This window comes from Kitasatospora sp. NPDC092948 (genome assembly GCF_044754805.1).
GTDB lineage: Bacteria > Actinomycetota > Actinomycetes > Streptomycetales > Streptomycetaceae > Kitasatospora.
On the sequence record NZ_JBIVPU010000001.1, the window covers coordinates 1 to 57671 of the forward strand.

General features: G+C 75.0%; 17 protein-coding genes and 2 pseudogenes (1 of these 19 running past the window's edge). 14 read left to right on the forward strand and 5 right to left on the reverse strand.

Going from position 1 to position 57671, the window contains the following annotated elements:
• Positions 1-274: pseudogene (locus ACIQF6_RS00005) on the reverse strand (site-specific integrase); the annotation flags it as partial.
• Between ACIQF6_RS00005 and ACIQF6_RS00010 the strand changes: the two are divergent.
• A pseudogene (locus tag ACIQF6_RS00010) lies at positions 203-727 on the forward strand (DALR anticodon-binding domain-containing protein); the annotation flags it as partial. The pseudogenes ACIQF6_RS00005 and ACIQF6_RS00010 sit on opposite strands and share 72 nt — an antisense overlap.
• A 566-nt stretch (positions 728-1293) precedes the next feature.
• Complete coding sequence (locus ACIQF6_RS00015) at positions 1294-2052, forward strand: hypothetical protein (protein ID WP_400888141.1); 759 nt, start codon at positions 1294-1296, stop codon at positions 2050-2052.
• Here ACIQF6_RS00015 and ACIQF6_RS00020 read toward each other — a convergent pair.
• Together ACIQF6_RS00020 and ACIQF6_RS00025 are read right to left on the reverse strand one after the other, a co-directional pair.
• Complete coding sequence (locus ACIQF6_RS00020) at positions 2046-2327, reverse strand: RICIN domain-containing protein (protein WP_400888143.1); 282 nt, start codon at positions 2325-2327, stop codon at positions 2046-2048. The two genes, ACIQF6_RS00015 and ACIQF6_RS00020, sit on opposite strands and share 7 nt — an antisense overlap.
• A 1160-nt stretch (positions 2328-3487) precedes the next feature.
• Positions 3488-4480 (reverse strand): Lrp/AsnC family transcriptional regulator, encoded by a 993-nt coding sequence (locus ACIQF6_RS00025; RefSeq protein WP_400888145.1) that lies wholly within the window; start codon positions 4478-4480, stop codon positions 3488-3490.
• Positions 4481-4685: 205 nt separating this feature from the next.
• Between ACIQF6_RS00025 and ACIQF6_RS00030 the strand changes: the two genes are divergently transcribed.
• From ACIQF6_RS00030 to ACIQF6_RS00065, 8 genes are all read left to right on the forward strand, one after another.
• Complete coding sequence (locus ACIQF6_RS00030; RefSeq protein WP_400890047.1) at positions 4686-6233, forward strand: MFS transporter; 1548 nt, start codon at positions 4686-4688, stop codon at positions 6231-6233.
• Positions 6234-7286: 1053 nt separating this feature from the next.
• Complete coding sequence (locus ACIQF6_RS00035) at positions 7287-8156, forward strand: protein NO VEIN domain-containing protein (RefSeq protein ID WP_400888146.1); 870 nt, start codon at positions 7287-7289, stop codon at positions 8154-8156.
• 1193 nt (positions 8157-9349) lie between these two features.
• Positions 9350-10402, forward strand: a complete 1053-nt coding sequence (locus ACIQF6_RS00040; protein WP_400888148.1) for an alcohol dehydrogenase catalytic domain-containing protein — start codon at positions 9350-9352, stop codon at positions 10400-10402.
• A 203-nt stretch (positions 10403-10605) separates the two neighbouring features.
• Complete coding sequence (locus ACIQF6_RS00045; protein ID WP_400888150.1) at positions 10606-11571, forward strand: alpha/beta hydrolase; 966 nt, start codon at positions 10606-10608, stop codon at positions 11569-11571.
• Positions 11572-11621: 50 nt separating this feature from the next.
• Positions 11622-12623, forward strand: coding sequence for a hypothetical protein (locus tag ACIQF6_RS00050; RefSeq protein ID WP_400888152.1), 1002 nt, complete (start codon positions 11622-11624; stop codon positions 12621-12623).
• Between the two features lie 287 nt (positions 12624-12910).
• Positions 12911-13579, forward strand: a complete 669-nt coding sequence (locus tag ACIQF6_RS00055) for a hypothetical protein (protein WP_400888154.1) — start codon at positions 12911-12913, stop codon at positions 13577-13579.
• Between the two features lie 361 nt (positions 13580-13940).
• Positions 13941-15113, forward strand: coding sequence for a PLP-dependent cysteine synthase family protein (locus tag ACIQF6_RS00060; protein WP_400888156.1), 1173 nt, complete (start codon positions 13941-13943; stop codon positions 15111-15113).
• A 268-nt stretch (positions 15114-15381) separates the two neighbouring features.
• Positions 15382-16212 carry an isocitrate lyase/phosphoenolpyruvate mutase family protein gene (locus ACIQF6_RS00065; RefSeq protein ID WP_400888158.1) on the forward strand — a complete coding sequence of 277 codons (831 nt, stop codon included), beginning with the start codon at positions 15382-15384 and terminating at the stop codon, positions 16210-16212.
• Between the two features lie 250 nt (positions 16213-16462).
• On the opposite strand, the gene ACIQF6_RS00070 is transcribed toward ACIQF6_RS00065, so the two are convergent.
• Entirely contained in the window at positions 16463-18049 is a 1587-nt protein-coding gene (locus tag ACIQF6_RS00070; RefSeq protein WP_400888160.1) for a long-chain fatty acid--CoA ligase, read from the reverse strand.
• A 7-nt stretch (positions 18050-18056) separates the two neighbouring features.
• On the reverse strand, positions 18057-19601 hold the full coding sequence (locus ACIQF6_RS00075; protein WP_400888162.1) for a class I adenylate-forming enzyme family protein: 1545 nt from the start codon (positions 19599-19601) through the stop codon (positions 18057-18059).
• 209 nt (positions 19602-19810) lie between these two features.
• Here ACIQF6_RS00075 and hemA point away from each other — a divergent pair, with 209 nt between their 5' ends.
• From hemA to ACIQF6_RS00095, 4 genes are all read left to right on the forward strand, one after another.
• Positions 19811-21055, forward strand: a complete 1245-nt coding sequence (hemA, locus tag ACIQF6_RS00080; RefSeq protein ID WP_400888164.1) for a 5-aminolevulinate synthase — start codon at positions 19811-19813, stop codon at positions 21053-21055.
• Positions 21056-21309: 254 nt separating this feature from the next.
• Positions 21310-35679 (forward strand): type I polyketide synthase, encoded by a 14370-nt coding sequence (locus tag ACIQF6_RS00085; protein WP_400888166.1) that lies wholly within the window; start codon positions 21310-21312, stop codon positions 35677-35679.
• 16 nt (positions 35680-35695) lie between these two features.
• Positions 35696-50704: a type I polyketide synthase gene (locus ACIQF6_RS00090; RefSeq protein ID WP_400888168.1), complete on the forward strand. Its 15009-nt coding sequence runs from the start codon at positions 35696-35698 to the stop codon at positions 50702-50704.
• Between the two features lie 40 nt (positions 50705-50744).
• On the forward strand, positions 50745-57671 hold the 5' portion of the coding sequence (locus ACIQF6_RS00095; protein ID WP_400890049.1) for an SDR family NAD(P)-dependent oxidoreductase. Its footprint extends 4878 nt past the window's final position; the window shows 6927 of its 11805 coding nt (coding positions 1-6927); it begins with the start codon at positions 50745-50747; its stop codon lies beyond the right edge, outside the window.

Sequence of the window (57671 nt, forward strand, 5' to 3'; positions counted from 1 at the left end):
TCTGGGCTTCGGTCCGCATGCGTCGGGGTGCTGAGGCGGGCCGGGGCAGCAGTGGGGGTTTGGCGATGTTGCGGGACAGGCGGTCGCCGTTGACGACGCTGGTCAGCGTGCTGGAGAGGGTCGCCATGATGCGGTACACGGTGACCTTGCCGCGGCCGGCGTGAAGTTCGCGGGTGATGTAGGCGCGCAGGTGCTGCCGGTTGAGGTCGTCGAGGGAGATGCCGCCGAGGGCGGGGACCAGGTCCTGTTCGACGTAGTCGCGGTAGCGGGCCATGGTGGTGGGCAGTACGCCGACCTCTCGACCTCCCGCACCCGCGACTACATCTTCGACGCCGACCGCATGGTCTCCCTCAACGGCGACACCGGCACCTACCTCCAGTACGCATACGCCCGCATCCAGTCCATCCTGCGCAAGGCCCCCGACGGCGTCACCCCGACCGCCCACCAGGACCTGGCCCTGGAGCCGGCCGAACGCGCCCTCAGCCTCCTCCTCGACGAGTTCGGCGCCACCATCGACCTCGTCGCCGCGACCTTCGAACCCCACCGCCTCTGCGCCTATCTGCACAGCCTCGCAGCGGCATACACCACGTTCTACGAGCACTGCCCCGTCCTCAAGGCACCCAGCCGGGAGGTCATGGAGACCCGGCTACTGCTGTGTCAGCTGACCGGCCAGACCCTTCGCCAAGGCATGGGCCTCCTCGGGATCGGTACGCCCGAGCGGCTGTAGATCTTGACGATCCTCGGGGCGGACAGGATCACCTGTCCGCCCCGAAGGCATATCCGTGATGTGTCTCGCCGTTGCAGTTCTGCGGGGAGTCCGGAATAGACCTGTAGGGCACGACTGAAGGCTGTCTCGTGACTCCGTGGGCCGAGTGGCGTTGGTCTGGGGAGCCCGTCAGCGCTCGGGCCGGGGTCAGCGGATACGGCGCCGCCGGCCGGTGGCCCCGGCCGTGCGGGCGATGAACGCCCCGCGCCCTTCGTCCTCTTGTCGGCGGGCGGCGTCGCTGCCCATTCGCGGCCGGCGTGGTTCAGCAGCCATGCAAGGGCGGTGGCGCGGGCCAGATCGAGGAGGCTGTCGGTGAAGTGGGTGTCGGTGTACGCGGAGCCTTCGGGGTGGGCTTTTCGGGCCGTGGTCCATTCGGCGAGCGCGCGAGCGGCGCTCCTGCTCATCGACACGGTGTCAGGAGCCAGGGTGCCTGGGCGCCCGCCGGTGGCGCGCCGCCAGGTCTCCTGCTGGGCGGCAACACTTCGTCCCGCAGGCGGTGGAGTTCCTCCAGCGGGGTGTGGCAGAGCGTGTCGAAGCGCTCTTCGGTGTCCGTCTCTCCGAAACGGGCCATCTGGCACGCGTGGGCCGTGGCGGCGTACTCCCGGACGGCGAGGCGGTCGAGGCTGGAGTGGTCGGAGTGCAGGTCGATCGCGGCCTCCAGGTTTGCGCATGAGATCGAGGTCGCCCCCGGGCAGGTGCGGCGAGTTGAGGTGGGTCAGCACGCCGAGGAGGCGGCCGTCGATCTCTTCCCGCGAGGCGTGGGCGAGGTCGGGCCGTCGCCGCAGGTTCGCGCGCATCTTCCGGATGGCCATCCCGCTCTCCTTGACGTCGAGGAAGGCTTGGGCTTCCGCCCAGTCGTAGTGGATGTCCTGTTCGGAGCCGGGGGCGCCGGGGACGGCGTCCATGATCTTGGCCGCTGCGTCGCGGTGGCGCTCCCGGGCGGGGAAGTACGTCCTGATGAGCGCCAACTTCAGTGGGGCCTCCGGGATTCGGGCGCTGTCGCAGAAGAAGGCAAGCAGAACCGTGTGGTCCAAGAAGCGGCCGGGTCGATGCCGGCGCGCCAGCGTGCGGGCGAGGTCTTTCACCTCCTGCGGATAGGAGGTGTGCGTGCCGGCCCGTCCCAGAAACACTCTGTCGGGAGCGGGCAGCAGGCCCTCGCGCCGCCAGCGCTCGAGCTGGGCGTGGTGGGAGAGGTGAGGCCCGGGACGCGGTCGGAGAAGTCGTTGATGGCCTTCAGCCGGTCGGTGCCGCTCTGGACGTACGCCCGCCACGCCTGGCGTCAGTAGGCGGTGTCCGACCCGGTGTCCGGGAACTTGGGGCGCAAGGTGACCGCCGCCCCCGTGCCGGTGCCCTCCGCGGTCAGGTAGAGGTCGGTGGCGACGTGCCGGAGCCGTGCGTGGGCCACCCGGAACCGCTCGGCCACCCACAGTTGCGGTGCGGCCTTCCCGTCCGCGACGAGTGCCACCGCGCCGCCGTCCAGCGCCTTGGCGACGTGTGCCACCAGGGACGGGTCACGGTGGGGACGGAGGGCGAACGGCTCTGCGGGCCAGTCGACCAACATGGCAATCATTCCTCCGGTAAGTAAATTTGACTGAACGTCAGTCGTGATCTCCGAGTCGCCCCCGGGGCGCAGGAGGGCCGGGAGCGGAGGTCCGTCCGCCGAGGCGCAAGGCGCTCGATTCCAACTCCGAGCAGGCCGGGTGGCCTCGGCCGGTTCGGGCAGGCCAGTGGCGGCGGACTTCACGTAGAGGTCGAGGCGGCGGGCGAGCTCGGATGTGACGTGGCGTCGGTTCCGTGATCACCGGCTCGGGCAGGGCCGCGTCCGGGCGCGCCGGAGCTGCCGGGGCTGTTCGGGGCGGGGATTCGGTGATGGGCCGCCGGGGTGCCGCGCCTGCGCCTTCGGGTGAACCGTCAGCCGCGACGCCCGGCAGCGGGCTCGTCGGACATCAGCGTCACTCGTCGTCACCTTCTCCACATGGCGTGGGGTCGACGAGAGGAGCGGAACCATGCGGATCCGCTTCACCGCGCGGCGACGGCTGGGTACGGCCGCCGCCGCATCGGTCCTGGTGCTGATGCCCCTGGCCGTGGACGCGACCCAGCAGGCCGTGGCACAGCCGTAACCCGGCGCCGGACGGCAGGCGCACCGCGCGCCGGCGCCCACAGCCGTCGTCGGTCCGGTCGGCGAGGCCGGCGAGCCGTCCGTCGCGACCTGCCCCTCCGGCACCAGGGCCCTCAACGGCGGTTACGTCTCCGTCGACTTCGTCCGGACCGACACCGGCGGGCCCGACGACTACGTGACGGCCGACGCGCCCGGCCCGGGCGGCAAGGGATGGCTCGCCCTCCAGCTCAAGGGCAGGGTCCGGGCCCACGCCCTGTGCGTCCCCGAGGAGCAGGTGGCCGCGGTGGCCGGCGGCTCGGTCAGCGAGGCCGGCGAGCCGTCCGTCGCGACCTGCCCCGTGGGCACCCGGGCCGTCGGCGGTGGCTACGTCTCCGCGAAGTTCGTCCGGACCGGCAGCGGCGCGATCGACGACTCGGTGATCGCCAACGCGCCCACGGAGGGCGGCCAGGGCTGGTCGGCCGCACCGCTCAAGGGCAGGGCCCGGGCGCGTGCCGTGTGCGCGCCCGCCGGCCAGATCTGTTCCCCGGACGGTGGCGAGCCTGCCGTAGTGCGCCGGCGCTCGGTCCGGCGGGCGCCAGGCCCGTTCTGCGGGTGTGCTCGCGTCAGCCCAGCGGGGGGTGGATCAGCCGTCCGTGGTGGATCAGGGACACGGACTGCTTGAGGCGGCGGACGCGGATGCTGATCTCGTAGCCCTTGATGCCCTCGATGCGGGCCAAGCGGCTGCTGAGGTAGCGGTAGAAGTCGGGGGTGTCCCGGCAGATGACGACGGCCATGAGGTTGTGCCGGCCGCTGGTCGCCGCGACGAAGGCGCATTCGTCGTGTCGGGCGAGTTCCTCACCGATCCGGTCGAGTCCGGGCAGGTCGACCTGGAGCCAGAGGACGGCGTTGAGCTCGTAGCCGAGGCGTTCGGGCAGGATGTCGATGCCGTAGGCGAGGGAGCCGGAGGCCTCCAGGGCCTCCAGGCGGCGGGCGACTCGGGGTGTGGACCAGCCGGTGACCTCCGCCAGGCGGGTGTGGGAGGCGCGGCCGTCCTCCGTCAGGGCCTCGAAGAGCGGGAGGTCCTCGTCGGCCGGGGCGAGCGGCGGCCCGGCGGCCGCAGGGCGCTCCGCCGTCAGCCGTCGCACCTGTTCGTCGGCCAGGGCGCGCTCCCCACCGGCCCAGCCGACCGCGTCCGGGGCGCCGAACGCGTGGAGGAGGAGGTCGACGCTCATGTCGAGGACCGAGGCGGCGCGCGGGAGCTGCCGCAGGAGGACGTCGTCGCGCCCGGTGCCGATGGCCGAGCGGATGGTGCAGATGATCTCCGACCCGCCGGAGGCGATGCTGGCGTAGCCGACCTCGGGCCTGCGGGCGAGGGAGTCGGCGACCGGCCCCACGGCTTCCGGGCGGCAGCGCAGCCGCGCGATCCACTCCGCCTGCCCGTGGGCCGACGGGCTCCTCAGCCCGACGACGCGCAGGATCCCGCCGCGCCGCAGCGCGTTGTAGCGGCGGGCCACGGTCTGTTCGGACACCCCCACGACCTCGCCGAGGCGGCGGAACGAGGCCCGGGGGGCGACGTAGAGCCCGTGGATGATTTTGCGGTCCAGGTCGTCAGGCACAGAGAAATCATGACACACAGACGGACCGGAATGGAGGTTCTGGTACGTCTGCCGGGGCCGCTTGGGGATTCCTCGCGCGTGGGGCCGAAGCTTTCCTGTGTCTCCAGCAACCGGTGCCCGTGCGGCATCCCGCAGTCGAAGGAACCACCCCGTGAACTCCGCAACGGTGCAGCGCCCCGTGGCCGGACGAGGCGTCACGCTCGTCATGGCCTGCCTGGGCGTCTTCGTCGCCTACCTTCCTGTGACCACCGTGTCGGTGAGCCTGCCGGCGCTCCAGCGGGCGTTGGGCGCCTCGACCTCCCAACTGTCCTGGGTCTCGGACGCGTTCGTGCTGCCGATGGCCGCGCTGATCCTGACCACCGGGGTGTGGGGCGACGTCCACGGCCGCAAGCGGGTGTTCCAGGCGGGCATGGCGTTCTGCGCGCTGGGCGCGGCCGTCTCGCTGACCGCGGGCTCGGTGCAGTGGCTGTGGGTCGGGCAGGCGGCCTCCGGGCTGGGTGCGGCGGCCCTGCTGCCCACCACGCTGGCCCTGATCAGCCACGCCGTCCCCGACCACCGGGAGCGTGGGAGGTTCATCGGCCTGTGGGCGATGTCCATGCTGGCCTCGCTGGCCCTGGGACCGCTGATCGCCGGGCTGCTGCAGCAGCACGTCGAGGTACGTTGGATCTTCCTCCTGCCCATCCCGGTGTCACTGATCGTGCTGGTCGTCGCGGCCTTCCTGCTGCCGGACTCCCGGGCGCCGCACGGCCGGCGGCTCGACTGGCCCGGGCAGATCAGCGCGGCCGTCACGGTCACCGCCGTCGTCTACGGCGTGATCGAGGGCGGCGCCGACGGCTTCGGTACGCCCTCCGTGGTGGCGGCCCTGGCGATCGGCGCCGTGAGCGCGGTCGCGTTCGTCGTCGTGGAGCGCCGCAGCAGCAGCCCGATGCTCAACCTGGCCCTGTTCCGCAGTCCCGCCTTCGCCGCCACGTCGCTGGTCGCCATGATCAGCTTCCTGGGGCTGATCGGCTTCTTCTTCATCCTGAGCCTGTACTTCGGCCTGGTGCAGCACCTGAGCACGTGGGAGGCCGGACTGCGGATGGTCCTGGTGTCCGGGACGTCCCTGGTCGTGGGCGTCCCGGTCGGACGGCTGATGCACCGGGTGTCCGCTCGGGTCATGATCACCACCGGCCTGGTGGTGATGGCGGGCTCGCTGCTGTCGCTGATCGGCGTCGACGCGGGCACCTCGTACGGGTCGCTCGCCTGGCGCCTGGTCCTGCTCGGCCTCGGCATCGGCGCCGTCCTCACCCCGATGACGGCCTCCGCGGTCTCCTCCGTACCGCACCACCTGGCCGGCATGGCCGCCGCCGGGAACAACGCCTTCCGCCAGCTCGGCGGCGCCCTCGGCCCGGCCGTGCTCGGCGCCCTGCTGACCACCCGCGCCCTCGACGCCCTGCCCGGCCGGCTCGCCGACGCCGGCGTGCCGGCGGAGACCGGCGGCCACATCCTCGCCGTCGCCCGGGAGCAGGGCCTCGGCGCCGTGGCCGGGCTCGACCTGGGCCCTGCCACCGGGCCGGCCCTGAGCGCACTCAGCGGCTCCTTCCTCGACGGCCTCCAGCTCTGCCTGGCCGTGTCGGCCTCGCTCGCCCTGCTGGCGGCCGTCTCCTGCGCCGTCCTCCTGCGGCCGGCCGTGCCCGCCGGCGGTCCTGGCGCCGGAGCCCCGGTTCCGCAGACCGCCGACGTTCCCGTCCCTGTGCGCAGCGCGTCCGCCTAGGGTTCCCGCACCCGGCCGACGGCTGAGCCCTCGCCCACGCGGGCGACCCTGCTGCCGGGCCTCTCGCGGGGCCCGGCCGTTCGGCCTGCGGCTGCCGGGCAGCGTCGGTCATGCCGGTCCGACGCGGGTTCCCTCCGCCGAGTGGTTTGCCGGCGTTCGGTGTTGGCTCTGTTCACGTCGCAGAGCAGCGTTCCGGCAGCAGTCTGGGAGGCGCCTCTCGCGCCGGATGTTCACGAGAACGGACAGCACCTTGGTGGTGGCCGGTGGAGCGCCGTCTGTCGGCCGGTTGGGCACCAGGGCAAAAGCGCTGGCTATGGGCGCAGGCGTCATCCTCCAAGGCATCGTTGCCGAGTGTCGGCGGGTGCCTCCCGTCCTCGTGAACATCGACTCCACCGCTCGGCCGGTGCCTCCCGGAGTCATCGACATCTGCCGTCGGACCTCGTGAACAAAGCCAGGATGCCCAGCGGCAAGCGAACCTGCAGACCGCTGTCCCAGGCGCATCAGCGGTGTGCCGTGTGTGGTGGCCGGAGCGCTGTCACTCGCCGCGTCTGAGGGCGTTGCCGGGCCTTGGGACCACTTTGGGACCAGGCGTCTTGGCCGCCGACGGCCGCTGGTGGACGCATGTGGACGGAGTCGGACATTCCTGGCCGAGGCGGCACCTGAGTATCCGTCGGCCCATGTGAACCACGCCAGCACCCATTTGTCCCCAACTCCACTTTGCGAGAGGAGAGTTGGCCGCCTGTTCGGGGCCCGACGAGTAGGTGCGCCGCGTTACCGACCGATCAACCGCGGCGAGGCGCACGAGGAGGCGCTCCGGACTGGATCGCCGCGCCCTCGGCCTGGGCTCTGACCGTCGAGGTCGCGGACACCGGACTGCTGCAGGCGCAGGTCGAGCAGGCACTCACCGCGCGGCTGGGAACGCGGGCCCCGGAAGGAGGGGAGCCGCTGCCGCCGAGCGACTTCGCGCGAGGCCGGGACAAGAGCGTGATCGCGGGTAGGGTGGAGGGCCTTGTCGCCTTGGTGACGGCGTCCGGCCGGACACTCCCTGCGGCATTGGCGGCCCCCGCCCCGACGGAGGAGATCACCGCCCGGCTGGAGGCGGCCGGTGCGCTCGACTTCCGAATGCCGGGTCCTGACGACGTGGTTGCCTGGCTGGCCGCGCTCGGACAGTGGCCGGCCGACCTGCCCCGCACAGCGGACCTCAAACGCCACGGGCTGACTCCGGAGGACCTGGACGAGGCACGCAACGAGACGAACCGGGCCCGCGCGGCGCGCGAGCGCACCCGACGGCTCATCTCGGTAGGAAACCGTCAACTCGACGTACACGATGGTGACTTCACCGAGCTCGATGTCCTGCTGCGCGAAGCACTGGACGCCAAGCCTGAACTGGTTGGCGGCCACCACCACTTCGCCCACCTCACCCCGGTCGCGCCGCGTAGCAGTGCAAGCCGCGCCGGGCACCGTCCGGGCGGCAGCCGGGGCCGTGCGGACAGCGGGCTGTCCCAGGCTCAGCGAACAGCGATCGGGTATGCGGGCGAGTGGTACGCCTACCACTGGCTGTGTCGCCAGTATCCCGGCACTGACGAGAGCAGCTGGGTCTCCACCAATCGTCGCGGTGCCTTTCCCGGCTCACCCGGGGAGGATGGTCTGGGCTTCGACTTCCGGGTCGGTTCCGGCAAGCAGCCACTGATGTTCGAGGTCAAGGCCACTCAGGGGCAGGGCGGTCAGATTGAACTGGGGGAGAGCGAGGTCCGGGCGGCCCAGCAGCACGCCGGCCACGACCGATGGCGGCTGCTGGTGATCACCTCGGTCCTCAACGTTGCCCAGCTGCAAGTGCACATGCTCCCCAACCCGTTCAGTGTGCGGGGGCGCGGGTACTACCGGGAGGAGGGCGGCGCTCTGCGCTTCACCTACCACCTGTGACCGTGGAGCGCCGGTTCTCGTGGGCCCCGCGCAACTCGCCGTCGAGCACGGCCCTCATCTCCCGGGCGGCTTCGGCCCGGATGGCGAATCCTCCTCGCCGGCAGGTGGGGCGCCGTCCCTCGTCAGGGGCGAGGTCGACGCAGTACGTCCACTTCCCGTGCTTCTCGTCCGCGGCCAGTAGCAGGCACCACGGCCGTCGTGCTTGGTGGTCGCAATGTGGTCGTGAACGCTCGTTCGCGCCCGGTCCGGCCGGGGGTCGGCCGGCTGCGGAGCGTTTCGGCGCAGCCGTGTGAGCCGCTCTCTGTTCGGTCGGACGGCTGGGGCACCGGATGATGGTCGGGCGTTGCTCGGGTGGCCCCGTCCGCCGCCCGGAGCGGCCCGCGGAAAGCGGATTCGACCGCGATCGAGCGGGAAGTTCCATCGACCGAACCACCGAGCCCGACCACAGCCCCGGACCGGCGGCGGGGTGGGCTCGGCCTTCCTCCCCATGGCCGAGCATGATCAGCCCGCCCCGACAGTCGACCGTCCGATGTTCGGGCCTCCCACCGCAGTCGGAGGCCGGCCGACCCCGCGCGGTCTGCCGCGGCTGGACCCGAGCTCGCCGCGGGTGCTCGTGCGGCGGGTGCAGGTGGGGGCCGAACTCGCTGCTGCTGTCCGGGTGTTCATCGGTGATCCGGCCTCCGGAGTGTCCCGGGCAGCCGATCGGATTCCGCTGCCCCTCACGCCTGAAGCGCCGCCTCCGTACGCCCCTACCGCCCGGAACGCCGCCGAAAGCGGCCCGGCAGCCGGAACGACGAGCAGGGCGGTGCAGAACACGAGCAGCCGGTCGGCATCGGTCGTGGCGGGCAGCGCGGCGACGCTCTCGCCCCGGCCCGCCGTGCGCGGCGCGCGGTGCGTTGTCTGCGGGTGGACTGCCGGGCCGTGGTCCGCGGGGCACGGACGGGTGCGGCCGTACCGGAAGGCGGCGGGCGCGCGATCGGCGGGTCAGGTTCTCGGAATCTGCCGTGTTCGGCGGTGGCCCGGGCTGTCGGGGACGGGCGAGGGTGAAGCGGCTGCCGAAGCGCGGCGAAGGGCGAGGGCCGAGGTCGGAGCCGTCTGCCGTCGGTTCCGCAGTGGTGCTCGCCTGCGAGGCGGTTCGCGCCGACAGGGCCGGCGACCGGCGGGACCGGTCGCCCCGAAGAAGGAGTCGAAGGATGAAAGCAGCGCGGTTCTACGGCAAGGAGGACCTGCGGGTCGAGGAGGTTGCGGAGCCCGTGCCCGGCCCGGGGCAGGTGAAGCTTCGCAACGCCTTCGCCGGCATCTGCGGTTCCGATCTCCATTTCTTCTTCTACCCGGAGTCGGTGCCGTTCGCGCTGGACGAGCCGCACCCGCTGACCGGTGCGATGGTGCCGCAGATCCTCGGTCACGAGTTCTCCGGCACCGTCGTCGAGGTGGGCGAGGGGGTGACGGATGTGAAGGTTGGTGACCGCTGCGCGGTCTTCCCGCTGGCGGTGTCCTGCGGCGAGTGCACGGCCTGTCGACGGGGGCTGCCCTTCTCGTGCCGGCTGATGGCCTCGCTCGGGACGAACGCGGACGGCGGTGGCCTGTCGGAGTTCACCGTGTGCGACGCCTCGAAGGTGCATGTGCTGCCGGAGGGCGTCGACCTGCGGATGGGTGCGCTCGTGGAGCCGATGGCGGTCGGCTGGCACGCCGTCGCGCGCACCGGTGTGGAGGCGGGCGGTAGCGCGCTGGTGGCGGGGGCCGGGCCGATCGGGATCGGGGCCTGGTTCGCGTTCAAGGCCCGGGGCGTGGAGAAGGTACTGGTGTCGGAGCCGAGCGCGGAGCGCCGCGCGATCATGGCCGCGCTGGGCGCCCGGGTCGTCGATCCGGTGCACGAGGACGTGGCGGCCGCCGTCGCCGCGCTCACCGACGGCGAGGGCGTGGACGTCGCGGTCGACGCGGCGGGTGCGGGCGCGGCGGTCACCGCCGCGCTGGCGGGCCTGGTTCCCGGCGGCCGGCTGGTGACCGCCGCGCTGCACGAACACGCGATGGACTTCCAGCCCACGCAGGTCATGATCGCCGAGACCGAGATCGTGGGCGCGGTCGGCTACCGCCCCGAGGAGTTCGACGCGGTCATCGCCGCCATGGCCGACGGTGTCTACGACACCACCGGCTGGGTCCAGGAGCTGCCACTGGAGGATGTCATCGGCGCCCTCCACGCACTGCGCGGCGGTGCCGCCGGGAAGATCCTGATGAAGGTCGGCTGAGCCCGCTCCCGGGTCTCCCGAACGGTCCGGCAGCCGCACCCACCCCGGTGCGACTGCCGGACCGTGCCGTTTCCACAGGCCGGACGCGCGGATGGCTGGGGATGCCGCTCCAGACCGCTGCGTTCGGCGGTTCCGCGCGCGGAGGCTCCGAAGGAGGCTCGAGGTGTGCCGCGAACCCCCGCGGCGCGCAGGAAGGAGCACCCGTGTCCGTCAACATTCCGCGCCCCGCGTTCGACCCGGAACTGGAGGCCGTGCTGGCCGTCCTCGGCGACCTGATCCCCCCGACGATGACCGCGGAGATGATCCCGCACATGCGCCAGGCATCGCCGTCGGAGGTCACCGACGAGATGCTCCGCACCGCCGGCCTGACCCGGCGCGACGTCACCGTCCCCGGCCACCTGGGCGGCGACATCACCGTGACGGTGATCGCCCGCGAGGACCACCACGGCCTCGGACCGGGGATCTACCACACCCACGGCGGCGGCATGGTCTCCGGCGACCAGTTCTCCGGCCTGGTCCAGGTCCTCCCGTGGGTCGTCGAGCACGACGCCGTCCTGGTCACCGTCGACTACCGGCTCGCACCCGAGCACCCCGACCCCTACCCGATCGAGGACTGCTACGCAGGCCTGCTCTGGACCGCCGAGCACGCGCGCGAGCTGGGCATGGACCCGGACCGGCTGCTCATCGCCGGCCAGAGCGCCGGCGGCGGCCTCACCGCCGGCCTCGCCCTGCTGGCCCGCGACCGCCAGGGCCCGCCCCTGCTCGGCCAGGTGCTCATCTACCCGATGCTCGACGACCGGGACCGGACGGTCTCCTCGGCCCAGTTCGACGGCGCCGGCGTGTGGGACCGCGGCAGCAACGTCATGGGCTGGAACGCGCTCCTGGGCGAGCGGCGCGGAACCGACGACGTGTCGATCTACGCCGCACCCGCCCGCGCCGGCGACCTCACCGGCCTGCCGCCCGCCTTCATCGACTGCGGCTCCGCCGAGGTCTTCCGCGACGAGGACGTCGCCTACGCGACCGCGCTCTGGCACGCCGGCGTCCAGGCCGAACTCCACATCTGGCCCGGCGGATTCCACGGATTCGACCTGACCGCGCCCCACACCGCCCTCGCCCACGCCATGACCGACGCCCGCAACGCCTGGGTGGCCCGCACCCTGGCAGTCTGAGGCGGGCCTCCCGGCGGCCATAGACTGAGGAGGAGGCACGAAGGAGCGCGGTGGTGCACCAACTGGCCGGACGGCTGAACTCGATCGACCCGCAGGCGGGCGAGGCCCTGCGGATCGTGTCGTACTTCGACGTCCTCATCGCCCGGGGCGTCGGACTCGACGGCCTCCTGCGCGGCGCCGCGCTCCTGTCCGGGACGGTCGCCGGCGCCGAGATCCGCGGGCGGGTGACCCGGCGCGACCCCGACGGACACGCGCCCGCCGACGCCGCCGACGCCCGCCGGCGCTCCTCCCCGCGCTCCCACGACACCTGGACGGTGTGGCTGGAACGGGACGGGGAGCCGGGCCCCGACGACGACATGATCGCGGAGCGCCTCGCCCTGGGCGTCTACCTCCTGGAGGAACGCCGCCGCCCCGACAGCGGCATCGACGCGATCATCGACCCGAACCGCTCCGCCGCCGAGCGCGCGGTCTTCCTCGCGCGGCACCGGACCGACCCGGAGACCCGGGTGCGGGTCCTGGCGACCCCGGCGGACGCCGCCGACACCGGCGCTCCGTCCGCGATCGTCCCCACCCGGTACGGACTCCTGAAGGCCACCCTCGACCGCTCCGGCAGACTCGCCCCGCCCGAACCGGCCGGCCTCGGAACCTGGGTGCGCGCCGATCGCGCCCCCGAATCCTGGGACGCGGCGATCATCGCCCTGCGGCTCACCGCCCCCGACACGCCGACCGTCGACGCCACGGACCTCGGCGCGATGCTCCTGCTCGCCCAGGCCCACGACCCGCAGGCACCGCATGAGGACGTCCGCGCCCTCGCCGCCCTCGACCAGCGTTCCTCCGACGTGCTGCGCACCCTCGTGGAGGCCGACAGCATCCGCTCCGCGGCAGGCACCCTCGGCATGCACCACTCCACCGTCCAGGCCCGTCACGAAGCACTGACCGCCACCCTCGGCTACGACCCGCGCACCACCACCGGCCGCATGCGCTACACCGCCGCCGCACTGCTGCTGCGCCTCATCGACCCGATCACCCCCGCCCGGACGCCGAGCGCCTAGGCACTGCCGGGGAGGCCGGCCGGTGCAGGTCGAGTGGGGCCGGGCGCAGGGCGATGCCGCAGCGGCTCTGGGCGACGGTCTCCTCCGGTTCGTCGAGGTGTTCGCGCCGTGCCGCGGGGGTCGGGCGGGAGATCGTCGGCGACGTACAGGGCGTGCCGGGAGGCTGGTGACTTGCGCGGGTCGGTCCCGTCAGCCGGAGCGGAACCAGCTCACCACGGCCGGTCGCGTCGGCCACGAATACGACCCGGCAGGCCGTATCACGCTGCGCCAGGTCACGGGCTTTCGACATGGACCCCGACAACCCGGACGTCACCCGCCGGCTCGGCCCGTCGAAGAGCGTCGCCCAGGGAGACCTGACCGAGCTGAAGCAGGCTGGCATGATCGACAACATCAAGAAGCAGCGGGTCCTGCCCCCGCCGAAGCCCTGCGAAGAACAGTCGGGACGGACGAGCGCAGCAGAGGAGGGCACGCCCGCCATGCCGGACCGGATGCCGGAGGAGGTCGATCCCCGGTTCGCCGCAGTCGATGCGGCCCTCGACCGGGACGATCCCGACGTCGGCACCGAGGTGATCGCGCTGGTCCTCGCGAGCGACGACTTCGAGGCCGTCGCGGCGAGGGTCGAGCGGGCCCTGGGAGCCGCGCGGTTCGAGGTCCGGCAGTTGGCCTGCGTGGCCGCCGGGGACCTCGCCAGGATCTCGGGCCGGCTGACTCCCGGAATTTTCGCGGCGCTGCGGGCCGAGGGGCTGGGCGGGGTGGCGGACACGGCGATCAGGGATGCGCTGACGTTCATCCCGTTCCGCCGGCTGCCGCGGTGGTGGCGATGGACCTCGGCCCGCTTGTCGGTGCGGGACTGGCTCGAGGGCCAGTGGCTGCGCGCCGTCGACGCCGTCGAAACCGCCCGCGACGCCGCCCGCCGGGCCAGGTCCGGACGCTCCAGGCGGTCGGACCGCCGGTGACCCGGCAGGCCGGGCCTGAAGCGGCCGATCGGCGATGGCGTCCACGCGGACGGCGGTGGCCGGAGGGCGAGTTCGCCGTGAGGGCCTCGGTGCCGCGTTCGAGGAGAGGGCCGGCCGGAGTCGGGCACGTCCGGTCGAGGTGACGCCGGGGCGTCCGACAGGTCGCACGGGCCGGGTGGGCTGTGCCGGTTGGCCGTTGGAGTCCGTCCGTCGCCGGTGGCCGTGACGTGTTCGCCCATCACGGGGAACGGTTCGTGTCGTAACCAGGCCGTTCCTGTGCGGGGCCGTCCTGCCGCCCATCATGGGGGCGCCGTCCTCGTCGGTGGGCGGGTGCCGGATCGGCTGGAGACGGAGGCTGCTGATGAGCGTGACGGCGCGTACGAACGAGAACGACCCCGAGGGTCAGGTGGTGGACCTGAACGACGAGTCGGATGTCTATCCGGACGACCGGGAGTGGGTCGACAAGTGCATCGCCCGCCTCCGCGGCGACCTCGCGCCCCGGCAGACGAAGCTGGACGAGATCCCGCTCCCGTCGGCCCTCGGAGAGCTGAAGCTGTACCTCAAGCGGGAGGCCGACCAACTGTCCGGCAGTCACAAGCACCGGCTCGCGGCGGCGTTGCTCACCCACGCCCTGGCCAGCGGGTGGCTGGCGAAGGGGCAGTGCGTGGTCGAGGCGTCCAGTGGCTCGACGGCCATCTCGGAGGCGTGGTACTGCCGGCAACTCGGCATCAAGTTCTATGCGGTCGTGCCGAAGAACACGGCCCCGGAGAAGCAGAAGCTGATCGAGACGTACGGCGGCGACGTGGTCCCGGTGTCGGGCGACATCGTCGAGTGGGCGCGGCGGGTGGCGAAGCGCTACGACGGCCACTTCATGGACCAGTTCAGCTATGCCGAACGGGCCTACGACTGGCGCGGCGAGCACAGCCTCGCGGCGGAACTGCTCGGCGCGGTGCCGAAGTTGAGCTGGTTCACGATGGGCGCCGGAACCGGCGGCACGGGCACCTCGGTGGCCAGGTACGCCCGGTACAACTCCAAGGGCCTCCGGGTGTGCGTGCCCGACCCGGACCACTCCGCGTACTTCGACGGCTGGTACTGGAAGGACCCGGCGGTGACCGACCAGGGCTCGCAGATCGAGGGCATCGGCCGCCCCAGGGTCGAGGCCTCGTTCGTGCCGACGACCGTCAACCGGATGATCCGCGTCCACGACGCGGCCTCGGTCGCGACCATGCGCTACCTCTCCGACCGCATGGACATCCACGCCGGGCCCTCGACCGGCACCGGCGTCTTCTCCGCGATCCGGATCCTGCTCGGCATGGCGAACGGCGACCCGAAGGGAAGCGTCGCCACCGTGATGTGCGACTCCGGGGACCGCTACACGAACGAGTTCTACAACGACGAGTGGCTGGCGGCGAAGAACATCGACTACCAGCCCTGGTACGCCACCATCGGGCAGTTCTTCGAGACCGGCGACTGGGCGCCGCCCACGACCGTCCAGCCGACGCCCCGCCCCATGACGACCCTGTGGAACATGTGACCCCCCACGGCGTGCCCGCGCCGTGCCGGCCGCGGTGCGACCCGCACGGTGCAGTGCGGCGGGCGGGGGAGGGGGCGAGGGCGTGCGCGGGCTGCGATCTTCGGCGGACCCCGTTTCCACGCCCCGCCGCAGCCCGACTGCTCGCAGGCGTCGGCGCGAGCCCGTCCACGGCCCTGTCCGATACCCGCCAGCAAGGGCCCGTCGGGGTTCATACCGTTTCATCGGTCGACGGCCCGTCACCAAGGGCCGTCCTCCGAAAGGGAATTCGATGGCCACTCGCTCGCTGAACGCCGAGGCGCAGCTTCTGCGCTCCTACCACGCCGAGGGCATCCTCGTGCTGCCCAACGCCTGGGACGGGGCATCCGCGGCCCTGATCGCCGCCGAGGGCGCCAAGGCGATCGCCACCACCAGCGGCGGCATCTCCTGGGCGCTGGGCCGCTCCGACGGTCAGCGCCTGTCGCGGGCCCGGATGCTTCGGATGGTCGAGAGCATCGTCGCGGCCGTCGAGGTGCCCGTGACGGCCGACGTCGAAGGCGGCTACGGCCCGACCGGCGAGGACGTGGCCGAGACCGTCCGCGCGACCCTCGCCGCCGGCGCCGTGGGAATCAACCTGGAGGACTCCGGCGCCCCGGACGGCGTGCTCTTCGACGTCGAAGCCCAGGGGGCCCGCATTCGTGCGGCGCGGCGGGCGGCCGCGGACGCCGCGGTCCCCGAGTTCGTGATCAACGCCCGGACCGACGTCTTCCTGTTCCAGGTCGGCGAGCCGGCCGGCCGCCTGGACGAGGTCATCGGTCGGGCGAAGGCCTACGCCGAGGCCGGTGCGGACTGCCTCTTCGTGCCGGGGCTGGTCGACCTGGCCGCCCTGGAGGCCCTCACCGCCGCCTCGCCGCTGCCGGTCAACGCCATGACCGGCCCGGGCGGGCCGGGCGTCGCGGAGCTGAGCGCCGTGGGCGTGCGACGGGTCAGCGTCGGCACCGCCACGGCCGAGACCGCCTACAGCGCCGCGCGGCGCGCAGCCCGCGAGCTGCTGTCCCGGGGCGCCTACCCCGTCGACGCGGACGCCCTGACCTACCCGGACGTCAACGGCCTGTTCGCCTGAGCGGAGGCGAACCCCGGCCTCTTCCGGGCCTGTCGCGGCGGTGGCGGCGGGAACTTCGCCGTCGGCTTCGGCACCGGGGTCGTGCACGAAGGCGACCACGTGCGGACGTTGCGCAGGTCCAAGGACCTGGTGGGCATCGCCACCGCGACGGCCGAGACGCCGGGCGAGGCGCGCCTGCGCACCGAGGAGGCCCTGTCCGCACCGCGCTTCCGGGGGCGCAGGGTGGCCGGCCCGGAAGCGCGGCGGCCGCTCAGGGGAGCCGCGGCGGTCGGCGGGCGGCGCCCTCGTCCGGGTCCGCGGGGCTCAGCCGGGCGACCAGCTCCCGTTTGAGGATCTTGCCGCTGGGGCCGAGGGGGAAGGCGTCCACGAACTCCACCCGGCGCGGGTACTTGTACGGTGCCATCCGCTCCCTGCTCCAGGCGACGATCACGGCGCCGAGGGCCGGGTCCGGCGCCGTGCCGGGGTGGACCCGCACCACCGCGCACACCTCCTCGCCGTGGACGGGGTGGGGGAGACCGATGACGGCTGCCTGGGCGATCGCCGGGTGGCGGGCCAGGACGTCCTCCACCTCGCGCGGGTAGACGTTGTACCCGCCGCGCAGCACCACGTCCTTCTTGCGGTCGACGACGGACAGGTAGCCCTCGTCGTCCTTGACGCCGAGGTCGCCCGAGCGGAACCAGCCGTCCACGACGGCCTCGGCGGTCGCCTCCGGCCGGTTCAGGTAGCCGGCCATCACGTTGTGCCCCCGGACGACGATCTCCCCGGTCTCGCCGGCGGGCAGCAGCTCGATCCGGTCCTCCACCTCCGCTCTGGCGATCTCGACCTCGACGCCCCAGATCGGCCGGCCCACCGTGCCCGGTCTGAGCGGCCACGCCTTCTGGTTGTAGGCCACCACCGGAGACGTCTCGGTGAGCCCGTACCCTTCGAGGACCGGGCAGCCGAACGTCTCCCGGAACGCGTCCAGGACCGCCACCGGCAGCGCGGCGCCGCCGGAGAACGCGCGGTCGAGTGCGGGCCTGCGCGGGTCGGCGCGGGCCGCGTCGAGGAGCGCCGTGTACATCGTCGGGACGCCCATGAACACGGTGCAGCCCTCCCGCACCATGAGGTCCAGCGCGCCCGGTCCGTCGAACCGCGGCATCAGCACCAGGGTCGCCCCCGCCCGGAAGCAGGTGTTCATGCCGCAGATCTGGCCGAAGGTGTGGAACAGCGGCAGACAGCCGAGCAGGACGTCGTCCGCGGTGAAGTCGAACGGCGACAGCATGGTCGTGTCGACGTTCATCACCACGTTGAGGTGCGTGAGCAGGGCGCCCTTGGGGCGGCCGGTGGTGCCGGAGGTGTAGAGGACCAGCGCGATGTCCCCGGGGTCGCGCGGCACCTGACGGTCGATCGGGGTGCTCCGTGCCGCGAGCGCGTCCAGCCGCAGCGTGCGGAAGTCTCCCGCTTCTTCTTCCATGACGGTGAACACGGGCGTGCCGGTGGTCTCCGCCGCCCGGCCGCCCTCGGCCAGCAGCGGGGCGGCGCAGATCAGCGCCGCCGCCCCGGAGTCCTTCAGGACGTACGCGATCTCGTCCGCCCGGAGCAGGGCGTGGACCGGGACGGCGACCGCGCCGAGCGCGAGCACGCCGAAGTAGGCCAGCGGGAAGTGCGGCGTGCTGGGCAGCAGCAGCGCCACCTTGTCGTCGGGGCCGATGCCCCGGGCGCGCAGCGCCGCCGCGTACCTGCGCGCCCCGTCCCACAGCTCGCGGTAGGTGATCTTCCGCTGGCCGGACACGAGCGCCGGGTGCTCCGGCCGCCGGAGCGCGGACTCGGCGAGGATGGCTGCCACGGAGAGGGTCACGGGGGTGTCACCCGCTCGCTTCCGCGGCCAGCCGCGCCTTGTCCGGCTTGCCGACGCCGGTGAGGGGCAGCGTGGGGCGGACGTGGATCCGCGCGGGGACGTGCTTGGGCGAGATGGTGGCCCGGACGTGCTCCGCCAGCTCGTCGGGGCCGGCCGTGCCCGCCCCGCGCAGCACCACGGCGGCGTGCAGGTACTCGATCCGGTCGCCGTCCCGGACGCAGAAGGCGGCGGCCTGCGCGACCTCGGGATGGGCCAGGAGGGCGTTCTCCACCGTCACCGGGTGGATCTTGATGCCGTTGGTCTTGACCACCTCGCCGATCCGGCCGCGCAGGTGGAGGTAGGCGTCGCCGTCGACGAAGCCGAGGTCGCCGGTGTGCACCCAGCCGTCCCGTACGGTCCGGGCGGTGAGTTCGGGTTCGGCCACGTACTCCTTCATCGTGAAGGGCGACCGTACGCAGACCTCGCCGATCTCGCCGGGCGGCAGGTCGTGGTGGTCGTCCGGGTCGGCGATCCGGACCCAGCCGGGCATCGGGCGGCCGACCGTGACCCGCAGCCGGGGGTCGAGGTGCTCGGCGGGCGAGAGCATGCTGACGAAGCCCGCCTCGCTGGTCGCGTACACCTGGATCAGCACGTCGCCGAAGACCTTGACCGCCTCGGCCAGTCGCTCGGGGGACGCGGGGGAGCCCACGTAGGTGACCATCCGGAGGCTGGAGAGGTCGGTCGAGCCCACCTCCGGGCGGTCCATCAGCAGGTACAGCTGGGGAGGGGAGAGCAGCATCCGGGTGATCCCGTACTGCTCGATGCAGCGCAGCACGTCGCCCGGGTCGAAGCCGTCCCGCAGGACCACCGAGCCGCCGGACGCGAGCGAGTCGTCGGCGGCGGCGCCGCTGGAGTGGCTGAGCGGGAGGCAGGCCAGGTAGACGGACCGCCAGCCCATCTGGAGTCCGGCGGTGATGAAGCCGTTGCGGGCCCGGAAGTCGAAGGCGATGCCCTTCGGCGCGCCGGTCGTCCCGCTGGTGTAGGTCACCACCGCGGGCCGGTCGAGGCCGATCTCGATGTCGGCCGCGTCCAGCGCGTCCCCGTCCCCGGTCGTCAGGTCCAGGACGTCGGGGCCGAGATCGCCGAGGGCGACGAGGGCGGGCGGAGTGCCCAGCTGTTCGCACAGCTCACGGGCGGCCGCCAGGTTCTCCGCGTCGACGGCCAGGTGCGTCGCACCGGTCTCCCGGAGGATCTTGAGCTTGGCGGCGGCGGCGATCTGGTCCGCCGGGTCGACCGCGTTGGTGGTGTGAAGGTGGACCACCGTGGCCCCGACCAGATTCGCGGCGTAGCGCAGGACCAGGGTCGGGGCGGTGTTGGTGACGGTCAGGACGGCGACCACGGCCCGGCCGCCGCTCCCGCCGACGTGCCGGTGCAGGGCCTGCGCGGCCGACCGGACCAGGGCGGTCAGCTCCGCCGCGGTCAGCGTCCTGTCGCGCCAGGACAGGACCACTTTCTCCGGTTCCGCGGAGATTACCTCAAGGATCTGGCTGACATACGTTTCGTCCGACGGCATAGCGAACTCCCGTGGCGCCGTTTCGAGGAATTTCCGCACAGCCTACAGCGCGTAAAGCGGGCCTGTCAGGGGCGCGGGTCGAGGAAAAGCGGACGCGGGCAGTTCCGGAATTGTCGCGGAGCGCGCCATCGAACTGATATTCCGTTCTGAGACAATCCCCTCCACCGGTCCGGCCCCGCATCGGCGCAGTCCTTGGAGAAAGGGTCGTCATGAACCATTACCTGGAGCTCTTCTCGCGGCATGTGAAGGAAAGTGGGTCCTCGGAGGCGAAACGGGAGTTCCTGGAGATCGGCCGGCACGCCGGGAAATTCCCGGCGGCCCGGAGCCTGCGGGGCGGGATCACCTCCGAGATCAGCGTGTGGTGCAGCAACGACTACCTGGGGATGGGCCAGCACCCGGTGGTCCTGGCGGCGACCCGCGAAGCCCTCGACGACCACGGCGCGGGTGCGGGCGGCTCCCGGAACATCGGCGGGACCAACCACTACCACGTGCTGCTGGAGAAGGAACTGGCGGATCTGCACGGCAAGGAGGACGCCCTTCTCTTCACCTCCGGATACACCGCCAATGACGGGGCCCTCACGGTCCTCGCCGGCCGGCTGGGGAACTGCGTCGTCTTCTCCGACGAGATGAACCACGCCTCGATCATCGACGGGCTGCGCCACAGCGGCGCCGAGAAGCACATTTTCCGCCACAACGACACGGCGCATCTGGAAGAGCTGATATCCGCCGTCGATCCCGACCGGCCGAAGATGATCGTCATGGAGTCGGTCTACTCGATGGCGGGTGACGTCGCCCCGCTCGCCGAGATCGCCCGGATCGCCCGCGAGCACGGCGCGATGACCTTCCTCGACGAGGTCCACGCGGTCGGGATGTACGGGCCGGAAGGCGCCGGCATCGCCGCGAGCCTGGGTATCGCGGACGAGTTCACCGTCGTCATGGGAACGCTCGCCAAGGGATTCGGCACCACCGGCGGATACATCGCCGGTCCCGCCGAGCTGGTCGACGCGGTGCGCGGCCTGTCCCGCTCCTTCATCTTCACCACCGCCCTGCCGCCGGCCGTCGTGGCGGGCGCGCTCGCCGCCGTCCGGCACCTGCGCGGCTCGGACGAGGAACGCGACCGGCTCCACGCGAACGCGCGACTGACGCACCGGCTGCTCACGGAACGCGGCATCCCCTTCGTCTCCGACGGGTCCCACATCGTCTCGATCTTCGTCGGGGACGACGCACGCGCCCGGCGGATCTCCGCCCTGCTGCTGGAACGCCACGGCATCTACGTGCAGGCGATCAACGCGCCGAGCGTGCGCACGGGCCAGGAGATCCTCCGGAGCGCACCCGGCGCCGTCCACCGGCCCGCGGAGGTCGAGGAGTTCGTCGCGGCCCTGGACGGGATCTGGCGGGAGCTGGGGATGGCGCGGACCCCGGTCCCGCAGCCGTCCGCGGGAACGGACGGCTGACCTGCCGCCACGGGGTGCGCGCGGCCCTCCCGCCGTTCCGCGACCCGCCCGCTCCCCGTGCCCGCACCGTGTCGCGGCCTGCGCTATCGGGACGCTATGCGGCTTGGGAAAGATCGACGTCGCACGTCCGGCGGACGGTACCCGCCGGGCATGACGAAGGCGTCCCGGTCGGCGCGCGACCCGTGGGAGCGGGCGCCCCGCCACGGTCCCGGCGACCGATGGTCCTGATCTCCGTGAAGGAGTCCGAAGTCACGATGACGCACCCCGACGGTACGGAAGCACCGCTGCTGTGGACGCTGGCCGGCAGTGGCAAGGAGTCGCTGGCGGCCGGCGCGCGCGGCCTGCACGCGTACCTGGCCGGTCGTGACGACTGGAGCCCCCAGGACATCGCGCTCACCCTCGCGCGCACCGCGTCCGAGGGGAGCCGGCGGGCGGCACTGGTGGCGGACGGCCGCGACGGATTCCTCCAGCGGCTGGACGCGCTCGCCGACGGCCGGAGTCTGCCCGGCCTGCTGGAGGGCGCCGCGGGGGCAGACCGCCGGGTCGCCTTCGTGTTCCCCGGACAGGGTGCGCAGTGGCCCCGGATGGCGGTGGACCTGCTGGACACCTCCGCGGTGTTCCGCGACCGGATGGACGCGTGCGCGCAGGCCCTGGAACCGTTCGTCGACTGGTCGCCGATCGACGTGCTCCGCGACCCGCACGCGCCGGGCGCACCCGCCGGCGACCGGGCCGACGTGGTGCAGCCCCTGCTGTTCGCCGTGACGGTCTCGCTCGCCGCGCTGTGGCGCTCCCACGGCGTGGAACCGGCCGCAGTGCTCGGACACAGCGTCGGCGAGGTCACCGCCGCCGCGGTCTGCGGCGCGCTGTCCCTGGACGACTCCGCGCGGGTGGTGGCGCTGTGGAGCCAGGCCCAGGCGACCCTGGCCGGGCGGGGCGACATGGTCTCCGTCATGGCCCCGGCCGGTGAGATCGAGCCGCGGCTGCGCCACTGGGACGGCCGCCTCGTCGTCGCCGCGCACAACGGCCCGCGGTCCGTGATCGTCTCCGGCGACCGCGACGCCGCGGCCGAACTCCTCGCCGACCTGGCCGTCGACGGGGTGCACGCGCGGCGGATCGCCGTGGGCCTGGCCGCCCACTCCCCCCACATCGACGCGATCGTCCCCCGGATGCGCGCCGACCTCGCACCGATCCGGCCCCGCACGCCGCAGCTGCCCTACTACTCCGGGCTGACCGGCGGACGGCTGGACGTCCCGGTACTGGACGCCGACTACTGGTGCCGCAACCTGCGAAACCCGGTCAGGTTCCACCAGGCGGCCGAGGCCCTGCTCCAGGACGGGCACGGCGTCCTGCTGGAGGTCAGCCCGCACACCGTGCTGACCTCCGCCCTCACGGACTGCGTGGAGGAGTACGGCACGCAGGCCGCCGTCCTCGGCACGCTGCGCCGCGACCAGGGCGGTCCGGGCCGGTTCCTGACCTCGCTCGGCGAGCTGTACGTGCACGGCGTCACCCCGGAACGGGAGGCGCTGCTCCCCGGGCCGCCGGCGCGGGTGCGGGAACTGCCGGCGGCCGCCCTGGCGGCGCTCGCGGAGCCCGGCCCGGCGGACGCGGACGGACCGGACGGCGCGGGCGGCGACCGGGATGCCGGTGCCGCGTTCCGCGCGGAGCTGGCCGGACTGGACGTGCCGGAGCGGCGTGCCGCGCTGGTACGGCTGGTGGACGAGGAGATCGCCGCGCTGACCGGGCGGTCCGATCCGGTGCCCCCCGACGTGGCCTTCCTCGACCTGGGATTCGACTCCGTCACCGCCGTGGAGCTGCGCAACCGGCTGAGTGCCGCGACGGCGCTGCACATCCCGGCGACGGTCGCCTTCGACTGCCCGACCCCGGCGGCCCTGACCTCGTACCTCTGCGCCGTGATCGGCGGCGACCGGCCCGACCGGCACCCGGACGCCGTCGAGCCGGTGCGGCGGGCCGCGGACGACGACCCCGTGGTGATCGTCGGCATGGGCTGCCGCTACCCCGGCGGGGTCGGCAGCCCCGACGAGCTCTGGGAGCTGGTGTCGGCGGGCGCCGACGCCGTCTCCGCGCTGCCCGACGACCGCGGCTGGGACACCGCCGGACGGTACGACCCCGCCCCGGGGACACCGGGCCGGTACTACCAGCGGGAGGCGGGTTCGCTCGCCGGCGCGGCCGACTTCGACGCGGAGTTCTTCGGCATCTCGCCGCGCGAGGCGCTGGCCATGGACCCGCAGCAGCGCCTGCTGCTGGAGACCACCTGGGAAGTACTGGAGCGGGCCGGGATCGAACCGGCCACCCTGCGGCGGACCCCGACGGGCGTCTACGTCGGGGCGATGACCATGGACTACGGGCCGCCGCTCGAACTGGGCGCCGACGAGGGCGGCCACCTGCTGACCGGCAACACCGGAAGCGTCGTGTCGGGCCGGCTGGCCTACACCCTCGGCCTGGAGGGCGCGGCGGTCACCGTCGACACGGCGTGCTCGTCCTCGCTGGTGGCCCTGCACCTCGCGGTCCGGGCGCTGCGGTCCGGCGAGTGCTCGCTGGCGCTGGCCGGCGGCGTGACCGTGATGTCCACGCTCGGCATGCTCGTGGAGTTCAGCCGTCAGGGCGGACTCGCCCCGGACGGCCGCTCCAAGGCCTTCGCGGCAGCCGCCGACGGCTTCGGCCTGGCCGAGGGCGCGGGGATGCTGCTGCTGGAGCGCCTGTCGGACGCCCGCCGCAACGGGCATCCGGTGCTGGCCGTCGTCCGGGGTTCGGCCACGAACCAGGACGGTGCGAGCAACGGCCTGACCGCGCCGAGCGGTCCGTCGCAGCAGCGGGTGATCCGGGCGGCGCTCGCGGACGCGGGGCTGACGGCGTCCGAGGTGGACGTGGTGGAGGCGCACGGCACCGGGACGCGGCTGGGCGACCCGATCGAGGCGCAGGCGCTGCTGGCCACCTACGGCCAGGACCGCCCGGCGGACCGCCCCGTGTGGATCGGCTCGCTGAAGTCCAACATCGGCCACGCCCAGGCCGCGGCGGGAGTGGGCGGTGTCATCAAGTCGGTGCTGGCGATGCGGCACGGCGTGATGCCGAAGACGCTGCACGTGGACGGGCCCACGCCCGAGGTGGACTGGTCGGCGGGAGCGGGCCGGTTGCTGACGGAGGCCAGGGAGTGGGACGACCCGGGCCGTCCGCGCCGGGCCGGCGTGTCCTCCTTCGGCATCAGCGGCACCAACGCCCACGTGATCCTGGAGTCTGCGCCGGCCGACGCTCCGGCCGGGGCGGTGGAGGATGCCCGGCGTTCCGGGCCGGCGGTGTGGCCGGTGTCGGCGCGCAGTGCGCAGGCCCTGCGGGCGCAGGCGGGGGCCTTGGCGGCGCGGGTGGCGGCGGAGCCCGGGCTCGACCCGGCCGACGTGGGCTGTTCGCTGGCGGTGGGGCGGGCGTCCTTCGAGCATCGCGCCGTGGTGGTGGGCGGGGACCTGAGCGAGTTGCTCGACGGCGTGAAGGCGCTGGCCGAGGGGCGAGTGGCACCGGGGTCGGTGGCCGGTGGCGGGTTGGTTTCCGGCCGTTCGGTGTTGGTGTTCCCGGGTCAGGGTTCGCAGTGGGTGGGGATGGCTGCGGAGTTGTTGGTCGGGTCGGAGGTGTTCGCGGGGCGGATGGCGGAGTGCGGTCGGGCTCTGGCGCCTTTTGTGGATTGGTCGTTGGGGGAGGCGCTGGGGTCGGAGGCGTTGCTGGCGCGGGTCGATGTGGTGCAGCCGGTGTTGTGGGCGGTGATGGTGTCGCTGGCGGAGGTGTGGCGTTCGTTCGGGGTGGTTCCGGACGCGGTGGTGGGCCATTCGCAGGGTGAGATCGCCGCGGCTGTGGTGGCGGGTGGTCTGAGCATCGACGACGGGGCGAAGGTCGTCGCGCTGCGGAGCCGGGCGATTCGGGTGTTGGCGGGGCGTGGCGGTATGGCGTCGGTGCCTCTGTCGGTGGGGGTGGTGCGGGAGCGGATCGCGCCGGGCTCGTTGTCGGTGGCGGCGGTGAACGGTCCGTCGTCGACGGTGGTGTCGGGTGACGCGGACGCGGTCAGCGCGCTGGTGGACGAGTTCGTGGCGGAGGGTGTGCGGGCGCGGCTGATCGACGTCGATTACGCGTCGCACTCCGCGCACGTGGAGGAGATCCGCGAGCGCCTGTTGTCCGACCTGGACGGGATCGCTCCCGTCTCCGGCGATGTGCCGTTTTATTCGAGCGTGACCGGCGGTCTGCTGGACACGGAGGCCCTGGACGCCGAGTACTGGTACCGCAACCTCCGGCAGACCGTCGAGTTCGAGCGGGCGACCCGCGCGCTCCTCGCGGCCGGGCACCGGTTCTTCGTGGAGTCGAGTCCGCATGCGGTGCTGGGTGTGGCGGTGGGGGAGTCGGTGGAGGCCGCGGGGCTTGATGCTGCGGTGCTGGGGACGTTGCGTCGGGGTGAGGGCGACGTGGCGCAGGTGTTGCGTGCGGTGGGTCGTGCGTGGGAGTGCGGGTTGGGGGTGGACTGGTCGGGTGCGTTCCCGGGGGCGCGGCGGGTGGACCTGCCGACGTACGCCTTCCAGCGCAGCCGCTACTGGCTGACGGCCCCCGCCGCCGTCCCGGCCGCCCCCGCCGAGGACCGTTGGGACGACCCGGAACTCCAGGACCCCGCCCAGCTCGCCGAGACCCTCGGGGTCGGCCGTGAAGCGCTGGACGAAGTCCTGCCCGCGCTGGCGACCTGGCGCTCCGTCAGGAGCCGTGAGCGGCGGGCGGACTCCTGGCGCTACCACGTCTCGTGGGCGCCCCTGTCGGTCGCGCCGGCGGACGGTCTCCCTGGTCGTTGGCTCGCCCTGCGCCCCGACGGCGACGACGCGGCGGCCGTCCTGGCCACCCTCGGCGAGGCCGGGGCCGACCTCCTGCCGTGCGTCGTCACCGATCCGGGCGCGACCCGCGAGCAACTGGCCGTCCTGCTCACGGAGACGGCCGGGGAAGAGCCGATCGCCGGCGTGCTGTCCCTGCTGTCCTGGGAGGAGCGTCCCCACCCCGAACACCCCGACCTGCCCGGTGGTCCGGCGCTGACCCTCGCGCTGGCCCAGGCACTGGAGGACACGGGCATCCGGGCCCGGCTCTGGACGCTGACGAAGGGAACGGCGGTCCTGGCCGGCGCGGAGCGGCCCGGACACGTCGGCCAGGCCGCGTCCGCCGCTCTGGGCCGGACGCTGGCACTGGAGCACCCGCACCGCCGGGGCGGTCTGATCGACCTGCCCGAGGTGCTGGACGTACGCGCCGCCCGCCGCCTGTGCGCGGTGCTCGCGGGAGCCGCCGCCGACGAGGAGCAGGTGGCGGTGCGCTCCACCGGGGTCCACGGGCGCCGGCTCCGGCCCGCGTCGTCCGTGCCGTCGAAAGCCCGTCAGGGCGGCGCGGCCGTCCGGGGCGGGACGCGACCGCGCTGGCGGGGCACGGTCCTCGTCACCGGCGGCACCGGTGGCGTCGGCTCGCACACGGCGCGCTGGCTCGCGGGCCAGGGCGCGGAACGGCTGCTGCTGGTCAGCCGTCGTGGCGCCGACGCGCCCGGTGCGGACGCGCTGCGGGCCGAACTGACGGCGCTGGGCGCCGAAGTGGCCTTTGCTGCCTGCGACGTCGCAGACCCGGCCGCGCTGGCGGCGCTGGTCGCCGACATCCCGGCGCGACACCCGCTGTCCGCCGTCGTCCACGCGGCAGGCGTCCTCGACGACGGGGTGCTCGACGCGCTGGACCCCGCACGGCTCGCCGTGGTGCTGCGCGCCAAGCTGACCGCCGCACGGAACCTGCACGAGGCCACCGCGGGTCTCGACCTGTCGGCCTTCGTGGTGTTCTCGTCGGTGATGGGCGTGGTGGGCAACGCCGGGCAGGGCAACTACGCGGCCGCCAACGCGGCCGTCGACGCACTCGTCGCCGCCCGCCGGGCCGCCGGGCTGCCCGGCACGTCCGTGGCCTGGGGCGCCTGGGCCGGGCCGGGCATGCTGGCGGACGACGTCGCCGCCCGGCTGCGGGACTTCGGCATGCCGGTGATGGAGCCCGAAACGGCCGTCACCGCGATCGGCCGGGCACTCGCGGAGGACGACGAGCTGGTCGTGGTCGCCGACGTCGACTGGAGGCGCTTCACCGCGGACCGGGGCCGGTGGACCGCCGCCCTGCTCGACGGGATGCCGGACCCGGCGGCCGAGCGGCGGCCCGTCCCGGACGCCGCCGCACCGCCGGCGGCCCGGGAAGGCGGCGGCTCCGCCGACGCCCTGCGGGAGCAGATCGCCGTCCTGCCGCGCCACGAGGACCGGGTCAGGACCCTCACCGAACTGGTGCGCACCCACGCGGCGACGGTCCTGCGCCACCTCGACGTCGACACGGTCCAGCCCGGAAAGGCGTTCTCCGCGCTCGGCTTCGACTCGCTGACGGCGGTGGAACTGCGCAACCGGATCGCCGCCGTCACCGGGCTGGCCCTGCCCGCCACCGCCCTGTTCGACCATCCCACACCGTCGGCACTGGCCGACCGGCTGCTCGCGGACCTGGACCTGGACCTGGACCTGCCGGACTCGGCGAGCGGCACCGCCGGCTCCGTCGAGGACGGGGCGGGCCGGGCGGCGGCGCCCGGCGGCAACGAGCCGATCGCGATCGTCGGCATGGGCTGCCGCTTCCCCGGCGGGGTCGCCGGGCCCGAGGAATTCTGGCAGCTGCTCTCGAAGGGCACCGACGCCGTCGGCGACTGGCCGTCGAACCGGGGCTGGGACACCGAGGGGCTGTACGACCCGGACCCCGACCACGCCGGCACCACCTACAGCATGCAGGGCGGCTTCCTGCACGACGCCCCCGAGTTCGACGCGGAGTTCTTCGGCATCTCGCCGCGTGAGGCCCTGGCCATGGACCCGCAGCAGCGGCTGCTCCTGGAGACCGCCTGGGAGGCGGTCGAGGGCTCCGGGCAGGATCCGACCGCGCTGAAGGACCGTCAGGTCGGCGTCTACATCGGCACCAACGGCCAGGACTACTCCGCGCTGCTGCACGGCGCCGAGGGAGTGTCCGAGGGCCACCTGCTGACCGGGAACACGGCCAGCGTGCTGTCCGGGCGGCTGTCCTACGTCCTCGGCCTCCAGGGGCCCTCGCTCACCGTCGACACCGCGTGCTCCTCCTCGCTGGTGGCACTGCACCTGGCCGTGCAGGCGCTGCGGCGCGGCGACTGCGAGCAGGCCCTCGCGGGCGGGGTGACGGTGATGAGCACCCCGCGGCTGTTCGTGGAGTTCAGCCGTCAGCGCGGCCTCGCCGCCGACGGACGGTGCAAGGCGTTCTCGGCGGACGCGGACGGCACCGGCTGGGGCGAGGGCGCCGGAGTGCTGCTGCTGGAACGCCACAGCGACGCGCTGCGCCACGGCCACCCCGTCCTCGCGGTGATCAGCGGCACCGCCGTGAACCAGGACGGCGCCAGCAACGGGCTCACCGCCCCCAACGGCCCGTCCCAGCAGCAGGTCATCCGCGCCGCGCTGGCCGACGCCGCACTGCGCGCCGACCAGATCGACGCGATCGAGGCCCACGGCACCGGCACCAGGCTCGGCGACCCCATCGAAGCGCAGGCGCTCCAGGCCGTCCACGGGCCGGCGCGCCCCGCCGACCGGCCGCTGTGGCTCGGCTCGGTGAAGTCGAACATCGGGCACACCCAGGCGGCGGCCGGGGTGGCCGGGGTGATGAAGATGGTGCTGGCCATCCGCCACGGCGAACTGCCCGGGACCCTGCACGCCGGGACGCCGAACCCGCACGTCGACTGGTCCGACGGCGCCGTCCGGCTGCTCACCGCGCACACCCCGTGGCCGGAGACCGGGCACCCGCGCCGGGCGGGCGTGTCGTCGTTCGGCATCAGCGGCACCAACGTGCACGCGATCATCGAGCAGGCGCCTGCCGTCGCTGCCACGCCCGCCGTCGCCGTCGGGCCGGCCCCGGACACCGCCACGACGACCACCGCGGAGGTCACCGCGGAGGTCACCGCCACCCCCGCCGCGCGCCGGGCCGCGCCGCCCGTGCCGCTGCTGCTCTCGGCCAGGACGCCGGAGGCCCTGCGGGCACAGGCCGGCCGACTGGTGGGTCGGCTCGACGCCGACCCGGACGTCGAACTGGCCGACGTCGCCTACTCGCTCGCCACCGGACGAGCCCCGCTCGAACACCGGGCCGCCGTCCTGGGACGGGACCGGGCGGCCGTCCGGCGCTCGCTCGCCGCACTCGCGCGCGGCACGGCAGCCGGCCACCTGCTCACCGCGGGCGCCGTACGCTCCGGCCGGACCGCCTTCCTGTTCCCGGGACAGGGCAGCCAGCGGGCCGGCGCCGGTGCGGAGCTCTACCGCGACGACCCGGTGTTCGCCGACGCCCTCGACGAGGTGCTGACCGGCCTGGACCCGCACCTCGACCTGCCGTTGCGCGACGTCCTGTTCGCCGAGCCCGGAACCCCCGGTGCGGCGCTGCTCGACCGCACCCGGTACACCCAGCCCGCGCTGTTCGCCCTGGAGACGGCGCTGTTCCGGCTGGTGCGGCACTGGGGTGTGCAGCCCGACCTGTTGATGGGGCACTCCATCGGCGAACTCGCGGCCGCCCACGCGGCGGGCGTGCTGGATCTGCCCGACGCCTGCGCGCTGGTGGCGGCCCGGGGCCGGCTGATGGACGAACTGCCCGAGGGCGGCGCGATGGTGGCGGTGGAGGCCACCGAGGAGGAAGTGCAGCAGGCCCTGCTGGACGACCGCACCGGGCACCCCGCCCCGGAGCGGGAGGCGGACCGCGACCCGGGCCGGGACACGGTGGACATCGCCGCCGTCAACGGGCCCACCTCCGTGGTCCTGTCCGGTGACGCGGACGCGGTGCTGCGCCTGGCCGGGGCGTTCCGCTCCCGGGGCCGGCGCACCCGGCGCCTGAGCGTGAGCCACGCGTTCCACTCCGCCCGGATGGACGGGATGCTCGACGCGTTCCGGGAGGTGGCCGAGTCGCTGACCTACCACGCGCCCGGCATCGAGATCGTCTCCAACCTGACCGGGCGTACGGCCACGGCCGCGGAACTCCGCTCCCCGGAACACTGGGTGCGCCACGTCCGGGACACCGTGCGCTTCCTGGAAGGGGCCCGCCGGCTGCGGGCCGAGGGCGCGACGGCGTACCTCGAACTCGGACCGGGCGGCGTGCTGTCCGGCATGCTCCACGCCTGCCTCCCCGACGACGCCCCGACCTCCGGCGGCCCCGGCGGCCCCGGGACGGTGCCGCTGCTGCGCGACGGCCGCGGCGAGTCGGACGCCGTCCGCACCGCACTCGCCTCGCTGCACCTGCGCGGCGTGGCGGTGGACTGGTCGGCGGGCTGGAGCGGAACCGACGTGCGGCGGGTCGACCTGCCCACCTACGCCTTCCAGCGCAGGCGCTTCTGGCCGGTGGCCGCGCCGGACCCGGCCCCCGACCGGCGCTCCCGCCGGGAGACCGAGGACTCCGCCGGCCCCGGGCGCTACCGCATCGCCTGGGAGCCGCTCGCCGCGCCCGCGGAGCCCCGCCTCGCCGGTCGCTGGCTGCTCGTCACCCCGGACGGACCGGGTGCCGAGGACACCGCACTCGCCTGCGAGCAGGCGCTCGCCGGACACGGCGCCGAGGTGGCCGTGATCCGGGTCGGGGCTGCCGTCGAACGCGCCGAACTGGCCTCGCGGCTCGCGGAGTTCGGCTCCTCGGAGGGAGTGCTGTCCCTGCTGGCCCTGGCCGAGGGACCTCACCCGGGGCTGCGGACGCTCGACGCCTGCCTGACCGGGACCCTGCTGCTGCTCCAGGCCCTGGGCGACTGCGGCATCGACGCTCCCCTGTGGTGCGCCACCCGCGGTGCGGTGGCCGCCGACGGCACCGAAGAGGTCCGCCCCGAGCAGGCCCAGGTGTGGGGCCTGGGCCGGGCGGCGGCACTGGAGCACCCGCTGCGCTGGGGCGGCCTGGTCGACCTGCCGGACCTGCTGGACGGGCCCGCGCTGGACGGGCTGTGCGCGGTGCTGGCCGGACGGGACGGCGAGGACCAGGTGGCCGTACGCCGGCCGGCGCCGCTGGGCCGTCGGCTCGTCCCCGCGCCGGAGCCCGCGACACCCGGGCCCGCACCGTGGACGCCGCGCGGCACGGTCCTCGTCACCGGCGGCACCGGAGGCCTCGGCGCCCAGGTGGCGCGCTGGCTCGCGGAGCGCGGCGCGGAACACCTCGTCCTCCTCGGCCGGCGGGGCCCCGAAGCCCCCGGAGCCGACGCGCTGGTCGACGCCCTGGCGGCGCTCGGCGCCCGCAGCACCCTGCTGGCCTGCGACGTCGCCGACCGCACCGCGCTGGAGCAGGTGCTGGAGCGGCTGCGCGACGAGGGCGACACCGTACGGGCCGTGGTGCACACCGCGGGACTCACCTCGGACACCGCGCTGATGGACTGCACGCTGGACGAACTGGCCCGGCGGACGGCGGCCAAGACGCGCGGCGCGGCCCACCTCGACGCCCTGTTCGAAGACCGCCCGCTGGACGCCTTCGTGCTGTTCTCCTCGATATCGGGCACCTGGGGCAGCGGCGGCCAGGGCGCCTACGCGGCGGCCAACGCCTACCTGGACGGCCTTGCCGCGGCGAGGCGCGGCCGGGGCCTGACGGCGACCTCGGTGGCCTGGGGCCCCTGGGCCGGCGCGGGCATGGCCGCCGGCGCCGTCGGCGACGGCCTGCGCCGCCACGGGCTGGTGCCGATGGCCCCCGCGGCGGCGCTCTCCGCGCTCGGCCTGGCGCTGGCCCTGGACGAGGGCGAAGCGGTCGTCGCCGAGCTGGACCGGAGCCGCTTCGCGGCCATCTTCGGCTCGGTCAGGGACAGTGCGCTGCTGCGCGGCCTGCCGGCCGACCCGGAGCCCCGGGCGGCCGCGGCCGCGGACACCTCCGCCGAGCCCGGACCCGGTACGGGCGGCGACCCGTCGTGGCTGCACCGGCTGCGCCGACTGCCCGAGCCCGAGGGCCGCAAGCTGCTGACGGAGCTGGTGCGGAGCGAGGCGGCCGCCGTGCTGGGCCACGAGTCGGCCACCGGCCTCACCGCCGACCGCCCGTTCCGCGAGCTGGGCTTCGACTCGCTCACCGCCGTCGAACTCCGCAACCGGCTGGTCGCGGCCACCGCGCTGCCGCTCGCGTTCACCACCGTCTTCGACCACCCGACGGCGGCCGCCCTCGCCGCCCACCTCTTCACCGGCCTGAGCGGCACGGAACCGGACGCCGACGGCACGACCGGCACGGCCGCGACGGACTCCGCCGCCGTCGGCGGCGCGGCCCGGCCCGCGCCGGCCGACGAGCCCCTGGCGATCGTCTCGATGGCCTGCCGGTTCCCGGGCGGCGTCCGCTCGCCCGAGGACCTGTGGCAGCTGGTGGCCGACGGGGTGGACGCGATCGCCGCGCTGCCCGCCGACCGCGGCTGGCCGCTGGACACCCTCTACGACCCGGACCCGCTGCACCCGGGCACCTTCTACACCAGCGGCGGCGGATTCCTGGACGGGGCGGCCGAGTTCGACGCGGAGTTCTTCGGCATCTCGCCGCGCGAGGCCCTGGCCATGGACCCGCAGCAGCGACTGCTGCTCGAAACCAGCTGGGAGGCGCTGGAGCGGGCCGGGCTCGATCCCGCGTCGGTCCGCGGCAGCGAGGGCGGCGTCTACGTCGGCGTCGCCTCCCAGGGCTACGGCACCGGCCCGCAGAACCCGTCCGACGAGATCGAGGGGCACCTCCTCAGCGGCACCGTCACCAGCGTCGCCTCCGGCCGGGTCGCCTACACCCTCGGACTCGGCGGCCCCGCCGTGACCGTCGAGACAGCCTGCTCGTCCTCGCTGGTGGCCCTGCACCTGGCCGGCCAGGCCCTGCGCGCCGGCGACTGCTCGTTCGCCCTGGTCGGCGGCGCCGCGGTGATGGCGAGCCCGGACGTCTTCGTCGAGTTCAGCCGGCAGCAGGGCCTGTCGCCCGACGGCCGCTGCCGCTCCTTCGCCGAAGGCGCGAACGGCACGGGCTGGGGCGAAGGCGTGGGCGTGCTGCTGGTGGAACGCCTCTCCGACGCGCGCCGCCTCGGGCATCCGGTCCTCGCCCTCGTCCGGGGCACCGCGGTGAACCAGGACGGCGCCAGCAACGGCCTCACCGCCCCGAGCGGCCCCGCGCAGCAGCGGGTGATCAGGAGCGCGCTGGCCGCAGCGGGGCTGTCCGGCGCCGAGGTCGACCTGGTCGAGGGCCACGGCACCGGCACCGTGCTCGGCGACCCCATCGAGGCGCAGGCCCTGCTGGCCACCTACGGCCAGGACCGGCCCGCCGACCGCCCGCTGTGGCTGGGGTCGCTGAAGTCCAACATCGGGCACACCCAGGCCGCCGCCGGAGTCGCCGGGGTCATCAAGACGGTGCTCGCCCTGCGCAACGGCGTGCTCCCCGGCACCCTGCACGCGAAGGAGGCGTCCAGCCGGGTGGACTGGTCGGCCGGCGCGGTCCGGCTGCTCGCGGACGCCCGCCCCTGGGACGCCCCGGACGGCGACCGGCCGCGCCGGGCCGGCGTCTCCGCGTTCGGCATGAGCGGCACCAACGCCCACGCCGTCCTGGAGGAAGCATCCGCCGCCGAAACCCCGCTGCCCGAACGCACGGGCGGCGAACCGTCCGAGGGCACGGGCGGCGCACCGTCCGAGGACACCGGGACCACCGTTCCGTGGCTGCTCTCCGCCATGACGCCCGCGGCGCTGCGCCGACAGGCGCGCCGACTGGGCGAGCACCTGCGGGCCGACCCCGACGGGGACGCCGCCGGCGCGGCCCGCGCGCTCGCCACCACCCGCCCCGCCCTGCCGTTCCGGGCGGCAGCCACCGGCCGCGACCGCGAGGCGCTGCTCGGCCGGCTGGACGCCCTCGCGGCGGGCGAACCCGCGCCCGACGCCGTGCAGGACCGGGTGCGCGGCGGCCGGACGGCCTTCGTCTTCCCCGGCCAGGGCTCGCAGTGGGCCGGCATGGCGGTGGAGGCGCTCGACGCCTCCGCGGCGTTCGCCGATGCCGTCGCCGCCTGCGAACGGGCGCTCGCCCCGCACACCGACTGGTCCCTGACCGAGGTGCTGCGCGGCGCGCCCGGCGCACCGACGCTCGACCGCGTGGACGTCGTCCAGCCGGTGCTGTTCGCCGTGATGGTGGCGCTGGCCGCGCACTGGCGCGACACCGGGGTCACCCCGGACGCGGTCGTCGGACACAGCCAGGGCGAGATCGCCGCCGCCCACGTCGCCGGAGCGCTGTCGCTCGACGACGCGGCGCTCGTGGTGGCGCGGCGCAGCCGGGCGCTGCTGAGGCTGGCGGGACGCGGCGGCATGGTGTCGGTCGCGGCCTCCGCCGAGCGGACCACGGGCCTGCTGCCCGCCGGTGGAAGCGTCTGCGTGGCCGCGGTGAACGGCCCCGACGCCGTGGTCGTCGCCGGGGAGCCCGCGGAACTGGCCGCCCTGCTCGCGGCCTGCGAACGGGAAGGCGTACGGGCCAAGGCGATCCCGGTGGACTACGCGGCCCACTCGGCGCAGGTCGCCGAGATCGAGGACGAACTGCGCGAAGCCCTCACCGGGATCCGGCCGCGCGCGTCGGTCGTCCCGCTCTACTCGACGGTGACCGGCGAACCCGTCGCCGGAGAGTCGCTCGACGCCGACTACTGGTACCGCAACCTGCGCGAGCCGGTCGACTTCGTCGGAGCGACCCGCGCCCTGCTCGACGCCGGTCACACCCTGGTCGTCGAGGTCAGCCCGCATCCGGTGCTGCTCGCCGGGATCGAGGCGGTGGCCGCGGAGGCCGGGCGGGAGGTGGCGGCGGTCGGCACGCTGCGGCGCGGCGACGGTGGCCGGGACCGGCTGCTGGCCTCGCTGACCGAGGCGTGGGCGGCCGGCGGCGGCCCGGTGGACTGGTCGCCCTGGACGGGCACCCCCGGGCCGGGCGCGCCCGTCCTGCTGCCGACGTACCCGTTCCAACGCGACCGGTACTGGCTGCCCACACCGGGCCGGACGGCCGCCGGGGTCACCGCCGTGGCGCCGGCCCAGGACGCTCCGGAGACCGCGGGCGACGACGACGGCGCCCCCGCCGCACGACTGGCCGCCCGGCTGGCCCCGCTGGACCGGCAGGCACGCCGTCAAGCGGTGCTCGACCTGGTCGTCCGGCACGCGGCCGCAGTCCTCGGCCATTCCGGAACCGGTCCGGTGCGCCCGGAACGCGCCTTCTCCGAGATCGGCTTCGACTCGATGCTCGCGGTGCGGTTCAGGAACGCGCTGTGCGAGGCCACCGGCCTGACCGTCCCGCCGACGGTGGTCTTCGACCATCCGACGCCCGAGGCGCTCGCCGCCCACCTGGACGCGGAGCTGTCCGCCGCGCCCGAGCCGCCCTCGCCGCTGCTGGCCGAGCTGGACCGGCTGGCCGTGCTCCTCGCGGCCGTCCCGCCCGGAGCGGCCGACCTCGACGGGGTCGGCGAACGACTGAACGAACTGCTGCTCGGCTGGGGCCGGCGCGCCGGCGCACCGGGCGGCCAGGCACCACCGCCCGGACCGGCGGACGGCATCGCCGCGGCGATGGAAACGGCGACAGCGGACGAGCTGTTCGCCCTGCTCGACAACGACTTCGGAAACGCCTGAGAGAGAGCTGGCACTGATGTCCGACGACAAGAAGCTGCTCGACTACCTCAGGCGCGCCACCGCGGATCTCGGTGACGCCCGGAGGCAGCTGCGCGAGGCCGAGCAGGCCCGCCACGAACCGATCGCCATCGTCTCCATGGCCTGCCGCTATCCCGGCGGCACCGACACGCCCGAACTGCTGTGGGACCTGGTCTCCCGGGGCGGCGACGCGATCTCCGCCTGGCCGGTCAACCGCGGCTGGGACCTGGAGGGCCTCTACGACCCGGACCCCGAGCGGCCCGGCACGTCCTACACCCGCAGCGGCGGCTTCCTGCACGACGCCGCCGACTTCGACGCGGAGTTCTTCGGCATCTCGCCGCGCGAGGCCCTGGCCATGGACCCGCAGCAGCGGCTGGCCCTGGAGACCGCCTGGGAGGCGGTCGAGCGGGCCGCGATCGACCCCCGGACGCTGCGGCGCACCGGAACGGGCGTCTTCCTCGGGGCGATCGGCAACGGCTACGGCGCGGGTTCGCGCCACCTTCCCGAGGTCCAGGGCCTGCTGGACACCGGGACCGCGAGCAGCGTGGTCTCCGGCCGGATCGCCTACACCCTGGGCCTCGAAGGCCCCGCGGTGACCGTCGACACGGCCTGCTCCTCCTCGCTGGTCGCCCTGCACCTGGCGATCCGGGCCCTGCGGGCCGGCGACTGCACGCTGGCCCTGGCCGGCGGGGTGTCGGTGATGGCGACCCCCGACGCGTTCGTGGCGTTCAGCCGCCAGCGCGCACTGTCGGCCGACGGCCGCTGCAAGGCGTTCGGCGCCGACGCGGACGGCACCGGCTGGTCCGAGGGCGCCGGCGTCCTGCTGCTGGAGCGCCTGTCGGACGCCCGCCGCAACGGGCATCCGGTGCTGGCGGTGATCCGGGGTTCGGCCACGAACCAGGACGGTGCGAGCAACGGCCTGACCGCGCCGAACGGCCCGTCGCAGCAGCGGGTGATCCGGGCCGCGCTCGCGGACGCGGGCCTGACGGCGTCCGAGGTGGACGTGGTGGAGGCGCACGGCACCGGCACCACCCTCGGCGACCCGATCGAGGCGCAGGCCCTGCTGGCCACGTACGGCCAGGGGCGGCCCGCCGAACGGCCGCTGTGGCTGGGCTCGTTGAAGTCGAACATCGGCCACACCTCGGCGGCGGCCGGAGTGGGCGGCGTCATCAAGATGGTGCTGGCGATCGAGCACGGCGAACTGCCCAGGACGCTGCACGCGGACCGGCCGACGCCCATGGTGGACTGGTCGTCGGGGGCCGTGGAGGTCCTCTCCGAGGCCCGGGCGTGGGACGACCCGGGCCGTCCGCGCCGGGCGGGCGTGTCCGCCTTCGGAGTCAGCGGCACCAACGCCCACCTGATCCTGGAACAGGCCCCGGCGGAGGACGCCGAACCGGCGGCCGACACCCCGGCCGACGGCGACGCGTACCCGCTGCCCTGGGTGCTGTCGGCGCGCACCGACGAGGCGCTGCGCGACCAGGCGGCCCGGCTGCTGGCACACCTGAGCGCCGACCCCGCACCCCTGCGCGCCGCCGACACCGGCCGCGCCCTCGCCCTCACCCGCACCGCCTTCGAGCACCGTGCCGTGGTGGTGGGCGGGAACCCGAGCGAGCTGCTCGACGGCGTGAAGGCCCTGGCCGAGGGCCGGTCGGTGCCGGCCCTGGTGCGGGGCGACGGCGTGTCGTCCGGTCGTTCGGTGTTGGTGTTCCCGGGTCAGGGTTCGCAGTGGGTGGGGATGGCTGCGGAGTTGTTGGTCGGGTCGGAGGTGTTTGCGGGGCGGATGGCGGAGTGCGGTCGGGCTCTGGCGCCTTTTGTGGATTGGTCGTTGGGGGAGGCGCTGGGTTCGGAGGCGCTGTTGGCGCGGGTCGATGTGGTGCAGCCGGTGTTGTGGGCGGTGATGGTGTCGCTGGCGGAGGTGTGGCGTTCGTTCGGCGTGGTTCCGGACGCGGTGGTGGGCCATTCGCAGGGTGAGATCGCCGCGGCTGTGGTGGCGGGTGGTCTGAGTCTTGACGACGGCGCTCGGGTGGTCGCGCTGCGGAGTCGGGCGATTCGGGTGTTGGCGGGGCGTGGCGGTATGGCGTCGGTGCCGCTGCCGGTGGGGGTGGTGCGGGAGCGGATCGCGGGCCGGTTGTCGGTGGCGGCGGTGAACGGTCCGTCGTCGACGGTGGTGTCGGGTGACGCGGCTGCGGTCAGCGCGCTGGTGGACGAGTTCGTGGCGGAGGGGGTGCGGGCGCGGCTGATCGAGGTCGATTACGCGTCGCACTCCGCGCATGTGGAGGAGATCCGCGAGCAGTTGCTGTCCGACCTGGACGGCATCAGCCCCGTGTCGGGTTCGGTGCCGTTCTTCTCGACGGTGACGGGTGGTTGGTTGGACACGGAGGCTTTGGACGCCGAGTACTGGTACCGGAATCTGCGGCAGACCGTCGAGTTCGGGCGGGCCACGGAAGCATTGCTGGCCGAGGGCTTCCGGTTCTTCGTCGAGTCCAGCCCGCACCCCGTGCTCACCTTCGGCGTCCAGCAGACCTCCGACGAGGCCGACACCGCCGGCTCCGCGCAGGGCCCCGCCGTGGTCCTGGGCACGCTGCGGCGCGGCGAGGGCGGCCTCGGCCGCTTCCTGACGTCCCTGGGAGAGGCTCACGCGGGCGGCCTGTCGCCCGATTGGGACCGGGTGTTCGCCGGGCACCGTCCGGACGGCGTCTCCCTGCCCACCTACCCCTTCCAGCGTCGCCCGTACTGGCTGGCGGACACCGGCCCCGCCGCAGGTGGCCTCGCCGGAACGTCCTCGGACGGCGACGACTTCTGGGAGGCCCTGGGCGGGGGCGACCTGGACCGGTTCACCGCGACCCTCGGGGTGACGCCCGAGGACCCGCTGAACGTGGTGCTCCCCGCGCTCGCCACCTGGCGCACCGAGCGCACCGAGCGTTCGGTGGTCGACTCCTGGCGCTACCGCGTGACCTGGCGGGCCCTGCCCGAGGGCCCCCCGGTCGCACTGGACGGCAACTGGCTCGTGCTGTCGTCGGACGGCGGGACCGAGGACGGGGTGCGCCGATCGGAGGCGACCGTCCACGTCATGGAGCAGGCCGGGGCCTCGGTGGTCCACGTGCGGATCACCGAGGCGGAGGCCGACCGCGCCGTGCTGGCCGACCGGGTCCGCGCGTCCCTCGACGCGCTGCCCGGCCCGGTGACGGGAGTGCTGTCGCTGCTGGGCCTGGACGAGCGCCCGCACTCGGCGCACCCCTCCGTCCCGTTGGGCACCGCGCTCAACCTGGCCCTGGTGCAGTCCCTCGGCGACGCCGGGATCGACGCGCCCCTGTGGTGGGCGACCCGGGGTGCGGTGTCGGTCGCGGGCACGGACACCGGGAGCGCGGTCAGCGCCGCGCAGAACCTGCTCTGGGGTCTGGGCCGGGTCGCCGCGCTGGAGTTCCCGCAGCGCTGGGGCGGTCTGATCGACCTCCCGGAGACGCTGGACGCGGACACCGCCCCGCAGCTGTGCCGGGTGCTGGCCGGTGGCGCCGGGGACGAGGACCAGGTCGCCGTACGGGCCACCGGCTGCCACGGCCGGCGGCTGGTCCGGTCCGCCCTGGGCGACACCGCGCCGCGGCGGAGCTGGCGGCCCGGGGGCACCGTGCTGATCACCGGCGGCACCGGCGGGATCGGCGCGCAGATCGCGCGCTGGCTGGCCCGGCGGGGAGCCGGGCACCTGGTGCTGGTCAGCCGGCGCGGCGCGGACGCGCCGGGTGCGCCGGAGCTCTCCGAGGAACTGGCCGCCCTCGGCGCCCGGGTCACCCTGGCCTCGTGCGACGTCGCCGACCTGGAGGCCCTGCGCGCCCTCAAGGACGGCCTGGAACAGGACGGCCACCGGATCGGCACCGTCTTCCACGCCGCCGGGGCCGGGCTGCTGGTGCCCCTGCCCGCCACCGACACGGACGAGTTCGCCGACACCCTGCACGCCAAGGTCGGCGGGGCCCGGAACCTGGACCTGCTCTTCGACCGGGACACGCTCGACGCGTTCGTGCTGTTCTCCTCCATCTCCGGGGTGTGGGGCAGCGCCGTCCACGGCGCCTACGCCGCCGCCAACGCCTACCTCGACGGCCTCGCCGAGGACCGCAGGAGCCGCGGCCTCGCCGCGACCTCCGTGGTGTGGGGGATCTGGAGCCCCGAGGGCGGGGCCGGCGGTATGGCGGCCGAACTGGCCGAGGACACCCTGCGCGGCCACGGCGTGCTCTTCATGCCGCCCGCGGTCGCGATCACCGGGCTCCAGCAGGTCCTGGACCACGACGAGACGGTGGTCGTGGTCGCCGACATCGACTGGGACCGCTTCGCGACGGTCTTCACCGCGGCCCGCCCCAGCCCGCTGATCGGGGAACTCCCCGAGGTGCGCGCCGCGCTGGCCGCCGAACCGGAGACCGGCGGGACCGGGGCCGGCGGAACGCCCTCGGCGCTGCGCGACCGGCTGGCGCCGCTCCCGGCGGCCGAGCGGACCCGGGTGCTGGTCGACCTGGTCCGGACCCACGCGGCCGCCGTCCTCGGCCACGACTCGCCGGACGCGGTCGCCCCCGGCCGGGCCTTCCGCGACCTGGGCTTCGACTCCCTGACCGCCGTGGACATGCGCAACCGGCTCAACACCGCCACCGGCCTGCGGCTCCCGGTCACCGTGGTCTTCGACTACTCGTCGGCGACCGCGCTCGCCCGGCGCCTGGAGACCGGACTGCTGGGCGCCGCCGAGGAGCCCGCCACCGTCCGGCAGCCCCCGGCGGCGGCCCCGGCCGTGGACGACGACCCCGTCGTGATCGTCTCCATGAGCTGCCGCTACCCCGGTGGCGTCCGCACCCCCGAGGACCTGTGGCGCCTGGTCGCCGACGGGCGCGACGCCGTCTCCGGGCTGCCGTCCGACCGGGGCTGGGACCTCGACGCGCTGTACGACGCGGACCCGGACCGGCCCGGCAGGAGCTATGCCGCCGCGGGCGGATTCGTCCGGGACGCGGACCGTTTCGACCCCGGGTTCTTCGGGATCTCGCCGCGCGAGGCGCTGGCCATGGACCCGCAGCAGCGACTGCTGCTCGAAACCTCCTGGGAGGCGATCGAGCGGGCCGGCATCGACCCGGCGTCCCTGCACGGCACCTCGACCGGCGTCTTCGCCGGCGCCTCCTACCAGGGCTACGGCGGCACCCTGCGCGACGTCCCCGAGGAACTGGAGGGCCTGTTCATCGCGGGCATCTCCACCAGCGTCCTGTCCGGGCGGGTCGCCTACCAGCTCGGCCTCCAGGGGCCCGCCGTGACCGTGGACACGGCCTGCTCCTCGTCGCTGGTGGCGGTCCACCTCGCCGCGCAGTCGCTGCGCTCGGGCGAATGCACGCTGGCCCTGGCGGGCGGTGCCACGGTGATGGGCACCCCGCTGTCGTTCACCGGCTTCAGCCGGCAGCGCGGGCTCGCCGAGGACGGGCGCTGCAAGTCCTTCGCCGCTGCGGCGGACGGCTTCGGCATGGCCGAGGGCGTGGGCCTGCTGCTCCTGGAACGCCTCTCGGACGCCCGCCGCAACGGCCACCCGGTGCTCGCGGTGCTGCGCGGCTCGGCGATCAACCAGGACGGCGCCAGCAACGGGCTGACCGCGCCCAGCGGCCTGGCCCAGCAGCGGGTGATCCGCGACGCGCTGGCGAACGCCCGGCTGACGGCCGCCGACGTGGACGCCGTCGAGGCGCACGGCACCGGGACCCGGCTGGGCGACCCGATCGAGGCCGACGCGCTGCTGGCCACCTACGGCCAGGACCGGCCCGCCGACCGGCCGGTGTGGCTCGGGTCGCTGAAGTCGAACATCGGGCACACCCAGGCCGCCGCCGGCGTCGGCGGCATCATCAAGATGGTGCTGGCCATGGGGCACGGCGAGTTGCCGCGGACCCTGCACATCGACCGGCCGTCCCCGAACGTCGACTGGACGGCGGGCGCCGTCGCCCTGCTCACCGAGGCCACCCCCTGGCCGGAGACGGGACGGCCGCGCCGGGCCGGAGTGTCCTCGTTCGGTCTGAGCGGCACCAACGCCCACGTCGTCATCGAGCAGCCGCCCGCCGAGCCCGCGCCCGAACCCGCGCCCGCACCCGGGGCGTCCGCCGTCCCGTGGGTGCTGTCCGGGCGGACCGCCGAGGCGGTGAAGGCCCAGGCGGAGCGGCTGCACGCCTACCTGACGGAGCGCCCGGAGCTGTCCTCCGTCGACGTCGGCTACTCGCTGGCCACCACCAGGACCGCCTTCGAGCACCGCGCCGCCGTCGTCGGCGACGACCGCGCGGCCCTGCTGGGCGGCCTGGCCGCGCTGGCCGCGGGAGAGCGCGCACCCGGCCTGGTCGAAGGCGCCGTCGCCCGATCGGCCCGGACCGTCTTCGTCTTCCCCGGCCAGGGCTCGCAGTGGGCCGGCATGGCCCGGGAACTGCTCGACCACGCCCCGGCCTTCGCCGACCGGATCGCGGCCTGCGCCCGCGCGCTCGCCCCGCACCTGGACTGGTCGCTGCTCTCCGTCCTGCGGGACGAGCCCGACGCGCCCCCGCTGGACCGGGTGGACGTGGTGCAGCCGGTGCTGTGGGCGGTGATGGTGTCGCTGGCCGAGCTGTGGCGGGCGCACGGGATCGTCCCCGACGCCGTGGTCGGCCACTCCCAGGGGGAGATCGCCGCCGCCTGCGTGGCCGGCGCACTGTCGCTGGACGACGCCGCCCGGATCGTCGCCCTGCGCAGTCGGGCCCTGCTTGCCCTGACCGGACGCGGCGGCATGCTGTTCGTGCCGCAGCCGGTCGACGCCGTACGCGAGGCACTGACCGCCCACGCCGGGGCACTCGACGTCGCCGCGGTCAACGGGCCGACGTCGGTGACGGTCTCCGGCGACCCGGCGGCCCTGGAACGGCTGCGCGATCAGTACTCCGAGGCGGGCGTCCTGACCTGGCCGGTCCCCGGCGTCGACTTCGCCGGACACTCGCCCCAGGTGGAGGAGCTCCGGGAGGAACTGCTCACCCTCCTCGCCGGCACCGCGCCGCGGACGTCCGACATCCCGTTCTACTCCACCGTCACCGGCGGCCCCGTGGACACCCTCGGCCTGGACGCCGCGTACTGGTACGAGAACCTGCGCCGGCCGGTGGAGTTCGGGCGGGCGGTCGACGCGCTCATCGCCGACGGACACCACACCTTCGTCGAGTGCAGCACCCACCCCGCGTTGACCGTCTGGCTCCAGCAGGCCGTCGAAGCGGCCGGGGCCGGCGACGGCGCCGTCGTCGGCACCCTGCGCCGCACCGAGGGCGGCCCCGGCCGCTTCCTCGCCGCGCTCGCCGAACTCCAGGTCCGTGGGCTGTCGGTGGACTGGGACACGGTGTTCGCCGGCACCGGCGCGCGCCGGCGGCCGCTGCCCACCTACGCCTTCCAGCAGCAGCGCTACTGGCTGGACGCCGCCCCCGCCCGGCACGCCGACGCCATGACCGGCCCGGCCGCCGCGACCGGCGCCGGCCCGGCCGACTCCGGCTTCTGGGAGGCCGTCGACCACGGCGACCTGGACGCCCTCGCCACCATCCTGCGGGTCGAGGACGGGGAACTGAGGGCCTCCCTCGCCTCCCTGGCACCCACCCTCGCCGAGTGGGCGCGCGGCCGGGCCGACGACCGGACCGCCGACAGCTGGCGCTACCGGGTCGCTTGGAAGCCCCTGCCCGCACCCGAGCGGCCCCGGCTCGCCGGCAGCTGGCTCGTCGTCGCCCCGACCGGCGCCGCCGAGGACCCGGCCGTGGCGTTCGCGGTGGACTCCCTGCGCGGACACGGCGCCGCGCCCGTCCTGGTCGAGGCGGGCCCCGACGCGACCGACCGGACCCGGTTCGCCGCACTGCTCCGCGACGCCGACGACCGCACCGACGGGCCGCCCGCCGGAATCCTGTCGCTGCTCGCCCTGGCCGAAGAACCGCACGGCGACGGATCGGCGCTGCCCCGCGGCCTCACCCTGACCGTCGCGCTCCTCCAGGCCCTGGGCGACCTCGGCGCCGACGCCCCGCTCTGGTGCGCCACCCGGGGAGCGGTGTCGGTCGGCCGCTCCGACCGGATCGACAGCACCCTCCAGGCCCTGGTCTGGGGCCTCGGCGGGGTCGCCGGCGTCGAGTACCCGCAGCGCTGGGCCGGCCTGGTCGACCTGCCGCGACAGCTCGACGACCGGGCCGCGACCCGGCTCGCCGAAGCACTGACCGACCCCGACGGCGAGGACCAGGTGGCGGTACGCGCCACCGGCCGCTACGGCCGCCGGGTCGTCCACGCCGCACTCGGCGACACCGCCCCCGTCCGCGACTGGACCCCCGAGGGCACCGTCCTGATCACCGGCGGCACTGGCGGCCTCGGCGCCCAGATCGCCCGCCGGCTCGCCCGCACCGGCACCGCGCACCTGCTGCTCACCAGCCGGCGCGGCGCACAGGCCCCCGGGGCCGACGCCCTGCTCGCCGAACTGCGCGGACTGGGCGCCGACGCCACCGCAGTGGCCTGCGACGTCGCCGACCGCGACGCACTGGCGGACCTGCTCGCCGGCATTCCGGCCGAGCGTCCGCTGCGCGCCGTCCTGCACACCGCGGGCGTCCTCGACGACGGGGTGATCGACTCGATCACCCCCGAACGCGCGGCCGGCGTCCTGCGCCCCAAGCTCGACGGCGCCCGCAACCTCGACGAGCTCACCCGTGAACTCGACCTGACCGCCTTCGTGCTGTTCTCCTCGCTGGCCGGCACGCTCGGCGGCACCGGCCAGGGCAGCTACGCCGCCGCCAACGCCTACCTCGACGCCCTGGCCCGGCACCGCCGCGACCTCGGACTGCCCGCCACCTCGGTCGCCTGGGGCCTGTGGGGCGGCGACAGCCTCGCCGCCGGCGCGGTCGCCGAACGGCTGATCCGCGACGGCCTGCCCGCCATGGACCCCGCCACGGCCACGACCGCGCTGCACCAGGCCCTCGGCCACGACGACACCGCGGTCCTCGTCGCCGACTTCGCCTGGGACCGCTTCACCCGGGCGTTCACCGCGCTCCGGCCCAGTGCCGCCCTCGGGGACCTGCCCGAGGTACGGGACGCGCTCGCCGCCGCGGGCGGCTCCCGCAGCACCGCCGACGGCGCCGAGCCGCCGGCCCTGCGGCTGGCCGCGCTGCCCCCGGCGGAACGCGACCGGGCCCTGCTGGACGTGGTCCGCACCGAGGTCGCCGCGGTGCTCGGCCACCCCGGGCCCGAGGCGGTGGGACCCGACCAGGCGTTCAAGGACATCGGCTTCGACTCACTGACCGCCGTCGAGCTGCGCAACCGGCTCGCCGCGGCCACCGGCCTGCGCCTGCCGGTGACCCTGGCCTTCGACTACCCCACGGCCACCGTCCTGGCCGGACACCTGCGCACCGAACTGCCGGGGGCGCCCGCCGCCGAGGCGCCCGACGCCCCCGGGCGGCCGGCCGCGGCCGCCGCGGTGCCCGAGGACGAGGCGATCGCCGTGGTCGCCATGAGCTGCCGCTACCCCGGCGGCGTCAGTACCCCCGAGGAGCTGTGGGAGCTCGTCGCGGGCGGACAGGACGCGATCACCGGCTTCCCCACCGGCCGCGGCTGGGACCTGGACGGCCTCTACGACCCGGACCCGGACCGGGCCGGCAGCACCTACGCGCGGGAGGGCGGCTTCCTCCACGACGCCGACCGCTTCGACCCGGCCTTCTTCGGGATCTCCCCGCGCGAGGCGCTGACCATCGACCCCCAGCAGCGGCTGCTGCTCGAACTCTCCTGGGAGGCGTTCGAACGGGCCGGCATCGACCCGCTGTCGCTCAAGGGCAGCGCGAGCGGCGTCTTCGTCGGATGCAGCCACCACGACTACGGGTCGCGGGTCACCGAACCCTCCGAGGAGTTCGAGGGCTACCTCGGCATCGGCAGCGCGGGCAGCGTGGCGTCCGGGCGGATCTCCTACAGCCTCGGCCTCGAAGGGCCCGCGGTGACCGTCGACACGGCGTGCTCCTCGTCGCTGGTCGCGGTCCACCTCGCGGCCCGGTCGCTGCGGGCCGGCGAATGCTCGCTGGCGCTCGCCGGCGGAGTGACCGTGATGTCGACGCCAGGCGCGTTCGTGGAGTTCAGCCGGCAACGGGTGCTCGCCGAGGACGGCCGCTGCAAGCCGTTCGCCGCCGCCGCCGACGGCACCTCCTGGGCCGAGGGCGCCGGACTGCTCGTCCTGGAACGCCTCTCGGACGCCCGGCGCAACGGCCACCCGGTGCTCGCCCTGGTCCGCGGCTCCGCCGTCAACCAGGACGGCGCCAGCAACGGCCTGACCGCCCCCAACGGGCCGTCCCAGCAGCGGGTCATCCGGGCGGCCCTCGCCGACGCCGGACTGACCGCCGCCGAGGTCGACGCGGTGGAGGCGCACGGCACCGGCACCCGGCTGGGCGACCCGATCGAGGCCCAGGCGCTGCTGGCCACGTACGGCCGGGAACGCGGCGCGCAGCAGCCGCTGTGGCTGGGGTCGCTGAAGTCGAACATCGGACACAGCCAGGCCGCCGCCGGAGTCGCCGGCATCATCAAGATGGTGCAGGCCATGCAGCACGGGACGCTGCCGCGCACCCTGCACGTCGACGCGCCGACACCGCACGTCGACTGGGCGGCCGGCGCGGTCCGGCTGCTCACCGACGACACCCCGTGGCCGGAGACCGGCCGCCCCCGGCGGGCCGCGGTGTCCTCGTTCGGAGTCAGCGGCACCAACGCCCACACCATCCTCGAACAGCCCACCGGGCCGTCCCCGGCCGCCGTCCCCGCGCCGACCCCGGCGCCCGCCCCCGACGCGCCCGCCCTGCCCTGGCTGCTCTCCGCCCGCAGCGCGGACGCGCTGCGGGAGCAGGCCGCCCGGCTGCTCCGGCACGTGGAGCAGGCCCCGGCCGTCGCCGTCGCCGACCTGGGCCGCGCCCTGGCGCTGAACCGCAGCGCCTTCGAGTACCGGGCCGCCCTCACCGGCACGGACCGGCCGGCCCTGCTCCAGGGGCTCGCCGCGCTCGCCGCCGGCGAGCCGTCGGCGGACCTGGTGAGCGGCGTCACCGGCCCGGCCGCGAAGACCGCCTTCCTGTTCCCCGGCCAGGGCAGCCAGCGCACCGGCATGGGCGCCGACCTGTACGCGCGGTTCCCGGTCTTCGCCGACGCCTTCGACGCGGTCTGCGCGGAACTCGACCCGCTGCTCGACCACCCGCTGCGGGAGGTGATCGACGCGGCCCCCGGCGACCCCGGCCACGGCCTGCTGGACCGCACCGAGTACACCCAGCCCGCCCTGTTCGCGCTCGGCGTCGCCCTGTACCGCCTGGTCGAGCACTGGGGCGTGCGCCCCGACCGGCTGCTCGGCCACTCCGTGGGGGAGCTGGCCGCCGCGCACGTCGCCGGGGTGTTCACGCTGCCCGACGCCGCGGCGCTGGTGGTCGCGCGGGGACGGCTCATGCAGGCCCTCCCGGCGGGCGGCGCGATGGTCGCCCTCGCCGCCGGGGAGGAGGAGGTGCTGCCGCTGCTCGCCGGCCGGGAGAGCGACGTCGGCCTCGCCGCGGTCAACGGCCCGGCCTCGACCGTGATCTCCGGCGACGCGGCAGCGGTGGACGAGATCGCCGCCCAGCTCGCCGCACGCGGCCGCAAGACCCGGCGGCTGCGGGTCTCCCACGCCTTCCACTCGCCCCTCATGGAGCCGATGCTCGCCGAGTTCCGCGAGGTCGCGGCACGGATCGTCGCGGGGGAGGCCGCCGTCCCCGTCATCTCCGACCTGACGGGCGAGCCGGCCACCGCCGAGCAGCTCGGCTCACCGGACTACTGGGTGGAGCACGTCCGCGGCACCGTCCGCTTCCAGGACGGCATGCGCCACCTGGAGCGCGACGGCGTCACCGCGTTCCTCGAACTCGGACCCGACGGCGCGCTCACCGCCATGGGCGAGGACTGCCTGACCGGCGCCACCGGCAACCCCGTGCTGGTGCCCCTGCTGCGCAAGGACCGGCCCGAAGCCCCCGCGGCGACGGCCGCCCTGGCCCGGCTGCACGTCACCGGTGTCCCCGTGGACTGGACCGCCGTCCACTCCGGCGACCCGGCCCGCTCCGCCGTCGACCTGCCGACCTACGCCTTCCAGCGCGGCAGCTACTGGCTGCCGGCCGGCCCGGCCACGGCCGGCCTGCCCGCGGCCGGGCTGCTGACGGTCGACCACCCGCTGCTCGGCGCCGGCACGGAACTCGCGGACTCCGACGGCTTCCTGTTCACCAGCCGGTTCTCGGTCCGCAGCCACCCCTGGCTGGCCGACCACGGCGTCTACGAGGGCGTGCTGTTCCCCGCCACCGCGTTCCTGGAACTCGCCGTGCGCGCGGGCGACCAGGTCGGCTGCGACCAGGTCGAGGAACTCACCCTGGAGGCGCCGCTGGTGCTCCCGGCGGGCGGAGCCGTCACGCTCCAGCTCACCGTCGGAAGCCCGGACGCCTCCGGCACCCGCCCGCTGAGCGTCCACGCCCGGGCCGCCGACGACGGCCCCGACGCCCCCTGGACCCGGCACGCGAGCGGCCTGCTCGGCTCCGCCGCAGGCCCCGACCCGGCGGACCCGGCCGACCCGGTCGACCCCGAGGCCTGGCCGCCGCCCGGAGCCGTCCCGCTCGACACGGAAGGCCTGTACGACCGCTTCGCGGGCGGCGGGTTCGCCTACGGCCCCGCGTTCCAGGGCCTGCGCGCGGCCTGGCGGCTCGGCGACGAGGTGTACGCCGTCGCGAGCCTGCCGGCGGAGCAGCGGCCGGACGCCGCCGCGTTCGGCCTGCACCCGGCGCTGCTCGACGCCGCCCTGCACGCGCTGGTGTTCGACGTCCTGGAGGGACCCGCGCAGGGCTGGCTGCCGTTCTCCTGGAACGGGGTGCGCCTGCACGCCTCCGGCGCCACCGAACTCCGGCTGCGGCTGACCCCCACGGGCCGCGACGCCGTCGCCGTGACGGCGACCGACGCCACCGGGCGACCGGTGGTCTCGGCCCGCTCCCTCGTCCTGCGGCCGGTCTCGGCCGACCGCTTCAAGGCCACCCGAGCCGGACACCACGAGGAACTGTTCCGCCCCGAGTGGCCGGCCCTGCCGGAGCGCGCCGCGACGGGCGCCGCCCTCGACCCGGAGTCCTGGACCGTGCTCGGCGCCGGGACGCCGCTGCCCTCCGGCGCCGCACCGCTCCCCGGCCGCACGGTCGCCGACTTCGCCGCGCTGTCCGCACTGCTCGACGCGGGCGCCCCGCCGCCCCGGCTGGTCCTGGCCGCCTGCCCGCCCGCCCCGGCCCCGCACACGCCGCCCGGCGCCCTCCGCGACGCGGTCCACGACGGCCTCGGCACGGCCCTCGCCCTGCTCCGCGGCTGGCTGGCCGACGAGCGGCTGACCGGCTCCAAGCTGGTCCTGGTCACCGCGGGCGCCGTCCCGGTGACCGACGACGACGTCCCGGACCCGGCCCTGGCCGCGCTCTGGGGCCTGGTCCGCTCGGCGCAGACCGAGAACCCCGACCGCTTCGTCCTGCTGGACCTGGACGCCCACGACACCCCGCCGGCCGTGCTCGCCGAAGCCCTCGCCTCCGGGGAACCTCAACTCGCGATCCGGGCCGGGGCCGTCCACGTCGCCCGGCTGGCCCGGGTACCGCTGGCCGCCGCCGGGCGCACACCCGGCTGGGCCGGCGACGGAACCGTCCTGATCACCGGCGGCACCGGTGCCATCGGCGCCCACGTCGCCCGCCACCTGGTCGCCGAACACGGCGTCCGGCACCTGCTGCTGACCAGCCGCAGCGGCCCCACCGCCGACGGCGCGCCGGAACTCCTCACCGAGCTCGCCGCGCTGGGCGCTCACGCCGAGATCGCCGCCTGCGACGCCGCCGACCGCGACGCCCTCGCGGCCCTGCTGGCCACCGTGCCCCCCGCGCACCCACTGACCGGGGTGGTGCACGCCGCGGGCGTCCTGGCCGACGGCGTCGTCGCCACCATGACACCCGGGCAACTGGACCTCGTCCTGCGCCCCAAGGTCGACGCGGCGATCAACCTGCACGAACTCACCGCCGACCTGAAGCTGTCCGAGTTCGTCCTGTTCTCGTCCATCGCCGGCGTCTTCGGCGGCATGGGCCAGGGCAACTACGCCGCCGCCAACGCCTTCCTGGACGCCCTGGCCCACCGGCGCCGCGCCGACGGGCTGCCCGGCCGCTCCCTCGCCTGGGGCCTGTGGGCCAACAGCACCGGGATGACCGGCGGGCTCACCGAGGCCGACCTGCGACGGATCGCCCGGGGCGGGATCGTCGCCTTCGACCCGGCCCGGGGACTGGCGCTGTTCGACACGGCCGGCGCCCTCGACGAACCGGTCGTCCTCCCGCTGCGGCTCGACACCGCGGCCGTCCGCGCCCAGGCCGGAGCCGGCGGCGTCCCCGCCCTGCTGCGCGGCCTGGTGCGCCCCGCCGCCCGGCGCGGCGCCGCGGGCCCCGCCGCCGGCGCCGGCCCCGACGGGCCCGACGCCCTGAAGCAGCGCCTGGCCTCCCTCAACGACACCCAGCGCGGCCGGGTCCTCCTCGACCTGGTCCGCTCCCACGCCGCCCTGGTGCTCGGCCACAGCGGCCCGGCCGCGGTCGATCCCGGACGCGGCCTGCTGGAGGTCGGCTTCGACTCGCTGACCGCGGTGGAACTGCGCAACAGGCTGCGCGCCGCCACCGGCCACCCCCTGCCGGCCACCCTGCTCTTCGACCACCCCACCCCGGCCGCGATCGCCGGACACCTCGCCGCCGAACTCGTCCCCGAGGCCGGGCCCGGCCCGGTCCCCGGCCTCGCCGAACTGGACCGGCTGGAGGACGCCCTCGACGGGGCCCTCGACGACCCGGCGGACCGCGACCGGCTCGCCGACCGGCTCCGGGAACTCCTGGGCCGCCTCGACCCGGCGGCCGCCGCGGCCGGCGGCGACGGCACGGCAGCCGACTCCATCGAGGACCGCATGGACGGCGCCAGCGACGACGAACTCTTCGACCTCATCGACAACGAACTCGGCCTGTCATGACACCGACCCGACACGCGAACCAGGACGGCGACTCCCGATGGTGAACGACGACAAGCTGAGGGACTACCTCAAGCGCGTGACGGCGGACCTGCACCGCACCCGCCGGCGCCTGACCGAGGCCGAGGAAGCGGCCCGCGAACCGATCGCGGTCGTCGCGATGAGCTGCCGCTACCCCGGCGGCGTACGGTCCCCCGAGGACCTGTGGCGCCTGGTCACCGACGGCACCGACGCCATCACCGGCTTCCCCGCCGACCGCGGCTGGGACCTGGACCACCTCGACGACCCGGACCAGCTGCGCGAGGGCACCAGCCACACCGCCCTGGGCGGCTTCCTCGACGACGTCGGGCACTTCGACCCCGGCTTCTTCGGGATCTCCCCGCGCGAGGCGCTCGCGATGGACCCGCAGCAGCGGCTCCTCCTGGAGACCACCTGGGAGGCGTTCGAACGGGCCGGCATCGACCCCGCGACCCTGCGGGGCAGCCGGACCGGCGTCTTCGCCGGCGTGATGTACCAGGACTACGCGGTACGGCTGCGCCAGGTCCCCGACGACGTGGCCGGCTACCTCGGCAACGGCAGCTCCGACAGCGTCGCCTCGGGCCGCGTCGCCTACACCTTCGGCCTGGAGGGCCCGGCGGTCAGCATCGACACCGCCTGCTCGTCCTCGCTGGTCGCCATCCACCTCGCCGCCCAGGCCCTGCGGGCCGGCGACTGCACGCTGGCCCTGGCCGGGGGCGCGATGGTCATGTCGACACCCGTCCCGTTCGTGGAGATGAGCCGCCAGGGCGGCCTGGCCCGGGACGGCCGCTGCAAGTCCTTCTCGGCCGCCGCCGACGGGACCGGCTGGGGCGAGGGCGTCGGCATGCTCCTGCTGGAGCGCCTCTCCGACGCCCGCCGCAACGGCCACCCGGTCCTCGCCCTGATCCGCGGCACCGCCGTCAACCAGGACGGCGCCAGCAGCAGACTCACCGCCCCCAACGGCCCCGCCCAGCAGCGCGTCATCCGCCACGCCTTGGCCAACGCCGGACTCACCCCCGCCGACGTGGACGTGGTCGAGGCGCACGGCACCGGCACCCCGCTGGGCGACCCGATCGAGGCCCAGGCCCTGCTGGCCACCTACGGGCAGAACCGCGCGGACGGGCAGCCGCTGCTGCTCGGCTCGCTGAAGTCCAACATCGGGCACACCCAGGCGGCGGCCGGCGTCGGCGGCGTCATCAAGACCGTCCTCGCCATGCGGCACGGCACCGTCCCGCCCACCCTGCACGCGCAGGACCCGTCCCCGCAGATCGACTGGACCGCGGGCGCGGTGCGCCTGGTCACCGCGAACACCCCCTGGCCGGAGACCGGACGGCCGCGCCGGGCCGCGGTGTCCTCGTTCGGCGTCAGCGGCACCAACGGGCACGTCGTCCTGGAACAGGCGGACGAACCCGTCCCGGAACAGGCCGACGAACCCGCTGTGCCCGCCGCCCCCGCCGTCCTGCCCTGGGTGCTCTCCGGGCGCACCGCCGAAGCGCTGCGCGCCCAGGCCGCCCGGCTCCGCGACCACCTCGACGCCCACCCCGGAGCCGGCCCGGCCGAGGTCGGCCACGCCCTCGCGACGAGCCGGGCCGCGCACGAGCACCGGGCGGTCCTGATCGGCGCCCACCCCGACGAGTTCCGGGCCGGCCTCGACGCGCTGGCGGCCGGCCGCACCGTCCCCGGCCTGGTCCTCGGCGCCGCCGGGACCGGCGGCGAAGTCGCCCTGGTGTTCCCCGGACAGGGATCGCAATGGGCCGGCATGGCCGTCGAACTCCTCGACTCCGCCCCCGCCTTCGCCGCCCGGATCGCCGACTGCGAGCGCGCCCTGACCCCGTTCGTCGACTGGTCCCTGGAAGCCGTCCTGCGCGGTGCCCCCGGCACCCCGCCGGCCGACCGGGTCGACGTGGTGCAGCCGGTGCTGTGGGCCGTCATGGTCTCCCTGGCCGAACTGTGGCGCTCCCACGGCATCGCCCCCGGCGCCGTGGTCGGCCACTCCCAGGGCGAGATCGCCGCCGCGGTGGTGGCGGGAGCGCTCAGCCTGGAGGACGGGGCGAAGGTCGTCGCCCTGCGCAGCCGGGCGATCCGCGCCCTGTCCGGCCGCGGCGGCATGGCCTCGGTGGCCCTGCCCGCCGACCAGGTCGCCGAACTCCTCGCCCCGTGGGACGGCCGGCTCTCCGTCGCCGCCGTCAACGGACCCGCCTCCACCGTGGTCTCCGGCGACACCGACGCGCTCGACGCGTTCCTCGACCGGACGGCGGCCCTGGACATCCGCAGCCGGCGGATCCCCGTCGACTACGCCTCGCACAGCGCGCACGTCGAGGACATCCGCACCGAACTGCTGGCTCGGCTCGGCGGACTGACCCCCCGTCCGTCCGCCGTCCCCTTCTACTCCACCGTCAGCGGCGGCCTGCTGGACGACACCACCGCCCTGGACGCCGACTACTGGTACCGCAACCTGCGCGGGACCGTCCGCTTCGAACAGGCGACCCGCGCCCTGCTCGCCGACGGCTACCAGGTCCTCCTGGAGAGCAGCCCGCACCCCGTCCTCACCGTCGGCGTGCTGGAGACCGCCGAGGACGCCGGCGCCGACGCCACCGCCGTGGGCACCCTGCGCCGCGACGACGGCGGCCCGCGCCGGTTCACCGAGTCCCTGGCCGAACTCCACCTGCGCGGAGTCTCCCCGGACTGGGACGCGGTCTTCGCCGGCCGCCGCCCCCAACGGGTGGAACTGCCCACCTACGCCTTCCAGCGCGACCCGTACTGGCTGGAGGAGGGCACCGCGCCCGTCGCCGACGTCACCTCCGCCGGACTGACCCCCGCGGACCATCCGCTGCTGGGCGCCGTCGTGGTCCTCGCCGACAGCGACGGCCTGCTCCTCACCGGCCGCCTGTCGGCCCGCACCCACCCGTGGCTCGCCGACCACGCCGTCGGCGGCCGGGCACTGCTCCCGGGCACGGCCTTCCTGGAACTCGCCCTCCAGGCCGGAGCCCGGGTCGGCTGCCCCCGGGTCGAGGAGTTCACCCTCGAAGCCCCCCTGGTGCTGCCCGAACACGGCGGCGTCGTGCTGCGCCTCACCGTGGGCGCCCCCGACTCCCTGGGACACCGCCCGCTCGGCCTGCACTCCCGGCCGGACGCACCCGCCGACGGCGACCTCGACGACGAGGAGTGGACCAGGCACGCCGAAGGCGTCCTGGCCCAGGGCGGCGCGGAGCACACCGAGGCCGCCGGGCCGATGACCTGGCCGCCGGCCGGCGCCGAACCCCTCGCCCTCGACGGACTGTACGACCGCTTCGCGGCGGGCGGATTCGCCTACGGGCCCGCGTTCCAGGGCCTGCGCGCGGCCTGGCAGCGCGGCGACGAACTGTTCGCGGAGGCCGTCGTACCCGCCGGGCCCGCACCCGACGCCGCCCGCTTCGGCCTGCACCCGGCCCTGCTGGACGCGGCCCTGCACGCCACCGGCGTGCCCGGCACCCCCGGCGCGGACGCCCACCCCGAGGGACGGTTGCCGTTCTCCTGGAACGGCGTGACCCTGCACGCCGCCGGCGCCGACGCGATCCGCGTCCGGCTCGCCCCGGCCGGACCCGACACGGTGACGCTCGCCGTCGCCGACGCGACCGGCGCCCCCGTGGCGACCGTGGACGCGCTGGTCCTGCGGCCCGCGGGCACCGCCGGCCCCGGCGCCGACCGCGCCCCCCAGGGCCGCCGCCACCAGGACCTCTACGCGACGGAGTGGGTCACCGCACCCCCGCGCGGCAGCGGCGCACCCGTCCACCGCACCGCGGACCTGGCCACGCTGCTGGCCGCCGTCGACGCCGGAGCCCCGGTGCCCGAAACGGTCCTGCTCGCCTGCGCGGAGCCCGCCGCCTCGGACGGACCGGCCGAGGCCGTCCGCGCGGCCGTCCACCAGGCCCTGGCCGACGTCAGGACCTGGCTCGCCGACGACCGCTTCGCCGGCTCGCGCCTGGTGTTCGCCACCCGGGGCGCGGTCGGCACGGGGGAGGGGGAGGACATACCCAACCCCGCGCACAGCGCGCTCTGGGGCCTGGTCCGCTCGGCCGGGTCCGAACACCCCGGGCGCTTCGCCCTGCTCGACCTCGACGCCGACGACGAGCACGGCGCCTCCCCGGGCGTCGCCGCGGCCCTCGCCTCGATCGCCTCGGGAGAACCGCAGTCCGCGGTCCGCGGCGACGACGTCCGCGTCCCCCGGCTGGCCCGCGTGCTCCGAAACGACCCGGACCCCTCGGACGGGGCCGCCGGGCCGCTCCCGGCCTTCGACCCGGACGGCACGGTCCTCATCACCGGCGGCACCGGCCTGCTCGGCTCCCACGTCGCCCGCCGCCTGGTCACCGGGCACGGCGTCCGGCACCTGCTGCTGCTCTCCCGCAGCGGCCCGGCCGCCGCCGGGGCCGACGAACTGCGGGCCGAACTCGCCGCGCTGGGAGCCGAGACCGCCGTCGTCGCCTGCGACGCCGCCGACCGGACCGCCCTGGCCGCCGTCCTCGCCGACCTGCCGCCCGCGCACCCGCTGACCGCCGTGGTCCACACCGCGGGCGCCCTCGACGACGGCGTCGTCACCGCACTCACCCCCGAACGGGTGGACGCCGTGCTGCGCCCCAAGGTCGACGCCGCCCTCCACCTGCACGACCTGACCCGCGACCTCGACCTCACGCACTTCGTGCTGTTCTCCTCGGCCGCAGGCACCTTCGGCGGCCCCGGACAGGCCAACTACGCCGCCGCCAACGCCTTCCTCGACGCCCTGGCCGTCCGGCGCCGGGCGGCGGGGCTGGCCGGCCAGTCGCTTGCCTGGACCCTGTGGGAGCAGCCCAGCGCCCTCACCGAACACCTGGACGAGGACGACGTGCGACGCCTCGCCCGGTCCGGGATGCCGCCGCTCTCCACCGAGCGCGGACTCGCGCTCCTCGACACCGCCCTCACCGTGGACCGGGCCGCCCTGGTCCCGATGCGCCTCGACACCGCGGCCCTGCGGTCCGCGGCGGCGGACGGCACCCTGCCGCCGCTGCTGCGCGGCCTGGTGCGCACACCGCCCCGCCGGGCGGCCACGGCCGCGCAGGCGACGGCCGACGACAACGCCCTGCGCCTGCGCCTCGCGGCCCTCGACGGCACCGGACGGACCAGGCTGCTCGTCGAACTCGTCCGCACCCACGCCGCAGCCGTCCTCGGCCACGCCTCCCCGGACGCCCTCGACCCCGGACGGGCCTTCCGCGAACTGGGATTCGACTCGCTGGCCTCGGTGGAACTGCGCAACCGCCTGAACGCCGCCACCGGCCTGCGGCTGCCCGCCAGCCTGGTGTTCGACCACCCGACCCCGGCGGCGCTCGCGGACTTCCTGCGCGCCGGACTCACGGACACCCGGGCGGCCACGGCCGTCCTGCCCGCCGTACCCGCCGGGCCGGCCGACCCGAACCGGGACGCGGACGACGACCGGATCGCGATCGTCGCCGCGGCCTGCCGCCTCCCCGGCGGCGTCCGCTCACCCGAGGACCTGTGGCGGATGCTGTCCGAGGGCCGCGACGGCGTCTCCGGGTTCCCCACCGATCGCGGCTGGGACGTCGAAGCCCTCTACGACCCCGATCCCGACCGCGTCGGCACCTCCATCACCCGCGACGGCGGCTTCCTGTACGACGCCGCCGACTTCGACGCGGAGTTCTTCGGCATCTCGCCGCGCGAGGCGCTGGCCATGGACCCGCAGCAGCGCCTGCTGCTGGAGACCACCTGGGAACTCTTCGAGCGCGCCGCCATCGACCCGGCCGCCCTGCGCGGCGCCCCCGTCGGCACGTACGTCGGCCTGATGCAGCAGGACTACGCCGCCCGGCTGCTGCCCTACATCCCCGAGGACGTCGAAGGATTCCTCGGCACCGGCAACTCGGGAAGCATCGTCTCCGGACGCCTGGCCTACTTCTTCGGACTGGAAGGCCCCGCGGTCACCGTCGACACGGCGTGCTCGTCCTCGCTGGTGGCCCTGCACCTCGCGGTCCGGGCGCTGCGGTCCGGCGAGTGCTCGCTGGCGCTGGCCGGCGGCGTCAACGTGATGTGCAGCCCCGAACTGTTCGTCGAGTTCAGCCGCCAGGGCGGACTCGCCCCGGACGGCCGCTGCAAGTCCTTCGCCGCAGCGGCCGACGGGACCGCCTTCGGCGAGGGCGTCGGCATGCTGCTGGTGGAGCGGCTGTCGGACGCCCGCCGCAACGGGCACCCGGTGCTGGCGGTGATCCGCGGTTCCGCGGTGAACCAGGACGGTGCGAGCAACGGCCTGACCGCGCCGAACGGCCCCTCGCAGCAGCGGGTGATCCGGGCTGCGCTCGCGGACGCGGGGCTGACCACGTCCGAGGTGGACGTGGTCGAGGCGCACGGCACCGGGACGCGGCTGGGCGACCCGATCGAGGCACAGGCGCTGCTGGCCACCTACGGCCAGGACCGGCCCGCCGACCGTCCCGTGTGGATCGGCTCGCTGAAGTCCAACATCGGCCACGCCTCGGCGGCCGCCGGTGTGGCAGGAGTCATCAAGTCGGTGCTCGCCCTGCGGCACGGCGTGATGCCGAAGACGCTGCACGTGGACGGGCCCACGCCCGAGGTCGACTGGACGGCGGGAGCCGGCCGGTTGCTGACGGAGGCCCGGGAATGGGACGACACGGGCCGCCCGCGCCGGGCCGGCGTGTCCTCCTTCGGCGTCAGCGGCACCAACGCCCACGTCGTCCTCGAACAGGCCCCGGACGACGCGACAGCTTCCGCGACCCCGCCCGTCGACCACCCCGCGACACCGGAGACCGCGCCCGCCGCCGTCCCCCTGCTCCTCTCGGCCCGCACGCCGGAGGCACTGCGCGCCCAGGCCGCCGCGCTGTCGGCCCGAATCGGCGACGGGTCGGGCGTCCGCGCCGCAGACGTGGCCTTCTCCCTGGCCACGGGCCGCAGCGCGCTGGCACACCGCGCGGTGCTG

Excerpts from the sequence above, each read along its gene's own strand:
- ACIQF6_RS00030 (WP_400890047.1), top strand. The coding sequence starts at position 4,686 with ATGGCCTGCCTGGGCGTCTTCGTCGCCTACCTTCCTGTGACCACCGTG.
- hemA (WP_400888164.1), top strand. The coding sequence starts at position 19,811 with ATGAACCATTACCTGGAGCTCTTCTCGCGGCATGTGAAGGAAAGTGGG.
- ACIQF6_RS00085 (WP_400888166.1), top strand. The coding sequence starts at position 21,310 with ATGACGCACCCCGACGGTACGGAAGCACCGCTGCTGTGGACGCTGGCC.
- ACIQF6_RS00040 (WP_400888148.1), top strand. The coding sequence starts at position 9,350 with ATGAAAGCAGCGCGGTTCTACGGCAAGGAGGACCTGCGGGTCGAGGAG.
- ACIQF6_RS00055 (WP_400888154.1), top strand. The coding sequence starts at position 12,911 with ATGGACCCCGACAACCCGGACGTCACCCGCCGGCTCGGCCCGTCGAAG.
- ACIQF6_RS00075 (WP_400888162.1), bottom strand. The coding sequence starts at position 19,601 with ATGCCGTCGGACGAAACGTATGTCAGCCAGATCCTTGAGGTAATCTCC.
- ACIQF6_RS00065 (WP_400888158.1), top strand. The coding sequence starts at position 15,382 with ATGGCCACTCGCTCGCTGAACGCCGAGGCGCAGCTTCTGCGCTCCTAC.
- ACIQF6_RS00090 (WP_400888168.1), top strand. The coding sequence starts at position 35,696 with ATGTCCGACGACAAGAAGCTGCTCGACTACCTCAGGCGCGCCACCGCG.
- ACIQF6_RS00060 (WP_400888156.1), top strand. The coding sequence starts at position 13,941 with ATGAGCGTGACGGCGCGTACGAACGAGAACGACCCCGAGGGTCAGGTG.
- ACIQF6_RS00020 (WP_400888143.1), bottom strand. The coding sequence starts at position 2,327 with ATGTTGGTCGACTGGCCCGCAGAGCCGTTCGCCCTCCGTCCCCACCGT.